Here is a 57,671-nt window from a genome sequence, read left to right as displayed (position 1 = left end):
CGAGGAAAATCCTGTGAGTCAAGTCACACCAGAGAACTTGGCTTATGTCATGTATACTTCTGGTTCTACAGGCAAACCCAAAGGTGTAGCTATGAGTCACCGTTCTCTAGTGAACCTTTTATATTGGCAAATGGGCGAAAATACTTCCAATGCCAAAACCTTGCAATTTGCTTCCATCAGCTTTGATGTCTCTTTTCAAGAAATCTTTTCTACCTGGTGTAGTGGCGGAACTCTAGTTTTAATAACCGCAGAAATACAGAAGGATGGGTTTGCATTATTACAGCTAATTGACAAAGAAAAGATAGAAAGACTATTTTTGCCCTTCGTCGCCCTCCAGCAATTAGCCAATGCTGCCTCTATTGCTCAAACCTATCCGGCATCTTTGCGGCAGATTATGACTGCTGGAGAACAGTTACAAGTTACTCCTGTTTTAGCCAACTTTTTTAGAGAACTTCCTGGTTGTACGCTACAAAATCAATATGGCCCAACGGAGAGCCATGTAGTAACAAGTTTTACTTTAAAAGATGCTTCGCCACTTCCGCCTATTGGTCGCGTGATCGCAAATACGCAAATCTACATCCTTGATAGCCATCTGCAACCATTACCAATTGGAGTTGCTGGAGAACTGTATATTGGCGGTGTTGCGATCGCTAGAAGTTATATTAATTCCCCAGAATTGACGGCTGAGAAATTCATTGCCAAGGATGGAAATCGTTTGTATAAGACAGGCGATCGCGGTCGATATTTAGCTGATGGCAACATCGAATTTCTCGGTAGAATTGACAATCAAGTGAAGGTGCGGGGCTTTCGCATTGAACTGGGAGAAATTGAAACCGTACTCGCCGCACACCCACAGGTAAAAGAAGCTGTAGTTATTCCCAGAGAAGATGAACCAGGGAACAAGCGCCTAGTCGCCTACATTGTCCCCAAACAACACTTAGACACCAGCGACCTGCTTTGTTACCTCAAACAAAAGCTACCCGAATATATGCTACCTTCTGCTTTTGTAAAGTTGCTGGATGTACCTCTAACCCCCAGTGGTAAAATAGAACGCCGTGCTTTACCAGCACCTTTGAGTCGGGAAATACGTAACGTTTCTACAGACTTAATCCCACCCCGGACTGCAACTGAAGAGGTTCTAGCAGAAATTTGGAGCGATGTTTTAAGACTAGAAAAAGTTGGTATACACGACAACTTCTTTGCATTGGGAGGGCATTCCCTATCAGCAATGCAAGTCATTTCTAGATTGCGAGAAACCTTCAAAGTAGAGTTACCTATAAGCTGTTTGTTTGATTACCCGACGGTAGTTGAGCTAGATCGGCAAATTTCAGAATATCGCCAAAAAGAGGCAGGGGAGCAGGGGAGCAGAGGAGCAGGGGAGCAGGGGAGAAATAATCATTCTTTCTTATCCTCTTCTGCCCCTCTGACTCCATCTCTTAAACCAGTAGCCAGAAACACAAAAGAGTTGCCAATCTCTTTGACTCAGCTTGAGTTTTGGATATTAGCTCAATTGCATCCGGGCGTTCCCGTCTATAATATTCCACTGGCTTATCGCTTGACGGGTTTACTCAACGTCACTGCTCTAGCGCAAAGCCTCGTTGAAATTGTCCGTCGTCACGAAACTCTGCGGACTACTTTTGCGATCGCAGATAGACAAGTAGTTCAAAAAATTGCTCAACAGCCCGTATTGCCATTTTCGGTAGTAGATTTGCGAAAACTTTCTGACTCTAAAACTGAGCGAAAGACTCTGGTTCAAAGATTTGTGAATGAGGAAAAAACCCGGCCTTTCGATTTAGAAAAAGAGCCTTTATTACGTATTAAGTTGCTGCGGCTCTCTGATGCCGAGTATTTACTAATAATAACTATCCATCATCTAGTTTGTGATGGTTGGTCTGTGGGTGTGTTTTTAGAGGAACTAACAAAATTATACGCAGCATTTTGTCACGATCAGCCTTCACCGCTTCCCGATTTACCCATCCAATATGCTGACTTTGCCCATTGGCAACAGCAGTGGGTTGCTCGTCCTGCTTTCGTATCTGACCTTAACTACTGGAAGCAGCAACTAGGAAACAGCAAACTTTTGCTACAGTTACCTACTGATTATACGCGCTTACCAATACGAACTTTTCAAGGTGCAAGTCAAACCTTCATTATCCCTAAGAGCCTAACAAATGCTCTTAAACATCTGAGCCAACAGCACAATGTAACTCTATTCGTGACTCTGTTAACAGCCTTTAAAATAGTACTATTTTATTACACTGGACAGTCAGATATTATTGTGGGCACTCCCTTTGCCAATCGCCAGCAATTGGAAACAAAAGAACTGATTGGATGTTTCATTAACACATTACTAATACGTACATACTTAGGGGGCGATCCAAGTCTGAGCGAGTTGCTGTCTCAGGTGCGTGAATGTTTTTTGGCAGCCTGCGATCGCCAGGAAATTCCCTTCGTGAAGTTAGTAGAAGCACTACAGCCAAAACTAGAACCAAGCCATTCTTTGCTCTATCAAGTGATGTTTAACTTCTTACCTCCATCAGATTTAAAACTGACAAATTTAACTGTTCATCCCTGGTCAGTTGAAAGCAAAACAGCAGAATTTGATTGGGATATTTATCTCCAACAAACAACATTAGGAAGCATTGAAGGAAAATGGTGTTACAAAACTGATTTGTTTGATGCTACTACTATTAGCCGTGCGGTAACTCAGTTTCTCATGTTGCTTGAGTTGCTAATTACTAATCCAGAATGTCGCCTAACTGACCTTTCCTTACTATTTCAGCGCCATAATTCTCAAAAGAAATCGATGCAAATTCCATCTTTGCAAGGTGCGGGAGGGATAGCCGCCCGCTAATTTGAGATTGTTTTTGTGGTTATAAAATTCGCTTTTGAACCATAAAGATACAGAGGTCAGATTTGGAGAGTAAATTATTATGTCAGACATACAGATTATGGAAAAAACCAGACTGACTGTTTTACGGGAAATGCAACTATTTATTATTGTTTGGCTAGGACAATTGATCGCCTTAATTGGTTCGAGTACCACTGCCTTTGCCTTAGATATCTGGGTTTATAATCGCACCGGATCGGTTACCCAGTTTGCTTTAGTCTCTCTGTTCAATACTCTACCGCTAATCTTAATTTCCCCCATCGCTGGGCCTCTGGTAGATAAGTGGGATCGTCGAAAGACAATGATTTTTGCTGATGTCTTGGCGTGTTTGGGAACGATCGCGATCGGCGTTTTATTTGTCATCGGTCGGTTAGAAGTCTGGCACATTTACCTAGCCAATACCTTCACTGCTGTTTTCATGGCTTTTCACACACCTGCTTATACAGCATCAACAGTCTTAATAGTGCCGAAACAACACCTCAATCGTGCCAACGGGCTAATGAGTCTGATGTATGGTATTTCCCTAATCATTGCACCAACTCTTGGAGGTGTTTTACTAAGCATTGTTCATTTGCAAGGGATTATTTTGTTTCACGTAAGCGCTGTATTTATTGCTGTTGTCTCCCTGATGCTGGTTCGGTTCCCGGAAGTCAGCACGAGTGATGTTGCAACTGCAAAAAGTTCATTCCTAAGTGAAGCAACTTACGGATTTACGTATTTGATCGCTCGACCAGGACTGCTGGGATTAGTGTTATTCTCAGCTTCCAGCTTTTATATTGTGGGAGGTATTAATGTCATCACTATTCCGCTAGTGTTAAATTTCGTTTCAGTAAGCTTTTTGGGAACTATTCTTTCGCTATTTGGCATTGCGATTTTAGCAGGTGGCTTGCTCGTCAGCATTTGGGGAGGGCTAGAACGCAACATATATGCCATATACGGATGTATGCTTTTGAGTGGCGTATTTATTTTCGTCGCCGGTTTGCAACCCTCTCTTGTCATTTTCACTGCTGGTATTTTCTTATTTTTCCTAACACAACCGATCGTTTCCAGTTCTACACAAGCTGTCATGCAAAATAAAGTAGAACCTAATGTACAAGGTAGAGTTTTTGCGATCAAAGGAGCGATTGAAGCAGCCGCTTTCCCTTTAGGCTACATCACGATTGGGCCTTTAGCCGAGAAGGTTTTTGAACCCTTAATGGCTACTAACGGTTCTTTAGCAGGAAGCATCGGACAAATCATCGGTGTGGGGTCAGGTCGTGGGATGGGACTTCTACTGATGATTATCGGAGTCTTGACCATTTTAGAAACCTCTATTGCCTACCTGTACCCCCGCCTACGGTTTGTGGAAGATGAACTGCCTAATGTTAGTAATGCAGTTGCGATGGCTACGCCCGCCGCAGGCATCGCTGCTGATACAGCTTCTAGTCAGAATGATGCAGTTTCTTTGATATCCTAAATTTGGCGTTGCATAGTGGTGGTTGATTAAAAATTCTACTAGGTTACAAATTATTATTTTTTTTAAATTCACCATTTTTAAAAAAATAATTATTAATTTGGTTCATAAATTGTAAAAAGTTTATATCTAGATTTAGGGAACTCCAAGAAATAAATTATCCAATCTTGTGGGGTGAGCATCTTGCCCGCCCAGTTTATATGGCGGGCAAGATGCCCACCCCACAGTAAATAATTGAATATTTTTTATTTGGAAATCCCTTAACATTTGTGTTCTATATCAAATCTTGTGTTGTTTAATAATTTAAATTTTTCTGTTTTTCAATCCAAAAAAGATGTTCAGCTTATTTTAGAATATGCCAACCACAGTTTCTCGCGCTCAATCCTTAAAGAACGATCCTTCTCCTCCGGCTTCTAATAAGTTTTGGGAGAATGTCAGAGCGATCGTTCAGCCTTACTGGTATCCCACAGAGTCCGGGGAAAGAGTATTTCCAGAGGTGATTCGGATCTGGGGGATGCTGATTCTCCTGATTTTATTAATAATCGCGCTAGTGGGCGTAACTGCCTTTAATAGCTTCGTTACTCGCTATATAACCGATGTCATTGAAGAGAAAGATTATCCTAACTTTATTAATACAATAGTAGTTTTCGCTGCTGCTCTTGTCTGCATAACACTCTTAAACGGATTTTCTAAACTTGTTAGAAAAAAAATCGCTCTTGATTGGTACAAATGGTTAAATAATCACACATTATCAAAATATTTGAGCAATCGTGCCTATTATAAAATCAACTTTAGAGCCGATGTTGATAACCCAGATCAACGAATCTCCCAAGAAATCGAACCGATTACCAGTAATGCTTTGAGTTTTTCAGCTATTTTCCTAGAAAAAGTGCTGGAAATGACTACTTTTTTAGTAATTCTTTGGTCAATTTCCCAATTTATTGCAATTGTTTTAGTTGTTTATACAATTGTAGGCAACTGGATTGCTATTTACTTAGGTCAACAACTGAATAAAATTAATCAAGAAGAATTAGAACGGAAAGCAGAATACAATTATTGTCTGACTCATGTTCGTAATCACGCTGAATCGATAGCTTTTTTTCAGGGAGAAAACCAAGAATCTAATATAATTCAACGAAGATTTATTAATCTCCTGAAAAATGTCGAACGCAAGATTAATTGGGAGAATAATCAAGAACTTTTTGACGGAGCATATAAGTCTGCTATCCAAATATTCCCATATCTGGTACTCGCACCTTTATATATGAGCGGTCAAGCTGATTTCGGAGAAGTTGTCCAAGCCAGTGTAGCTTGTAATCAGTTTGCTTCGGCTATGGCAACATTAATTAGAGAATTTGGGACTTCTGGACGATTTTCCAGTTATGTTGAGCGTTTATCTGAGTTTTCAGATGCATTAGAAGCAGTTACCAAACAACCAGAGAATGTCAGTACTATTAAAACAATAGAAGAAAACCGTTTAGCTTTCGAGAATGTCACCTTACAAACGCCAAATTATGAACAGGTAATCGTTGAAAATTTATCACTTTCTGTTCAACCAGGAGAAGGCTTATTGATTGTTGGGCCGAGTGGACGAGGTAAAAGTTCTCTATTGAGAGCGATCGCTGGTTTGTGGAATGCGGGAACGGGTCGTCTGCTGCGGCCTCCTCTGGAACAAGTCTTGTTTTTACCTCAACGTCCCTATATTATTTTGGGAACTTTACGCGAACAACTACTTTATCCACAGACAACTCGTCAAGTCAGCGATCGAGAACTCGAAGATGTTTTGCAAGAAGTTAACCTGCAAAATTTGGTGAAAAAAGTTGGCGGCTTTGATGCAGAAGTCCCTTGGGAGAATATCCTATCGTTGGGAGAACAACAACGCCTTGCTTTTGCACGATTGTTAGTTACTCATCCTAACTTTACTATCTTAGATGAAGCCACAAGTGCCTTAGATTTAGCAAATGAAGGAAGTTTATATCAACAGTTACAAGATACCAAAACAACGTTTATTAGTGTTGGACATAGAGAAAGTCTATTTAATTATCATCAATGGGTTTTAGAACTGGCACAAGATTCCAGTTGGCAACTTGTATCTGTCCAGGATTATCGGTTACAAAAAACAAAAGAAATTGTCACCAATACTTCCAAGAATACTGAGATCGCAATAGATAATTCATCTCAAGATCAATCCCAAAATGAGTCAGAAATCAGTACAAGCAAAAGGCTTTCTCATAAGGAAATAAATGCCTTAACGCACTATTCGGTTTCCACTATTAGAAGTAAGGCAAGCAAAGGAGAATCTATCACTACTAGGGACGGCTTAATCTATCGCTATGATAAAGATCCCAAAGTGTTGAAATGGGTGAGAGTTTAGCGGTTACATCCGTTAGGAGCTAAGATGAAGCAACTTTTGTCAAATATTTAAAATCCTCAAGTTTTTTAATTAAATGATAATCGTGCTAGTGAAAGGTGAGAAAGCAAGTTCTCCTACTCTTGTGGATCGCGATCGCCAAACTTTTTTAAAGGAGGCAGGAGAACGTTCGCGCAGCGTGTCGTAGAGAAGCGATGTGACGATTCAGCTTGTTTATCCCAATATAATGGGGCCTCTAAATCGGCTTGTCAGTAGCATTTGAGATGCGCTTACTCTCGTTCTTAACCGATAAGTATTGAGTCCAGTTGGCGGTGTTGGCTTAACTTTCTTAACTTTCTTAAATTGCTTAACTTTCTTGATGAAACGTTTTAACTATCTTCTTAACTGTCTTAACTGTTATTGCATTTTATTGATAAAACTGAGATTATCTTTGTGTTGTATACTTGAAAAAAGCAATAAATAATAAATAAATTTAAATTTGTTAATATCAACTTCAGACTAAACACAAGCATAAGACTTTTCGCAAGTGACTAATACTCTTATTCACCATCCATGACTCAGCATTGATGCTATAAGTAGATATACAAGCTTTATATACATTTCTGCCAACATAATATTTATATAAACTATTAATTAGAAAGATGCAGAAAATCTTGACAACAAAATATATTGAACCACGTAATTTAAGTTCTTTTCAAAGAATTTTACTTACAACGGATGGAACCTTGACAGAAATCTTAGAGGCTTATCTATTAGAAAAAATTCAATTAGTTAAATTATCAGAAGAAATAATTAAAACTGCAAAACCTATTCCCGCTTTAGATTTAGAAGTAAATACTCAAGTAATTAACAGAAAAGTTTTATTACGCGGCAAGATTAGTTTAAATAACTTTATTTATGCTGAATCTATAATCGTACCTGAAAGACTAGATAGTAGATTCAAGTCTAGACTAATTGAATCGCAGGAACCAATAGGTAGGCTCTGGTTAGAGCATAAACTTGAAACTTTTAAAGAAATAATTGATTCAGGTATAGAAACATCTGAAGAATTATTTCATTATTTTAATATCTCAAAAGAAGATAAAATGTTTTCTCGGACTTATCGGGTTTTTTCTAATAAACAACCGATAATGATGATTACAGAAAAGTTCCCACAAAGCTATTTTATCAAAGATAATGAACGATTTATTTTCTAAATCAGGGCGGGTTTACTTAAGCCTGTATACTTTTAACAAGTAATGGAAGAATAAAAATGTTAAAACAAAGGCTTGCCGAAATTGTCAAAAATGACCCTGAAAAAACTGCGATATCCTACAATCAATTAAAGATTAGTTATCAAGAACTCTATGCTTATATTACACATTTAAGTAACCATTTAAGCAAAATTGGTATTAGCCAAGGTGATTGCATAGCCTTAATTTTACCTAACGTTCCAGAATTTGCGATCGCCTTTTATGCCACCGCTAAACTAAATGCTGTAGCTTTGCCAATCAATCCTCTTCTCAAAGAAAATGAAATTAAATACTACATTATTGACAGCAATGCTAATGCAATTGTTACCAATAGCGATGGTGCAGAAATTAGTCGTAAAATCATCTCAAAAATAGACAAAAAAATAGAATTAATTGTCCTTGATGATGTTACTCTACTTACTAAAGAAGTAAATAACTCAACAATTACAGAAAATACCTCTACTTTTACAGGTGATGTACTTTATCAATATTCCTCTGGTTCTACAGGCAGACCAAAGAAAGTTTGTAGAACTCAAAATAATTTATATCACGAAGTTAAAAATTTTACTGAAACTACTAACATAACTTCAGCAGATAATATTTTATGTGTAGTGCCACTTTATCACGCACATGGCTTAGGAAATTGCCTACTAGCAGCTACTTGTAATGGTGCAACTCTGGTGATTTTAGAACAAGTTTCACATCAAGGGAAAACCATTGAAGTGCCATTTGTTTTTAGACGTTCCAGAGTCTTAGAACTTATAGAAAAAGAAAAAATTACCATCTTACCTGCTGTTCCTTATATATTTAATACTCTAGCAGAAACACCAGATGACACTCAATTTGATGTTTCCACACTGAGACTGTGCTTTTCTGCGGGAAACTTTTTATCAAAAGATATCTTTGATAAGTTTTTTCAAAGATTCGGCATTCCTGTAAGACAACTTTACGGTTGCACAGAAGCCGGTTCGGTGGCGATTAATCTGGATGAAGACCTAAAAAACACATACGATTCTGTAGGATGCCCTTTAAAAAATATTGAAATTAAGATTATTGATGATGCAGGTAAAGAACTTCCAACTGGCAGTATTGGAGAAATAGTCATCAAAAGTCAAGCAATAACGCCAGGATATAGCAATAAACCAGAACTGAATCAACAAGTATTTAAAGATGGGTCATTTTTTACGGGTGATTTAGGTAACAAAGATGAAGCCGGACGCATTTACATTACTGGAAGAAAGCAAATCTTCATTGATACAGGTGGTCACAAAGTCGATCCATTAGAAATAGAAAATATTTTGATAACTTATCATCAAGTTAAAGAAGCCGTTGTTGTTGGGATCAAAGGCTTGTATGCAGGAGAAATTATTAAAGCTGTTATTGTACCTGAAAATCGAGATAGTTGTGATGAAAAAGATATTTTAACTTATTGTAGTGGCAAGTTAGCTGATTTTAAAATCCCAAGAATTATTGAATTTCGTGATGAAATTCCCAAAAATCCATTAGGCAAAGTATTAAGAAAAAATTTAATTGATAACTTGTCAGAACCAATAAAATCATGAAAAGCATTGATTTAATTGAAGTAAAAACTAAAAACGTTGTCCTAAGTGTTTTACCAAATCTGAATAGTGAAGATTTGTCAGACTCTAGTAATCTTTTTGGCATAGGTCTGGATTCTGTTAATGCCATGACACTTGTGCTGAAACTACAAAATACTTTTGGGATTAAATTTGTAGCTAGTGATATTAATGCCGAAAATTTTCAAAGTGTAGCAAGTATTGTCAAGCTAATTAATGAAAAGCAAGGCTGATAATTTTTAGAAACTCCAGTATATCTCTGAAAACCTGAAGCAAAAAGACTAAAATGAGTAATTCTGCGGAAATAAATCCACTAGTAGAACTAAATAAGTCAGTAAAAACAGGAGAAGATATCTGGAAAGCGATCGCAAGCATTCTCGAAGTACAAAATCAAGCTCCAGCTTTAGTACCTGTATCTCACAATGAAGACTTGCCTTTGTCTTTTTCTCAAGAAAGATTATGGTTCCTTTACCAGTTGCAGTCAGATAGCTCTACTTATAATGTTTCCTTTGCTTTTCATCTTCAGGGTTTGTTAAATATTACTGCATTAGAAGATAGTTTCAATGAAATTATCCAACGCCACGAAGCATTGCGGACTACCTTTGTGGCTGTGGAAAACAAGCCCGTTCAAGTAATTTCTCCCAGCCTCAAATTGACCTTACCTGTAGTCAATCTTCAGGAACTTCCTGAACAAGAAAGAGAAACTCAAGTTTTACAACTAGTTAAAAACGAAGTTCAACAACCTTTTAATTTAGAGCAAGGATCGCTGTTGCGGTCTTTCTTAGTGCGGTTGGGTGAAAATGAATATGTCTTACTCCTGAGTGTCCACCACATTGCCTTTGATGGTTGGTCTGAAGGTATTTTGTGGCGCGAACTCACAGCTTTGTACACAGCTTTTTCTACTGGTAAATCTTCTCCATTGCCTAATCTGCCCATCCAGTATGCAGACTTTGCTGTTTGGCAAAGACAATGGTTGCAAGGTCAAGTCATAGACACTCAACTGGACTACTGGAAGCAACAATTAGTAGGTGCGCCTCCCCTGCTGGAACTTCCAACCGACCGAGTACGCCCAGCAATACAGACAAACCGTGGGGCTATCAAGCGTTTTCGTTTAGATGACCATCTGACTCAAAAACTCAAAAGCCTTAGCGAAAAGTCAGGTGCAACCTTATTCATGACTTTGCTGACTGGCTTTGTCATCTTACTATCGCGCTACAGCAATCAACAAGATATCCTTGTCGGTTCTCCAATAGCTAACCGCAACCGTAGTGAAATAGAATCTCTCATCGGCTTTTTTGTCAACATTTTGGTATTGCGTACTGACGTTTCTGGCAATCCTAGCTTTTGGGAGTTACTGCAAAGAGTACGCCAAGTGGCAACGGAAGCATACTCTCACCAAGATGTGCCGTTTGAGCAAGTAGTAGAAACCTTACAGCCAGAAAGAAATCTTAACTACTCTCCATTGTTTCAGGTGATGTTCGTTTTGCTAAATACGCCGCCTGGAAAATTGGAATTGCCTGGTTTATCTATCAATTCTTTAGAAGTAGAAACTCCGACAGCCAAGTTTGATTTAACTTTGTTGATGACGGAAACTGAGCAAGGGCTGAGTGGGAGTTTAGAGTACAACTCAGACTTATTTGAGGAAGCGACAATTACCCGAATGGTGGGGCATTTTGTCACCTTGCTAGAAGGAATTGTTGCTAACCCAGAAGGGCGAATTTCGCAATTACCTTTGCTGACACAACCTGAACAACAACAATTAGTCCAATGGAACGATACTCAGGCGAAATATCCGGCTGATAAGTGCATCCATCAGTTATTTGAGGAGCAAGTTAAACGTACCCCCGATGGTGTCGCGGTGGTATTTGAAAATCAACAACTTACCTATCAACAGTTGAATACTCGTGCTAACTCTTTGGCGCACTACCTGAAGTCTTTAGGTGTAGGCGCAGACGTGTTGGTGGGGTTGTGTGTGGAACGCTCAATAGAAATGATTGTAGGACTATTGGGCATACTCAAAGCAGGCGGGGCTTATGTCCCACTCGATCCAGACTATCCGACTGAACGCTTGGCATATATGCTCAACGATTCACAAGTACGGGTACTGTTGACTCAAGAGAAATTGCTTACTACCTTACCAGAACATAGCGCCCGTGTAGTCTGCTTAGATAAAGACTGGCAAGACATCTCTCAAGAAAGTAAAGATAATCCTGTTACTAGCTCTACAACCGATAATTTAGCCTACGTCATCTACACATCAGGCTCAACAGGTCAACCGAAAGGTACATTAGTCAACCACGCTAATATAGTACGTCTGTTTGCAGCCACAGACTCTTGGTATAAATTTAATTCCCAAGATGTCTGGATAATTTTCCACTCTTATGCTTTTGACTTTTCCGTGTGGGAAATTTGGGGCGCATTGTTGTATGGTGGGAGACTGGTAGTAGTACCGTATTTAGTGACGCGATCGCCCGAATCATTCTACCAATTATTAGTTCAACAACAAGTTACAGTTCTCAACCAAACACCCTCAGCATTCCGTCAATTAATTCAAGCCGAACAGTTAGGTGTAACGCCTGGGGAATTAAACTTACGCTTAGTAATTTTTGGTGGGGAAGCCTTAGAAATCAACAGCCTACAGCCTTGGTTTGAGCGACATGGCGACATCTCACCCCAATTAGTGAATATGTACGGGATTACAGAAACCACTGTACACGTCACTTATCGCCCATTGAGCAAAGCCGATTTAAACCATACAACCAGTGTCATTGGTCGTCCCATACCCGACTTACAGGTGTATGTGCTGGATGAATATAAACAACCAGTGCCAATTGGTGTTAGGGGTGAGATGTACGTTGGTGGTGCAGGAGTGACACGCGGCTATCTCCATCGTCCAGAACTGACAGCAGAACGGTTTATCTATCATCCTTTTAGCGACAACCTCCAAGCGAGACTATATAAAACAGGAGACTTGGCGCGGTATTTGCCCAATGGCGATTTAGAGTATTTAGGACGCATCGATAATCAAGTTAAGATTCGCGGCTTCCGCATTGAGTTGGGCGAAATTGAAGCATTACTAGCTGCACACCCAAATGTTTGGGAAAGTGTCGTAGTGGTTCAAGAAGAGGAACCGGGCAACAAACATCTTGTAGCTTACGTAGTGTCGAATCAAGAACAATCTCTTACCGTCGCACAACTGCGTCGCTTCCTCAGCGAGCAACTACCAAGCTACATGGTTCCAGGTGCTTTTGTCATGCTGGAATCTTTACCTCTGACATCTAACGGTAAGGTAGATAGACGCGCCTTACCTGCTCCAGAGTCGCGTCAGGGAATAGAGGTAAGTTTTGTAGCCCCACGCACCCCAGAAGAAGAAATATTAGTCAAAATTTGGGCTGACATCCTGAAAGTAGACCAAGTAGGTATTCACGATAACTTTTTTGAATTGGGAGGAAATTCCCTCTTGGGGGCGCAAGTAATTTCTCGGTTGCGCGTTGCTTTCTCTATTGATTTGTCTTTACACCGTTTATTTGTATCTCCTACTGTAGCTGAGTTAGCTCACAACATTGAGGTGCTGCGAATTGCTACAGAAGATATTTTGAAGACTGACATAGAAGAAGAATACGAAGAGGGGTGTTTATAAAATGACAACAGTTGAATTTTTAGCTTCACTCAAAAGTTCAGGCATCAAAGTCTGGATTGAAGATGAGCAATTACGCTATCGCGCTCCCAAAGGAGTAATGACATCAAATCTTAAACAAGAATTAGTGGAGCGAAAAATAGAAATAGTTACATTTCTCAAACAAGCAAAAGATGTCAGAGGTGATAAACGTCTAGTAACTGATGTCCAGTCAATATTTGAGTTAGAAAGTGAAAAGCCCAATCAAATTGAACTGTGGCCATCATTAGCAGAGTTCTTTGTCTATGACGAGTTTTTGTACTACGTTCTCACCAACGATCGCCGCAGAAATGACAGCTATAAAGCGGCTATTAATCAGTTAGTCAAAGATAAAGTAGTTGTTGATATAGGAACAGGCAAAGATGCAATTTTAGCTAGATTTTGTGCAGAAGCCAATGCGCGGAAAGTCTATGCAATTGAGATGAGCGAAAAGTTTTACAACTCAGCCAGAGATTGTATCAACAAACTTGGATTATCGGACAAGATAACCCTAATTTTAGGAGATGCCACCAAAGTTAATCTACCTGAATTAGCAGACGTTTGTGTTTCAGAAATTGTTGGCTCCATAGGAGGAGTTGAAGGCGCGGCAGTAATTTTAAATAACGCCAGAAGATTTTTGAAAGAAGATGGAGTAATGATTCCGGCAAGAAGCATTAATAAAATTGCTGGTGTTTCTTTACCTGATGAATTTTTGCAAAATCCAGGTTTTACAGAAATTCCAGCTTATTATACCCGTAAAATATTTGAGCAAGTTGGATACCGCTTTGACTTAAGGCTATGTCTGAGACATTTTTCTAAATCCAGCATAATCTCTACTAGCTCGACTTTTGAAGACCTAGATTTTGCAGGTATCGTTGAACCAGAATATAGTCACGAAGGCAATCTCACCATTTTAAAAGATTCGAGATTGGATGGCTTTGTTGTCTGGTTAAATCTACACACAATAGAGGGAGAAGTTATCGATGTATTAGAGCATGAATATTGCTGGCTACCTGTATATTTTCCAGTCTTCTCTCCGGGGATTCAAGTTTCTGAAGGAGATAAACTTGAAGTCATTTGTAGTAGCTCACTTTGCGATAACAATCTGAACCCAGACTATAAAATAGAAGGATCAGTAATTAAAATCACGGGAGAAAAAATCTCATTTGAATACCATTCTTATCATTATAAAAGGGTATTTAAACAAACGCATTTCTATGAAAAAGTTTTTTCGCAATATACTGTTGATTCTAAAATAAAAAGCTCTATCGTAACAGCAATAAATTAGTAGATATATTATTGTGCTTTGCTAGTAAAATATAAAAGATATGAGTAATAGTAATAAAATCACAGTATTTGAATTTTTATCTTTACTAAACAGTTTAGACATAAAAGTTTGGATTGAAAATGACCAGCTGCGCTTTCGCGCTCCCAAAGGAGTAATGACTCCAACCATCAAGCAGGAGTTGATAGAGCGAAAAAAAGAAATACTTAGTTGTCTTCAAGAAGCAAGAAGTGAAAATAAATTAGCTTTTGAACCTATTTTACCTGTTGATAGAGATAGGCATTTACATCTATCCTTTAGTCAACAAAGATTGTGGTTTATCCATCAGTTAGATAAACAAAACCCTTTTTATAATGGCATTGTACAACTGCGGATTACTGGTGCGCTAAACGTAGCCGTATTAGAGCAGAGTTTCAATGAAATTATCCGTCGGCACGAAGCTTTACGGACTGTTTTCCCAACAGTAGATGGATTGGCAATACAGAAGATTATCCCTACTTTGACTATTAGCATCCTAGTAGTGGATGTAGAAGGATTAGAAGCAGTTGAAATTCAACAACTAGTTACTAAAGAAATTCAGCAACCTTTTGATTTAAGTATCGATCCTTTACTACGAGTTACTCTACTGCGCCAAGCGGTAGAATCTCACTTATTAGTATTGACTATGCACCACATAATTACTGATGCCTGGTCAATGGAGGTATTTTTCAAAGAGTTAGCAGTTATTTATGATGCTTTTACTAAAAAACAACCAAATCCCTTACCAGAGTTAGCGATACAATATGCTGATTTTGCCCTCTGGCAACGCCAATGTTTAACTCAAGAAATTCAACAAAAGCAACTTGATTACTGGAAACAACAGTTAGCTGATGCACCGCCGTTATTGGAGTTGCCAACGGATTATCCGCGCCCCCCAGTGCAGACTTTTTCTGGTAGCACCAGCAGATTTCAAATTGACAAAGATTTAAGTTCTCAACTAGTAACTTTTAGCCAAAAATCAGGTGTCACTTTGTTTATGACCCTGCTGACAGCTTATACCGTTTTACTGCATCGTTACAGTGGTCATGATGATATTTGTATCGGTTCACCTTTCGCTAACCGCGATCGCCAAGAACTTGGATCACTAATCGGCTTTTTTGTCAATACTTTAGTTTTGCGTACCAACTTGGCAGGTAATCCCAGCTTTCACGAATTACTAAGTCGTGTTCGTGAAATAACAATGGAGGCATACAATCATCAAGATTTCCCCTTTGAAATGCTGGTTGAAGCATTACAACCGCAAAGAGACCTCAGCCATACACCCCTATTTCAAGTAACATTTATTCTTCAGGATACTTCCATAACTCCAGTAGAGTTGAGTGGGTTAACTGTCACTTCATTGCCCACAGAAACTACAACTACCAAGTTTGATTTAACTTTATTAATAGAAAACACTGCTGCTGGACTGGTGAGTGTATGGGAGTATAACACCGACTTATTTAATACCAGCACAATTGAGCGCATGGCTGGGCATTTTCAGACATTGCTTAAAGGTATTGTTGCTAACCCAGAAGAGAAAATTTCCCGATTGCCACTGCTGACACAAGTTGAGCAGCATCAATTATTGGTTGAATGGAACAATACTCAGACCGATTACCCTGATGATAAGTGTATCCATCAATTGTTTGAGGAGCAAGTTGAACGTACACCAGATGCAGTTGCAGTTGTGTTTGGCGATCGCCAACTGACCTACAATAAATTGAACTGTCAGGCTAACCAATTAGCACACTACCTCAAGTCTTTAGGAGTGGAAGCAGATGTCCTGGTTGGTTTGTGTGTCGAGCGTTCTTTAGAAATGGTTGTGGGACTACTAGCCATTCTCAAAGCAGGTGGGGCTTATGTACCACTTGACCCAGAGTATCCCCAAGAACGCTTACAATTTATGCTGGCAGATACTCAGGTCAAAGTGCTGTTGACTCAAGAGAAATTAGTAGAGTCACTACCTGGACATCAAGCGCGTGTTGTCTGCTTAGATAAAGACTGGCAAAGTATTCAGGAAGTAAATCAGGATAATCTCAACAGCACAGTTAGCTCTCAAAACCTAGCTTATGTGATTTACACCTCCGGCTCTACAGGAACACCCAAGGGAGTAGTCGTCACTCATCAGGCTGTAAATCGGCTAATCTTCAATACCAACTACATACAATTAACACCCGATGACCGCGTTGCTCAAGCAGCGAATATTGCTTTTGATGCTGCTACTTTCGAGATTTGGGGAGCATTACTTCACGGAGCAAAACTAGTTATTCTCAATCAATCTGTAATGCTCAATCCGAAAGAATTTGCTGCAAATATGCACTCTGGTGAGGTCAGCGTCTTATTTTTAACCACAGCTTTATTCAATCAGTTAGCCAGTTTTGTACCGCAAGCATTTAGTTCTTTACGATATTTATTATTTGGTGGTGAAGCGGTTAACCCCGGATGGGTGCAAGAAGTCTTAGACAAAGGCGCACCACAGCACTTACTTCATGTCTATGGCCCAACAGAAAATACCACATTTTCTGCTTGGTATTTGGTAGAGGAATTATCAATAAAAACCGCTACTATTCCCATTGGTCGGGCAATTTCCAATACCCAAATCTATTTATTAGACCAAAACTTACAACCTGTACCGATTGGTATACCAGGAGAATTGTACCTTGGTGGAGTAGGATTAGCACGCGGCTACCTGAATCGCCCAGAATTAACACAAGAGAAATTTATTCCTAATCCATTTAGCACTAACCGACATTCGCACCTCTACAAAACTGGGGATTTAGTACGCTATTTACCCGATGGCAACATTGAATATATCAGACGCATTGACAATCAAGTAAAAATTCGGGGCTTCCGCATTGAATTAGGCGAAATTGAAGCAGTACTAAGCCAAAATTGTGATGTTAAAGTATCTTGCGTCATCGCCAAGGAAGACAGTGTAGGTGCTAAGTGTTTAGTTGCTTATGTAGTACCACAAAAAAATGTGACACTCAAAACGGGCGAACTGCGCCAGTTCCTTGCCGATAAATTGCCTGGGTATATGCTGCCATCTGCTTTTGTGATATTAGATTCCCTACCTCTAACACCCAATGGCAAAGTCAACCGTCGCGCTCTACCTGACCCAGATTTACATCAAGAATTATCAGATTATGTGATGCCAAATACAGAAGCGGAGAAAATTCTCGCTGATATTTGGCAAAAAGCATTAAAAGTAGAAAAAGTAGGTATTTATAATAATTTCTTTGAACTAGGAGGACATTCTTTACTACTAGTAAAGATTAATCAGCAATTGCAAGAAATGTTTGGCTTTGAAGTTTCAATAGTTGATATGTTTAATTACCCAACTATACATAGTTTAAGCCAATACTTAAATAGGAAAGATCGCAAAACAGATAGCATCAAGCAAAATAATTCTAATAATCAATCTCCTAAAAAAATCAAATCTTTAAATATCCAACAACTAGAATCCAGACAACAATATCACTCCCAGATAAATAATGCTCGTGATAACAATTTAAAAATAGCAATTATTGCTGTTGCTGGTCGGTTTCCCGGAGCCAAAGATATTGAATCTTTTTGGCAGAATATACATAATGGTGTAGAATCTATTTCCATATTTACCGATGAAGAGTTGTTAGAATCTGGTGTTTCTCCAAATTTATTGAATAATCCTAATTATGTGAAAGCTAGTCCTGTTGTATCAGACATTGAATTGTTTGATGCAAATTTCTTTGCTTATAGTGCTAAAGAAGCTGAGTTAATAGACCCACAACAACGCTTATTTTTAGAGTTGGCTTGGGAAGCAATAGAAAAAGCTGGTTATGACCCACAAACATACAATGGTTCTGTAGGGGTTTATGCTGGTGTAGGGATGAATCATTATGCGATCAAAAATATATATTCTAATCATCAATTATTAGAAACACTTGACTACCTTCAATTAGTAGTTTCTAACGAAAAAGACTTTTTACCGACAAGAGTAGCCTATAAACTCGACTTAACCGGGCCAGCAGTCAATGTACAAACAGCCTGTTCTACTTCTTTGGTTGCAGTTCATCAAGCTTGTCAAAGCCTTTTAAATCGTGAATGTGACATGGCTTTAGCTGGTGGAGTGTCTCTGGGTGTTCCCCAAAAAACAGGTTATTTGTATCAAGAAGGAATGATTCTTTCCCCAGATGGACATTGCCGTAGTTTTGATGCTAAAGCACAAGGAACAATTGCAGGTAGTGGTGCTGGGATTGTGGTATTGAAAAGATTAGAGGATGCAATCAGCGATCGCGACTACATCCATGCAATCATTAAAGGTTCAGCGATCAATAATGATGGTGCGATGAAAGTCGGTTACACTGCTCCTAGTGTTAGTGGTCAAGCAGCAGTAATTGGCGAAGCTCAAGCTATAGCTGGTGTAGATGCCGAAACAATTTCCTACATCGAAGCTCATGGTACAGCCACACCTTTAGGAGATCCGATTGAAATTGCCGCTTTAACTCAAGCTTTTAGGCAAGCCACAGATAAAAAAGGTTTCTGTGCTATTGGTTCGCTAAAAAGTAACTTGGGACATTTGGATACAGCCGCAGGTGTCGCAGGTTTGATTAAGACGGTATTATCACTACAAAATAAAATGCTGCCTCCTAGTTTGCATTTTGAGACACCATCACCCAAAATTGATTTTGCTAACAGTCCTTTTTATGTCAATACAAGTTTAAAGGAATGGAAAACAGATAATACTCCTCGCCGTGCTGGAGTTAGTTCCTTTGGTATGGGTGGTACTAATGCTCATGTGATTTTAGAAGAAGCACCAGTTTTTGAGCAGGGGAGCAGGGGAGCAGGGGAGCAGGGGAGAAATTATCAACTTTTGGTTCTTTCTGCTAAAACTGAGAATGCATTGGAAACAGCAACAAATAACTTAATCACGCATTTAAAAGAGCATCCAGAACTTAATCTAGGTGATGTAGCTTATACAATTAATAGTGGTCGTCGGGGTTTTAATTACCGCCGGATGTTAATTGCTCAAGACTTAGAAGATGCTATAGAGCAAAAACAAGTTTTTACCAATTATACAGAGATTACAGAACGGCCTGTGGTCTTTATGTTTCCCGGTCAGGGTTCTCAGTATGTCAACATGGCGCGGGAAATTTATGAAACTCAGGCAGTATTTAAAGAACAAGTTGATTACTGCTCAGAAATTCTTAAACCCTTACTAGGGTTAGATTTACGTCATATTCTTTATCCTAGTGAAGACAAGATTGATGAAGCATCGCAGCAACTTCAACAAACAGCGATGTCTGATGACAAGCTGCTTCGCATCTACGCTCAACCTGCTATTTTTGTAATTGAATACGCCCTAGCCCAATTATGGCAGTCTTGGGGAGTGGAACCACAAGCTGCGATCGGTCATAGTATTGGCGAATATGTAGCAGCAACTCTCGCCGGAGTTTTTTCCTTAGAAGATGCTTTATCTCTAGTAGCAGCACGCGGACAATTGATGCAGCAGCTTCCCACTGGGGCTATGCTTTCAGTTCCCCTGCCCGCAGAAAAGGTAAAATCCCTGTTAGGATCAGAACTTTCTATTGCAGCGATTAATCAACCTTCGCAGTGTGTAGTTTCTGGTTCTGTAGCCGCAATAGAGGCGCTACAAAATCAGCTTGCTGCTCAAGGAATTGAATGCCGCCGTCTGCATACTTCCCATGCCTTCCATTCCCAGATGATGCAACCCATCTTGGACGCATTTGCACAGGAAGTCAAAAAAATCACTTTAAATCCCCCCAAACTTCCTTATATCTCCAATCTAACTGGTACTTGGATTACAGTCACTCAAGCCACCAATCCTGATTACTACACTCAACATTTGCGTTCTACAGTGCTGTTTGCTCAAGGTGTAGAGAAATTATTGGCAACACCGGAACAAGTCTTATTAGAAGTAGGGCCAGGACATACACTAACTACATTTGTTAAAAGACATCCAGATAAAGTCGCCACACAAACCGTTTTAACTTCGGTACGTCATCCCCAAGACAATAAATCCGATAATCATGTTTTATTTACTACATTAGGTCAACTTTGGTTGGCTGGAGTCAAGATAGATTGGTTTGGATTTTATAGTCAGGATGAGTATTCTCGTCTTCCCTTACCAACTTATCCTTTTGAACGCCAACGTTATTGGATTGAATCACCAAAAAAACATAGCGATGAATTTTTTAAAATTACATCTTCACCAAACTACAATCATTCTCAGCCAGAAAACTTATCTACTATCCACACTAGACCAAATTTGCCCAATTCCTATGTAGCTCCCCGCAATGAGCTTGAAGAAAAAATTGCCGATATCTGGCAAGAATTGTTGGCAATTAAACTCGTGGGAATCCATGACAACTTTTTTGAATTGGGAGGAGATTCACTAATAGGTGTGCAATTTATCACTCGACTACGAAATAATTTTGCTATTCAATTATCTGTAGACAGTTTGTTTGAGTTTCCCACAATAGCAGAAATAGCTCCCAAGCTAGAGCAACAATTAGATACTAACTTAGATGCAATTGATAGAGAAGAAATCGCAATATAAATAATTACGAATTAGGTGAAGTGGAGGTAATTTCTGTGAATGTCAAACAATTAGTATCTGAGCTTTCTCAGCGAGGTGTGAAGTTGTGGGTTGAAGGTGAACAGTTGCGTGTTAATGCTCCCAAAGGAGTATTGACAGTAGAAACCCGTGACTTACTTGCTAAGAATAAAGCAGAACTGATTTTGTTACTTGAGCAGAAAAATGCAATTGCTACCCTCCATGATTTACCTTTAATTAAAAGCGATCGCACTCAAAAATTACCTCTATCTTTTGCCCAAGAACAAATCTGGCTCTTGAGTCAATTAGAACCAGATAATCCCTTCTACAACGAATTATTAGCTTTGCGGCTTCATGGTCAATTAAACGTCGTGGCACTAGAGCAAAGCCTCAACAAAATTATCGCTCGTCACGAAGTTTTACGTACCAATTTCCGCACTATCAATGAGCAACCAGTACAGGTAATTGCCGAAAGCTTAACCTTAAGTGTGGCAGTAGTAGACTTAACAAAATATCCTGAAAGTGAAAGAGAAATCGCCCTCCAGCAATCAGCTAAAGCAGAAGCTACTCAACCATTTGACCTTGTAAGTTCTCCTTTAATCCGAGCTTCTGTATTTCAACTTACAGAGGTAGAACAGGTTTTGCTGCTGACAATACACCACATTGTTTTTGATGGTTGGTCAACAGGTGTATTGATGCGGGAGTTAGCAAGCATTTACTCGGCTCTGTGCCACAACTCATCCCCACAGCTACCTGAGCTACCAATTCAGTATGCGGATTTTGCGATTTGGCAAAGTCGGTTGTGGCAAACAGGGATAATTCAAAAACAGTTTGATTACTGGAAGCAACAACTCAAAAACGCTCCCACTTTATTAGAATTACCGACAGACCGACCTAGACCAGCCGTGCAAACTTTCCGGGGGGCGCGTCAATATATACAACTGCCAATTGAATTGAGTGAAGCACTTGCCAATTTTAGTAGGCAAGAAAGAGCTTCCCTGTTCATGACGCTGTTTACGGCTTATGTTACCTTGCTTTATCGCTATACAGGGCAAGATGACATTGTAGTAGGTACACCCATTGCTAACCGCGATCGCTTAGAGATAGAAGGGTTAATTGGCTTTTTTGTCAATACTTTAGTTCTACGCACAGATTTATCAGGCAATCCCAGTTTTAGGCAGTTACTAGGTCGAGTTAGGCAAGTAATACTCGAAGCTTACGCTCATCCAGACCTACCCTTTGAGGAATTGGTCAAAGTATTGCAGCCACAAAGGGATCTGAGCTATTCACCACTATTTCAAGTGTTGTTTGCCTTTCAGAATCTACCTGCCTCTGGAGTAGAACTTAGTGGTTTAACAGTCAGTCAATTTGCGGCAGAAAGCGCAACCGCAAAGTTTGATTTGACCTTATCAATGCAGAACACTGCCACTGGACTAGTCGGTATGTGGGAATATAACACTGACTTGTTTGATGCAGGTACTATCGAACGGATAGCAGGGCATTTTGTGACCTTACTAGAAGCCATTGTGACTAACCCGCAGCAGCAAATATCACAATTGCCCCTACTGACAGCAGCAGAACAACGAAAATTACTCGTTGAATGGAACAATACACAAATTGAGTATCGCCGCGATCGCTGTATCCATCAGTTGTTTGAGGAGCAGGTAGAGCGTACACCCAATGCAGTGGCAGTTGTGTTTGGCGATCGTCAATTAACTTACTATGAATTAAACAGCCGCGCTAATCAGTTGGCGCACTACCTAAAAACTTTGGGTGTAAAATCTGAAGTCTTGGTAGGCATTTGCGTCGAGCGTTCTTTAGAAATGGTCGTGGGACTGTTGGCGGTTCTCAAGGCGGGTGGTGCATACCTGCCACTTGACCCAGAGTATCCAACTGAGCATTTGCACTTTATGCTTGAAGATGCTCAAGTTTCAGTATTAGTCACCCAACAGCATTTAGTTGATAAATTACCTGAGAATCAAGCAAAGCTTGTATGCTTAAATACTCAGTGGGAAAAGATAGCTCAGTCCAGCCAGAATAATCTCATCAGTGATATACAACCAACTAATCTGGCTTATGTGATTTATACCTCTGGTTCTACAGGAAGACCAAAAGGCGTGATGATTGAGCATCAGTCTTTGGTCAACTTTACCAAAGCTGAGGTAACACAATGGGGCATTAACCAAAAAGATTGCATTCTCCAGTTTAGTTCTTTCAGTTTTGATGTCTTCGCTAAAGATATTTATCCTTGCTTAAGTGTTGGCGGCACGCTGGTATTGCGTACAGAACAGATGTTAAATTCCTGGTTCGCTTTGATTGAAGGAATTGAACGTTGGCAAATAACCGTACTGAATGTACCAGCAGCCTACTGGCATGAATTAGTTACAGAATTGGCTCGAACAAACAAGCGTTTGTCACCGAGTCTACGACTAATAACCATTGGCGGAGAAAGATTACTCCCAGAAAAAATCAAGCTGTGGTACGAATATATACAACAAAATTCAGATTTATATAAAACTTCTCCACAGTTAATTAACGGTTATGGGCCTACGGAAACAACAATTCAAGCTAGCAGCTTTCCTTTATCTGCCCAAATGTGTGACTCGGCTTTATCCTCGATTCCCATTGGTCGCCCTGTTTCTAACACACAAATTTACATCCTCGACTCAAACTTACAACCAGTTCCCATAGGTATACCAGGAGAACTGCACATTGGTGGAATAGGATTAGCGCGAGGCTACCTCAATCGCCCAGAGTTGACACAGGAGAAATTTATTCCTAATCCCTTTGCTCGAAGCAGGGGGGCAGAGGGGCAGAGGAGCAGGGGGGCAGGGGGGCAGAGGGGCAGAGGAGCAGAGGAGCAGAAATTCTTCCCAGTCCCCAATCCCCAATCCCCAATCCCCAATCCCCGACTTTATAAAACTGGGGATTTAGTACGCTATTTACCTGATGGCAATATTGAGTATATAGGACGGATAGATAATCAAGTTAAAATTCGTGGCTTCCGAATTGAGTTAGGCGAAATCGAAACAGCACTCAGCCAACATGGAGATATACAGGCATCTTGTGTCATCGCCCGTGAAGATATTCCTGGTGATAAACGCTTAGTTGCTTATGTGGTAGCACATCAAGACTGTACACCGACAATTAATGATTTACGCCACTTTCTCAAGGCAAAACTTCCAGAGTACATGGTTCCAAATGCAATAGTGATTCTGGAGTACCTGCCACTCACCCCAAACGGCAAAGTAGACCGCCGCGCTTTACCCGCACCAGATTTACACAGCAAACCCGAAGATAAATATGTTGCCCCACGTACTCCCGTTGAAGAAATGCTGGCGCAGATTTGGGCGCAAGTATTGAAAGTAGAGCAAGTGGGTATTTATAATAACTTCTTTGAACTGGGGGGACATTCACTACTAGGAACGCAACTACTATCACGGATTAGCAGCGTTTTCCAAGTGCAGATACCCTTGCGTAGTCTGTTTGCCGCCGCCACAGTTGCGGAATTAGGACATTTGATTGGGCGATCGCAAGCAACGTCTCTACCTCCTTCCCCACCCATTTTACCAAGGTCAAGGGATGCAATATTACCATTATCTTATGCTCAACAGCGTTTGTGGTTCTTAGACCAGTTACAGCCGGGCAGTGGTTCCTACAATATGCCCCTAACTTTGCGTCTATTAGGAACTCTCAATCAAGATGCCTTAGAACGAAGCTTACAAGAAATCATTCATCGCCACGAAGCTTTACGCACCAACTTTATTACAGTTGATGGAAAACCTTCTCAAGTTATTAGGGAACAGGGGGTAGGGGGCAGGGAGCAGGGGGCAGGGGGCAGGGGGCAGGAAATAGGAAGAACTTCTGACCCTACGCTTTGGACAGTCTCAATTGTTGACTTAAAACATTTAACCACCACCGAAAAAGAAGTTGCTACACAGCAATTAGTGCAACAACAAGCTATTCAACCTTTTAATCTGGCAGATGAACCATTAGTTAGGGCAACTTTAGTTTTACTGTCCGAAACAGAACAGGCTTTGTTGGTGTTTATACATCACATTGTTTCCGATGGCTGGTCAATGGGTGTGTTCATCCAAGAGTTAGCATCGCTGTATAATGCCTATTCTCAAGGTCGGCAGTCACCGTTAGCACCACTACCGATTCAGTACGCAGATTTCGCGTTATGGCAGCGAAACTGGTTGCAAGGGGATGTACTGCAAAGCCAACTCTCGTACTGGCAACAACAACTAGCTTCCTCACCAACTTTATCTTCCCTACCGACAGACCGACCTAGAGGGGCTGTGCAAACTTACCACGGGGCATATCAAGAGTTTGCACTTTCAAAAGAACTAACTGTTGCGCTCAAACAGTTGAGCCAAACAGAAAGCGTAACTTTGTTTATGACGCTGTTAGCAGCATTCCAAATCTTGCTATGGCGTTATAGTGGGCAGGATGATCTCTGCATAGGAACACCGATCGCTAACCGCAACCGTGCAGAGATAGAACCATTGATTGGCTTTTTTGTCAATACCTTGGTGTTGCGTACCCGTTTGGATGGTAATCCTAGTTTTAAGCAGCTACTAGCACGGGTGCGAGAAGTCGCTTTGGGAGCATACAGTTATCAAGATTTGCCTTTTGAAATGTTGGTGGAAGCATTGCAGCCAGAACGAAATCTTAGTCACAACCCAATTTTTCAAGTATGGTTTAATTTAATTAACTTGGCAGATACCCAACCGGAACTGTTGGGATTGTCTGTAGAACCGATATCGATACCAGAAGCAGCTTCTAAGTTTGACTTAAGTTTGTATGTTGCAGAACACGAACAAGGAATAAACCTGCAAGTAGTTTATAATTCTGACCTATTTACTTGTGAACGAATCGTGGAAATGCTGCAACAATTCCATCATTTGCTGAATCAAATTGTTGTTGAGCCTGATAGTGAAATTGCCTCTTATTCTCTTGTCACACCACCAGCGCAACTTTTACTACCAAATCCCACAACTGCTATACCAGAACCAGAATACGAATTAGTTACAACAACTTTTACCTCTTGGGTAAATAGCACCCCAGAACAGCCAGCAGTACGTCAAGGAACTCGCACTTGGAACTATGGAGAATTAGGCAAATGCTCTCAAGCTTTAGCTAGAGTGATGCTGAGTCACGGCATCCAACGGGGAGATGTTGTTGTTTTGTATGGGATATCTAGTTTTGGATTAATTGCCAGTGCGATCGCAGTGCTTTTGAGTGGCGGCGTATTAATGACACTCGATCCCCAACTTCCCAGCGATCGCCAAAAGTTAATACTCCAAGAAGCTCAAGCTAAATACATATTAGACCTTGATGGTCAGCACCCAGAAACCCAGGAGATATGGCAATCTCTAACTGTTATACGTATAAATCAAGACACAGCAGAACCGATAAATCATCATCACCAGGAAAGTAGTAATAAAATACCCATGCCGGAAATATCCGGTGACGATCCAGCCTATATTTTCTTTACTTCTGGTAGTACAGGCGTTCCGAAAGGAGTGTTAGGGTGTCACAAAGGGATAGCGCATTTTATCAGTTGGCAGCGTCAGACTTTTAAAATTAGTCAACAAGACCGCATTGCTCAATTAACAAAACTTTCCTTTGATGCCATCTTAAGAGATATCTTCTTACCTTTAACCAGTGGTGCAACCTTATGTCTGCCAGCAGCAGGGGATAACTTAGAACCGACAAAAATTCTGCATTACTTGGAACGCGAACAAATTTCTGTCGTACACACAGTTCCTTCCTTGGCACAATCATGGTTAGCTAATGTACCCTCTGAAGTCTCCTTGCGTAGCTTACGCTGGTTATTCTTTTCTGGAGAACCTCTGAAGGAAACACTCATCCGGCGGTGGCGGGATGCTTTTCCCCAAGCAGGAGAAATCATCAATCTTTATGGGGCGACAGAGACAACTTTAGTCAAGTGTTATTACCAAGTACCCAGCGAACCGACACCAGGAATACAGCCAGTAGGAAGGCCAATGCCTGACACTCAAGCACTTGTTTTGAGTGTAAATCAACAAATGTGCGGTATTGGAGAACCGGGCGAGATTGTTTTGAGGACACCATTCCGCAGCTTGGGCTACATTAACGCCCCTGAAGAAATGCGCTCTCGGTTCGTCAAAAATCATTTTCGCAATGATCACCAAGATTTGTTGTACTATACAGGCGATCGCGGTCGCTATCTTCCCGATGGCTCTCTAGAAATTCTCGGTCGCCAAGATTATCAAGTCAAGATTCGCGGCATACGCATTGAGCTTGGGGAAATTGAGACAGCGTTAGCACAGCACCCATCTGTGCATCAAACTGTAGTGATTGCCTATGAAGATGTTCTGGGCGAACAAAGCTTAGTGGCTTACATCATCCCAAATCGAGAGTCAGCACCAACTATTAGTGAAATTCGCGGCTTCCTCTCTACCAAGCTGCCACAATATATGCTTCCTTCTAGTTTTGTATTTCTAGATAGCTTGCCACTAACAGCCAACGGTAAAGTAGACCGTCGAGCATTGCCCGCACCTTCTCACATCAATAACTTGGGCAAATTTGTAGAACCCCGTAACCAAATAGAACTGCAATTAGTACAAATTTGGTCAAAAATTCTCAAAGTTGACAAAGTGGGAGTACAAGAAAACTTTTTTAACCTTGGCGGTCATTCCCTTTTGGCTCCCTACTTAATGGCTCAAATTAAACAGCAGTTTGGTAAAGAGATTCCTTTAGCCAGCCTGTTCCAAAATCCAACTATTGAACAGTTGGCGACAATTGTACAAGTAGAATCGGATAGCTCAAATTCATCTTGTTTAGTACCAATTCAGCCTAATGGTTCAAACTTACCTTTCTTCTGCGTTCCCGGTGCTGGTGGTGAGCCTTTCTACTTGTATCACTTAGGGCGTTACTTAGGAGCAGAGCAACCGTTATACGGTTTTCAACCAAACAAGTTTGATCGAGAATTAGAGCCAGCCACCCAAATTAAAGAGATGGCTAGTCGTTACATTCAAGCAATACAAAGTGTTCAGCCGCAAGGGCCATACTTTTTGGGAGGGCATTCTTTTGGAGGCAAAGTAGCTTTTGAAATGGCGCAGCAGTTGCTTCATCAGCGATATGAAGTTGCCTTGCTTGTCATTATTGATACTACTGCACCAACCCTGAATGAAAGAAAAACACGTCTTGATTGCCTTGATTGGGATCGTGCTAGGTGGCTGATTGACTTGATCAAAACAGTAGAAGTTGCGCTGGTAACGAAGATAGATATTACTGAAGATACGTTGCGATCGCTACCTGAAAATAAGCAACTAAATTACATTTTAGAACTTTTCAAAATGGTTAATATGCTACCACCTAATGCAGAAACTACACAACTCAAAAATATGCTGCAAGCTTATAAAACTAACTCTTTATCTCTAATTGATTATGTACCACAACAAATCTATCCTGGTGGGATTAAGCTTCTACGTGCCAGTGAACCTCTTGGGGACAACTATGCTAGAAAATTACCTGCTGAGATGTTACAAGATTCAGCCTTGGGGTGGAACGAGTTTTCTGGCAAACCAGTGAATGTCGATTTTCTTCCTGGCAATCATGTAACTATGATGTCTGAACCCTACGTTCAAGTTTTAGCCGAACGCTTGAAAGTCTACATCCAGCAAGCACAAGCACAAAGTTAATACCAACTTTATAAAACTCGACAACATATTTTGTAATTACGAATTGGAATACCATAGCAATCAATAATTCAAAGAATATTTATGAATAAAAAACTACCAATGCTTGGAGTTTTAGGTGGTATGGGGCCTATTGTTACTGCTGAATTTCTCAAATCTATTTATGAATATAATCAGTTTATTGATAAAGAACAAGAAGCACCCAACGTCATTGTTTTCTCCCTACCCTCTGCACCCGATCGCACCAATTCAATTAATAGTGGGAATGAACGAGAATTTATTGATTTTATGCAACTACATCTAGAAAGCCTCAATAAATTAGTTGACCGTATAGTAATTAGTTGTTGTACATCTCATTACGCTCTGCCTTATATCCCAGAACATCTGACTAATAAAGTAATTTCTTTAATTACAATTGTAGACCAACAACTACAAAAACATGATGAACCTGCCCTTTTACTGGCAAGCGCAGGTACTTATCGCAAAAAACTATTTCACGAAGGTTGCACTGCTGCCAATCGCATTATTTATCTATCTGAAAAAGATCAATACTCGCTCCATGAGATGATATATAGAGTATTGAAACGAGGACAAGAGCCACTCACAATTCTTGTAGATATCCAAGATTTGTTACATAAATATAAGACCAGTTCCTATATTTCAGGTTGTACAGAATTTCATCTGTTCACCAAATCGCTTAAGCTACATGGAATTGATTTTATCCAAGCGATCGATCCTTTAACTACAATCGCCAAAAATTTTTATCAGCTATTAGAAACATCCACGTTTAATTCTAATTTATTTACAGAAAATATAAAACTTACTAAGCAATTTAATTCAGCAGCTACTAACACTAAAATATCTTTATGTGAAACCATTTAATTGTACATAAAATGTTTTATTATTTTATTGCTATGCCTAATGAAATAGAAAGTAAATTTTTACTGCCTCCTACCCTATCCTTACTATAAATAGTATTGTCGGCCTACTCATGCAAACTCAAGCTTTTCCTAATCAATCTTTAAAAAAGACTTTTTTTCTTTCAAGTTTTACTCAATTTTGGGAAAACATCAAAATGATTGCTGGCCCTTACTGGTTTCCTACAGAGGTAGGAGGAAGGGCATTTTCAGAAGTGATACGTTCCTGGGGGATGTTAATTCTCCTGATATTCTTAGTAATGGCACTTGTGAGCGTAACTGCCTTTAATACTTTCATTACTCGCGATTTAATAGATGTTATTGAGGAGAAAGATGCTTCTAGATTTTGGCAAATGATATCGTTCTACGCTGTTGGTCTACTGTTTGTAACACTTTTGGTAGGATTTTCTAAATTTGTTAGAAAAAAAATAGCTCTTGATTGGCACCAATGGTTAAATAATCAAATATTAGAAAAATATTTGCGTAATCGCGCCTATTATAAAATCAATTTTAAATCTGATATTGATAACCCAGACCAACGTCTAGGGCAAGAAATTGAACCTATTGCTAGAACTGTTCTTAGTTTTTCAACTACTTTGTTAGAAAAAGTTTTAGAAATGGCGATTTTTTTGAGTATTCTTTGGTCAATTTCTCAATTTGTTGCATCTGTTTTACTTGTTTATACAATCATAGGAAATTTAATCGCTCTTTATTTAACTCAAGAACTAAATAAAATTAATCAAGAAAAGCTGGAAGTTGAAGCAGATTATAATTATTCCCTAACTCATGTTCGGAATCATGCCGAATCAATCGCTTTTTTTCAGGGTGAAAACCAAGAATCGAATATCATTAGGCGTAGATTTAGTCAAGTTATTAAAAATATTCAACGCAAAATTAACTGGGAAAGAAATGAGGACATATTTACCAGAGGGTATCAAGCCCTGATCCAAATATTTCCTTTTTTAGTGCTTGCACCTTTATACATAAATGATGAAATTAATTTTGGACAAGTTAGCCAAGCTAATATGGTTGCTAATCTATTTGCTGGTGCGCTAGCAACACTCATCAGTGAATTTGGTACTTCAGGAAGATTTTCGAGTTACATTGAGCGTTTAACTGAGTTTTCAGATGCGTTAGAAGCTGTTACCAAAGAGCCAGAAAATATTAGCAGCATTAAAACTATAGAAGAAAACCGTCTGGCTTTTGAGAATGTTACCTTACAAACGCCCAACTATGAACAGATGATTGTTGAAGACTTATCATTAAACGTTCAGCCTGGAGAAGGTTTATTAATTGTAGGGCCGAGTGGTCGAGGTAAGAGTTCTCTGTTGAGAGCGATCGCAGGTTTGTGGAATGCGGGAACTGGTCGTCTGGTGCGACCTCCCTTAGCCGAAGTGTTGTTTTTGCCCCAACGTCCTTACATCATTTTGGGAACTCTGCGCGAACAGTTACTCTATCCTAATATAAATCGCCAAATGACTGACGCAGAACTCAAAGAAGTTTTGCAACAAGTCAACTTGCAGAACTTGCTAAGTCGAGTTGAAGGCTTTGATACAGAAGTTCCTTGGGAAAATATATTATCGCTGGGAGAACAACAACGCCTAGCGTTCGCCCGACTATTAGTTACTCATCCTAGCTTCACTATCTTAGATGAAGCAACAAGTGCTTTAGATTTGAATAATGAAGGTAATTTATATCAACAGTTGCAATCAGCAAACACAACTTTTATCAGTGTTGGACATCGAGAAAGTTTGTTTAACTATCATCAATGGGTTTTAGAACTCTCACAAGATTCTAGTTGGCAACTTGTGACTGTGCAGGATTATCGGTTGCAAAAAGCAAAAGAAATTGCCACTAATACTTCCGAAAATGCTAAGGTCATCTGAGAATCTGATCAACCAGAAATATCCACAGAGATAGACGCGATCGCCGGACTTTCTCATCAAGATATTCAGGGATTAACAGACTCTAAAATTAACACCATTAGAACCGATCTTACGGTGTTGATTTTGTAAGAAATCAGCCTAAAACTACGTGAGTTCGACGGAACTCTACAAGAAAGTATTATTATGTATATGGAAATACATCTTTCTTTTAATACATACATAAATGCAATAGCTCGTACTTATAAGGTATGGGGCACACAGTCTTTCCCTACACCCCATACCCCGTTTGCGATCAATTCAACTAACTACCTACCGAAAAGAGAACAGAGCTGATGTTAGACAACTGGTTGAGCAAAAAACAGATTTGGCTGCTGCGTGGTGTAGTGGTTATGATTTTTGTGATACAAGTTGGAGCGTATTTCTGGAGCAGTTACCGAGCAACGAATATCTGCAAGTTGTCGCAGCCTCATTCCCAGTATTGCGATTTGACAGTAGTGCGAAAGTTAAGTGGAGTAGCAGAAGCGATCGCCCTTTCTTGGGATGGTCACACCTTAGTGTGCGGCGGTGGCAAAAGCTTTACCGTCTGGCATCTGCCAAGTCAGCAGCCGCAATTAACCCTCAAAGGACACGCCAATGATATTTATGACCTTGCGCTTTCTGCTGATGGTCAGACTTTGGTGAGTGGGAGTTTAGACAAGACCATTAAGGTGTGGAATTTAACGACGGGAAAACTCAAATTTATGCTCAAAGGGCATTCTGAAGTTGTAAATGCACTGGTGATCACACCCAATCAGCAAACAATTGTGAGTGCCAGTTCCGACAAGACCATTAAGATGTGGAATTTGGCGACTGGACAATTAACAAGCACATTGGCACAAACACCGGATGCTGTAATAACTTTGGCGCTGAGTCCAGATGGCAAGACTTTGGTTAGTGGCGATTCGAGCAATCACATCACTGTATGGGATCTGGCAACTGGACGAAAACGCGCCACTTTGACTGGACATTATGGTACAATATCTACCCTGGCCATTAGTCGTGACGGTCAGTTGCTCGCTAGTGGTAGTGCCAAGCAGGTAAAAGTGTGGAACCTGACAACAGAAAAATTGTTGCAGGATTTTGGGGGCTTCTATTTTCCGCAGATCACCATCGCCTTTAGTCCTGATGGGCAGTCTTTAATTGCTGGTGGAGGATATAAACCATACCGGGTTTGGAATCTGGTAACAGGAAATATGGAAGCAACTCTGCCCGATGTTAGCAACTGGTCAGGGGCAATGGTATTTAGTACAGATGGCAAGACTTTGTTTAGTGGAACACAGGACGGAATTACGGTGTGGAAATTTCCTGCACCAAGCCACCCGTAAAAGAATGTTTTAAAAGTTATGAGAGTCTTGCGTCTGAGCTATTCGTCTGGTTTTAAAACTGCCAAAGTTTGTGCAAGTGAGAGTACTGCATCTGCCAAACTAAAATCCCGTTTGTGTTCGTACAAGAATTGATATAGTCGTGGGTTTTGCTCTTGAAAATCCACCAGTGAACTGAAGATTTTATATAATTCTTCATACACAGATTTTCTTGAGCGGCTGTCTCGAAACAGTGCTTTAGATGCTTCATTTCCCCGATCATCATTATTAAATGTCAGCCCAATTCTACTGAATTAAATGTCAGCCCAATTCTACTGATGTTTTAGGGGAATCCTAGTGGCAAGTTATTTCGGTCTCTGCAATTTTATAGTTCCCGAACCACAAGTAAGAATACCATTTTGATAAATTGGATCGCTTAATTGGATAGTGCCTGGTAATTTGTTTTGACATATAATTGCGAAAGTTTTTAGTTCATTTTTAGAATTTTTAGTATTAGGTATAATAAAGATACCACTAACATAACCTATTACTGGTATTTTGACGAACCATCCCTTTTTTACATACTCTCGTCGGGGATTTGCATAATTGAATGCAGAAATTGGGGTTATTTTTATAGAATAGTTATAGTTTTTTGACGAGTTTGACATTTGTTCTTTAAGAGCAATGTCTATTTCATGAATCGACTTACTAAAAATGCCATTATGCTCTAAAAAGTATCTCTGCTGACCACGAGTCATCATGCCAATTGAAGCCAGTCCTACTGATGATGTACTCCAACTTTCATTACTAAAATTTAAAGGAAATAAATTATATATAATTGGTGGCAATATAATCCAGACAAAAGGAATAAATGCTAGCAAAAATAAAGCTTTAAATCGTGTTTTTTTATCAAGTTTTAAGAGAAGATTCATGACTATTTTCTGCCCGAGATAATTTGTTTTGTTGACGAACACTCTGAAGTCTTTAACACAATCTCTTACATCAAAATTTAAAATTGTACCCTTACAGGGAAGCAAGCTACGCGCAGCGTCTCGTAGAAAAGAAAAAGACTGGAGGGGATGTAAGTCTTTCCCCTCTACACCTGCCCAATCCCCAATTAATTCAACGGCTCCATAATGGCTCTTAAACCATTGCTAGAGAGTCTTTTGAGCATTTCTTTAGCGTTATATTCACTGCTAAATACTCCTGCCTGCATAACTTTTTGACCTTCCCAAACTGTAGGAAATGCACCAGGAACAAGCGATCGCACTAAATCTTTATCCTTATCAGTTGCCAGTGGCACTACTACGCGATAACGCACACCAAATTGTGTTGCAGAGTTACCACGATATGGAATACTTGCAGAACTTGTTCGCAAATTGCGAGTATTAGCAATGGGAATATTGTTGTTAGGAAGTGGTAAAAGTGCGGAAGCATCTGGGACAGCAGTTTCCAGTATTGGTGATGGCTGCTGTATTTGATTCCTCATAGTTGGAACTGGTGGCTGTGCAACTGAATTAGATGGATACTCAGGAGCAGTAAACTCAATCGTATTAGGATCGATCCGCACATAATTTAACTGTGGTGTATTAGGTGGCTGTGCAACTTGAGTGTTAGTTGGCAGTCTACCTGACAAGCTGCTAGGAGTAGGAAATCCGGCAACTTTAGAGGTGGGTGGTTGTTGATTGGATCTAGCGGTGGAAAGTGATATGTTAGCTGGCACCAATGGCAGCAGTTGACTATTTAATTGGCCAGAAACAGGATTATTTGCTGAAATGTTGTTGCTGCTTTGCCTATTAGTAGTTTCAGAGATTTCGGGAGATGAAAAGCTTATTTCACCGTTTGCTGGTATTTCTCGTAAAACATTATTGGCAGCAGGTTGAGAATTTTGGGTTGCTAGTGCTGTTGTCCCGTTAATATCCAGCTTGCCACTGATGCGATCGCTCACAAGGTTGTTACCAGCAGCAGAAATCACCTGTTTAGCAGCGCTGGCGTTAATGTCGTAGCGGCCGTTATTTTGAAATGTATTACCCCCAGGTTCCGATGCATTACCCAAATCTGGCATTGCTTGAGCGATCGCAACTAAACCATCTTCTTTATTATCTTGAATAATATTATTCCGCAAAATTGGGCGGGCTTTTGCTTGTACCACAATCCCCGATCTATTATTCTGAATTTGATTGCCAATAACTACAGGAGCGGAATTTTGGGCAATATTAATCCCAAACCCCGTTTCGTGAAAGACATTTTCTTTCACTTGGGGACTAGAGTTACCAGCAATTGTGATCCCATTGGCTCCATTGCGATCGAAGTAATTCTTACTAATAGTAGGTGCAGCATTACCACTGACAGAAATCCCATCTTGAGTACTGCCAGTAAATGTATTTTCTGCAACTACCGGGTTGCTAGATTCAATCCATAAACCGTAACCACGGGGGTTAGAGTTCGTCACTGTCACCCCAGTGAGCAAAACTTGGTTTGCCCCCACAATTGTGACATTTTGTCCGGCAAAACTCCGACTCAGATAATCACCGCCTCCTTGAATAATAATGTCCTTACCTTGATTGCTAGGGTTGCCTTGAATTGAAACACCTGGTTTCAGAATTAAGGGAAATTCCTCTCCTGTCTCGGCGCTATAAGTACCCGTGGAAAGCATAATTACAGTATTGGCATTAGCTAATCGCAAGGCTTGGGTAATAGTTTTTACAGGACTGGATTCGCTACCATTGCCTGCCTTGTCATCTCCGATGCTAGGGTTGACAAACAGCACGTTAGTCTGAGAAGGTATTTTTTCACCTAGAGGCGCTGAATCTGGTGTTGATGGAATCTGAGCGAACGCGCAACCCAGAAACGCCAAACTTGCTGCTCCCAGACTGACGGTAAATAATAATACTGAAAAACTGAAGAATAAAAGCCTTGCTGATTTCATAAACCTCAGCTTTGCAATCAGAACATCTACTCTACGGTACTTATCAAACACATAAGGGAGAATCATATTTAACACGACTCCTTAGAAGTAATCATAAATTCTTATACTCTTACAGAGTATTATGTCGATAATATTACTCATATATTGACCAATTGGCGATATTTCATACAGAGTAATAAATGCTCATCAGATATCTCCAAAAATTAATTAAGTATTACCCAAAATTTTTGTAGGCACAATTCATGAATTGTGCCTACATTCTTTTCACTGATATATCTATTGTGGATTTTCTGGTGTATACCTCTTCCCAGTCCTTTGTAAGCTTGTCGTTTCCGGTAAAACACTTGACTAAACTTAGTGCAAAACTGTAGCCTCAAACTACCCTTATCACTGTCTATAGGAACATGGGATAATTGACTATAACCCTCACTACTACGTTGTTTTGCGTAGATTCAGCAAAAATCTAGTAAAAAAAAAGCAAATTAATTAACTATGGTTACTAGGGCTTATGATAATTCACACTTTGATGAAAGCACTAACGGGGTTGTTGTAATGGTCGAGCCATACAGCCAAAAAGAGCAAATACAGCAAGTTGTTTACCGCATTTTAGATGCCAATTTAGACCGCGCTCGTGAGGGCTTGCGAATTATTGAGGAATGGTGTCGGTTTGGGTTGAATAATGCCCAATTGGCTCTTGAATGCAAGCGCTTGCGACAAGAGGTAGCCAAGTGGCATACCTCCGAACTACGGGCGGCGCGAGATACACCAGGCGATCCGGGGACTGAGTTAACCCATCCTCAGGAAGAACAACGAGCTAGTATCAAATCGGTATTGCAGGCTAACTTTTGTCGCATAGAAGAAGCATTGCGGGTGTTGGAAGAATACAGCAAGCTTTATCAGCCAAATATGGCTAAAGCTTGTAAGCAGATGCGCTATCAAGTTTATACCCTAGAAAGTAGTTTAATGGGTCATCAACGCCATCAATTGTTATGGCGATCGCATTTGTATCTTGTTACTTCCCCACATGAAAGTTTGTTGAACAATGTCGAAGCTGCACTCAAAGGCGGATTAACGCTTCTACAGTACCGCGACAAAACCGCCGATGATTCTTTGCGTCTGGAACAGGCGAAAAAATTACGGCAGTTATGCCACATCTACGGCGCTTTGTTCATTGTTAACGATCGCGTTGATCTAGCTTTAGCTGTCGATGCCGATGGAGTGCATCTGGGACAACAAGATATGCCTATTACCATTGCTCGGCAATTACTGGGTTCGCAACGTTTGATAGGTCGCTCTACCACAAACAAAGAAGAAATGCAAGCAGCAATTGCTGAAGGTGTAGATTATATTGGCGTGGGGCCAGTTTATGAAACTCCCACAAAAGTAGGTAAGGCAGCAACAGGGCTAGAATATGTCAGTTATGCCGCCAAAAATTGCTCAATTCCCTGGTTTGCGATTGGGGGAATAGATGCCAATAATATCAATGATGTGATCGATGCTGGAGCCGAACGTGTAGCCGTAGTGCGATCGCTCATGCAGGCCGAACAGCCTACCCTCGTCACACAATATTTACTCTCCCAACTCAATCGCATTAAACCAGAACTTTAAAAGAGTCATTAGTCATTTGCCCAAAGTGAGTAACCAATACCCAATTCCCAATGCCCCACACACATTATGTCTAATGAGATTACGATTCAGATAAATGGGGAAACCCATAGCTGTTCGTTTCAAACTTCTTTACCCGACTTACTCCAACAGTTGGGTTTTAACCCCCGTTTGGTGGCTGTGGAGTATAACGGCGAAATTTTACACCGCCAGTTTTGGCCACAAACAAAAGTGCAACCAGGCGATCGCTTAGAAGTGGTAACTATTGTTGGGGGTGGTTAGTTGATTTGAGCCAGTAAACCCAAATCCTTAAGGCTACGTCGTGTAATCTCAATTGATACAACCGTTGCAAAAACTTAATTTGCTCTTTGGGTGTAATTTGCAATAACTGCGGTTGTAGCCAAAAACGATCAATGTCTGCGGCGCTGCCAATTTGACGGTTTCCGTAACCTACTTTATTAATAAATTGCTGCATCCTTTCATATCCAGCCCTACGTGCCAGTACTTGGTAAAACCAAACAGTTGAATCCTTAAAGGCTTGACGCAAATTTGTATCATGATTCTAGGCATCAATTTCTCAGTGAATTCCATCCCAAGTGAAAACCGCTACATCATCAAGAACTATACCTGTTTCTAGCGCTACCAGTGCTTTAAAAATTTTGAATGTCGAAGCTGGAGCGAACGCAGTTGCATTACGTTGAGGATTGTGTTCATAGATGCGGTTGTTTTTTGAGTCGTAAATCAAGATTGAGTCTTCACGACCGATTTCTTGAAAGTTTCGCCCGAAATTTGGCGCTTTAACAGCGGGAGGTTCATATCATGTCCGCCTAATTAGTTATAACTCCCGCATCTGTGCAAAAACCAGGAAACCCTCTTTCCCCCTACCCCCTGCTCCCTGCTGCCCTGGCGTCTTAATGATAAGTCTTTAACCGGACACGATATCAGATGAGATTGGAGCCGATTGAGCCAGAACATACATTGCCCCAAAGGTAACCACACTCTATACAGCAACACATCCAATGACCATAAACACAAGAGATTGAATTCGACACTTTGCATAATGCCGAAAGAATTGCTTTATGTTGAACCAGATATTTTTCATTGCACATTTAATCACATCACAAGCGAGATTATACAACTTAGACCATCAATCAAGTTTTTAAATACATCCCGCATCAAGTCTGTTAATCGCAAACTCATCTTGTTATTTTCCAGACATTAATTGAGATACATTGCAATGCAACATATCTATAAATACATCTATCAAATCTTCACAAAGAAACCTTAACTAAATGGTATTACTTTATACGGCAGCTTTTGGAACTAAGACATATTGCTGTCGTCTATTAGATCAATATAACAATATTGATTGCTCTCAAAAAATCTGGAGCATTAATTAAAATGAAAACCCTTAGACTACTTGCAATTATTCCTACAGCTTTGGCGATGAGTTTGGTTTTCACTGAGGCTAATTTGGCACAAACACCTACAATCCAAATTAATCGGAATCTCCAACCAGATCCACTGGTTTTGAACGGAAAGTCTGGGGGAACTGTCAAAAGTAATTGTGGCAATATTACCACTGAACCTAATCAAGTTATCCAAGTTACAGAGTCACTACCTTATTTGCGATTAACAGCAGAAAGTAAAGGAAAGGCAACGCTACTGATTGACGGGCCAGGGGGACGCTTTTGTGTACTACCAGATAGTTACTCTGGAGGTAAGTCAGAACTTTCTGGTTACTGGCAGGCAGGAAAATACTTACTATATGTAGGTGAATTATCGCAACGAGAGTATGACTACACTCTCTCAATCTCGCAAAAAAAGAAATAGTCATTGGTCATTAGCAAGGGATAGGAAACACAATTTTTGGTGAGGCGATGCCTACGCCTAGTTACTACAAAAGTTAGTTTAATACTCTATTTTGATTTTTTTCAGCATAAATACTAATTGACAAAAATAATCTTATCTTCCAATGCAAACAATCAGTCATTAGTAACTTGACTAATGACTAATAACTAATGACCAATGACTAATAACTAATCTTCCAGTGATTTGGCTGGAACTTCAACAGCAGTGACATCAATCGTGCCTTCTGGTGTGAAGCGTTGAAAATGACTATCTCGTACTAACAGTGACTCTCCACAGTTAGGACATTGCAACTGACTGTTATTTAAACCTGTAAATTCATATTCACAGACGGGACACTGATCGGCAATCAAGTTGCGTTGTAGCCACCAACGAAAGCCAAAAAAAGCCACAATAGGTGCCAACAATAGCAACCCAAAAATAATTAGCAATGAATTGACCAACCAACCCAAGCCCACTGATGCTAGCAACCAAACAACTGCCAGCAGGGTAAGCCAAGGGCGGAGATTTAAAAGATTCAATTGAAATGACTTAAAGCTCATTTTTTAAATTTCGTCCTGCTCTCCTTCTAGGATAGCGATTTTAGTCGTTTGTCATTAGTCATTGCTGATAATAGAAGTATTTTTTGCAAGTGTTGTTGGAAGGCATCTATGCCAAACAGAGCGATCGCCTGTTCTCTTAGCCAATCTCCATCACATCGCTGGTCATCACCTTGCAGCATTTCTTTACAAGCCGTTGCTACGGCATCAGGACTGCGGTGTGGTACTCGCCATCCTAGTTTACCATCCTGTAAAGGATCGGCGGAACCATCATCGTCACCGGATAATACAGGTACTCCACAAGCCATTGCTTCTAGATAAACAATGCCAAAGCCTTCTTGTGAAGGCATAATATAGGCATCAGCAAGGCGGTAATGTTCCATTAACTCTTCTGTGGCAACGAAACCAGCAAATACAACGCGATCGCTCACACCTAAGTCTTTTGCTAGCTGTGCCAATCGTGGTTGGTCATCACCGCGACCAATTACTAAATATTTCACTTCTGGGAAAACTTGAGCGATTTGTGGTAATGCCCGAATCGTGACATCTACACCCTTGTAAATATCCCCTGACCATAACCGCGCTACTGTCATTAACACTTTAGCACCAGTTAAGCTATACTTCTGGATTAATTCTGGTTGCTTGGAACCAGGAGTAAATTTGCTCCCATCAATTGCACAAGGCATCATCTGTACTGTTTTCGGGTTTAGACTATTAGCAACACAAGCGCGATCGCGGCTGTAGCGACTAATTGTCCAAATTCCAACTGCTGATGTCAGGGCGCGACGTTCTTGATTTTTCAGCGGTTCCCAGACTTCTTTACCGTAAGTGAGTACGGTATAAGGAATCCCCAACGGCTGGCAAAGAGTTTGGATTAATACTGCTAAGTTAATATGACCGCAGAAAACTTGCTGCGGACGACTTTGCAATAGGCACTTCAGTAAAGCTGCTGCCATTTGCAATCTCCCCAAATAGGGAGACTGGTTTTTAAAGTAATGAAATTTTAAGTTCTCATCTTCAAACGGATTTAAGCTATCAGGACTATCTCGTAGCAAAAATACTTCTGCCTTGTAGGTTTGGCTCAATCCCAAATAGGCGCGAAAAATATCTTTTATATATGATTGGATACCACCTTCGTGGGCAAAAATTTCTAAGAAAACGAAGACATGGTTAGTTTTTTGGTTAACTTTATTACCTAACTTGAGGTTTTCTGTCACTGTAGCGATCTGCATGTTAGGTTATTTACACTCGCGGTAAGGGAGCGATTGCACCACTTTGTAACCTTTCTAAATCTGTTTTGACCATTTTTTCTAAAAGTTCCTCAAAGCTGACTTGGGGTTCCCAGCCAAGGTTTCTTTTAGCTTTACTGGGGTTAGCTACTAGTTGAAAATGCTCATCTTGTCGCAACAAACTAGTATTTAATACTATATGCTGTGTCCAATCCAATCCGACAGACTCAAAGGCTGTGCTAACTAAATCTCTAACACTATGTAGTTTACCAGTGCCAATCACGTATTCTTCTGGTTCATCAACTTGCAACATTAGCCACATTGCTTCTGCATAATCTCCCGCAAACCCCCAATCGCGTTTGGCATCCAGATTACCCATTTCTAAAGTATCAGTTAAACCCAATTTAATCGATGCGGCTGCCAAAGAAACTTTTCGGGTGACAAACTGAGGTGGGCGTAGAGGAGACTCGTGATTATATAAAATTCCACTACAGGCAAATAGTCCATAGCGCTGTCTGTGATGCACCATCGTCCAGTGGGCGTGCATCTTAGCCGCAGCATAGGGATTTTTGGGACGAAAAGGGGTTTCTTCATCTTGAGGCGAAATAAATACATCGCCAAACATTTCTGAACTGCTAGCTTGATAAAATCTAGTAGACAAACCAACATTTCGTACTGCTTCCAAGAGTCTGGTAGCCGTACCAGTGATCAAATCCAAGGTTCCCAATGGATCGTTCCAGGAGTCGGGTACAAAACTGGGAGCCGCCAAATTGTAAATTTCTTGGGGACGTAGTTGTTCAACTGCGGTCAACAGTGCCGCACTATTTTGCAAATCAACTGTAAAAATTTCTACCTGATTTGCCAGTGTTCCTAGTTTTGTTAAATTAGGTTGTCGATGCGGGGGTAATAATCCGACAACTCGATAACCACGATTGAGGAGCAAATGGCTGAGATAGTAGCCATCTTGACCAGTAATTCCTGTAACTAGGGCTGTCTTAGTCACGTCGCTTCGCTCCGAATTCAAAATTCAATCAAAATTAATGATCCCCATAAATAAATTTAGGGGCTTGTATCATGAGTCGTTTTCGGTCATTTATTCCCTATTCTTTCTATCTCTTTAAGCACTAAATGGCATTTTTTGGAGAACAAAATTAAGACTCTCAACACTGTTAATAAATCCTAACAAAGAAGCTAATGTAACTCGAATGCTGTCTTTACTGTCTTCACTAATTCTTTTTATACAAATATATTTCTTAGAATTTTACAAAAAATATAGCAACTAAGCGATTTTACGTAAAAAACATATTATTCAAATTAAAAAAGGAGTATGATTTTGTCAATCAAATAACCATATATTTGATTGGGGACTAAAAGCCCACACTAACGTTTTCTGCAAAATGGTGCAGCGTAAGTAGTTTACTTTTGTCCTTCTACAGAGTATTTGACGATGAGCAGGCAATTTCTACCATCTACACCACGTTCATATACAACACGGTCAGCCAACCGCCTCAGGAGAAACCATCCATACCCACCTACTTGTAGAGTACCTGGGGCTGGTTCTGCGATCGCATCAGGATTGAAAGGTTTTCCATAATCCCAAATTCTAATCTCTAATCGGTCAATCCACAGATAAACTTTAATTTCAATGGTTGTTTCCGGGGGTAAAGCATGATGAGCGTGACGAACAGCGTTGGTAAAGCCTTCTGCTAATGCTAAATTGAGGCGATCAAGTTGGGTTTTTGACCAGCCAAGTTCAGATAAGTGTTGCAGACAAAATTTCTCAAACCATTCTTGCACCTGGTTTAAGAGCCTGAGTTCGCTCTTAACCATCAGATGCTCTTGCCGCACTATGCTAAACATTAGCTGTGACTTGAATGTAAGTAAACCCAAGCTACTAGTTATTAAATTTTGCGCTATCCGCAAAATTTCTCGGACATAAAAAAATCTAAATTTATATATGATATTTACCAAAATACAAAACATGAAAGATTTTGGCATTCTGAGGATTCTAACTAGCAACTTATGTTAAGTAAATTTTTGTTGAAAAATGGATTGGGGATTAGGGACTGGGGACTGGGAAAATTGTTCGCGGATTCAGACCTAAATCAAGTTTTGTTCGCGCAGCGTTCGCACAAGAAGAAAACTCTTCCTAGTCCCCAGTCCCCAGTCCCGAAGCGCCATTCTAAGAGACTTGCTGCACCAAAGTCGAAGAATCCTGGCGCGACTTGTTAAAATTGACGCCTGTTGATTGTTTTCAAAAGCACATCTGCATCTGCTATTGAAACTACAGGCGTCAAAGCACTTTGAGGTGACTAATTTAGAATAGTCCCAAAGTCAAAGATTTATCCAATGGCAAAGCAGCACCAACACCTAGCCAGATGGTGACAAAGGTACCAACGAGGAATACTGTGGTTGCAACTGGACGACGGAAGGGATTTTGGAACTTATTCACGTTCTCAATAAAGGGAACGAGAATTAGCCCTACTGGTACGGAACCCATTGCTAACACTCCTAAAAGCTTGTTAGGAAGCGATCGCAAAATCTGGAAGACTGGATACAAGTACCACTCTGGCAAAATTTCCAATGGTGTTGCAAAAGGATTTGCTGGTTCGCCGGTCATCGCGGGATCTAGCACAGCTAGAGCGACAATCGCAGCAAAGGAACCCATGATCACAATTGGAAAGACGTAAAGTAGGTCATTAGGCCAAGCGGGTTCACCGTAATAGTTGTGACCCATGCCTTTAGCGAGTTTGGCTCTTAACTGAGGATCGCTCAGGTCAGGTTTTTTTTGTGTTGCCATTTTGAAATTTGCTCTCCTGCTTAAGTTAAATTAAAGCATTTGTGAAAGCTATCAGCTACTAGGCAACCAGCAGGCGGCAAACAGCGTTTGTCTCTCTACAGTTCGCCACCTGGAGGTTTTCTACAGCTTTCGGCTCCAGATACAAGTATTTGTTTTTTAGAACTTATGTGCCATTAATTTCTTGTATTTCATAAGTTTAAAACAAACAACTTCATCTGAAAACTGACAAATGTTGCCTTTCGCTAATAACTGAGATTACAAAGGCCCGGAAATGCCTTGCTTGCGGATCATCAAGAAGTGAAACAGCATGAAGACTGCAATCAACCAAGGCAGTACAAAGGTGTGTGCGCTATAGTAACGGGTTAGTGTTGCTTGACCAACACTAGAACCGCCACGCAGCAAGTCGGAGATCAGAACGCCAACCACAGGTATTGCTTCTGGTACGCCGCTAACGATTTTCACAGCCCAATAGCCAACTTGATCCCAAGGTAGGGAATAGCCAGTAACTCCGAAGGAAACGGTAATCACAGCCAGAATCACACCACTTACCCAGGTCAATTCACGGGGCTTTTTAAAACCACCTGTGAGATAAACCCGGAAGACGTGCAAAATCATCATCAACACCATCATGCTGGCAGACCAGCGATGGATGGAGCGAATTAGCCAACCGAAGTTTACTTCAGTCATGATGTACTGTACTGAGGAGAAAGCTTCGGTGACTGTTGGTCTGTAGTAGAATGTCATGGCAAATCCAGTGGCAAACTGGATGAGAAAACAAACCAGGGTAATTCCACCCAGACAGTAAAAGATATTGACGTGGGGAGGGACGTACTTGCTAGTGACATCTTCGGCGAGTGCCTGAATCTCCAGGCGTTCCTCAAACCAGTCGTAAACGTTGGCCATACAATCTCAAGTTCCTAAAAGTCGGTTGCGGTTGATAAATCCCGAAGTTCTGAATCGGCAGAAGCCTTTGTTTCAGACTTCTCTCCCAATTAGCAATTTTGGGATTTTCGTAAAGGGGAGTTTTTTGTTTGCTTTTCAGCTTTTGGCGTGCTAAGAGACTTCAGAAACTTTACATTCTGTAAAGATGGAATATATTGCGATCTCTTTACGCCCCTACACACAAAATGGTGGACACAAAGTAGATTTTATCCTTTGGTGAGTGGATACGATGCATCAGTTGACTGAACAACTTGATGAGAAAAATGCACCACTTCTATAAAAAAAGTAACATAATCGAGAGATAGATTTCATCAACAACAGGGGAAGTGGACATTATCTAAGCAATTTGGGTTGAGGTGGAATTGATAATGGGGTTCATGAATAAACAAGTCTTTCGGGTTGGATTTTCATTGTTAATGGCGTTTTGCTTGGCGTTGGGTACGCTTACTCAGCCGTCGATGGCTTTGACGACGGAACAAAAGCTGGTTTCGGAAGTTTGGCGAATTGTTAATCGCACTTATCTAGATGAGACATTTAATCATCAAAACTGGGCGGCTGTGCGGCAAAAGGTTCTGGAGAAGCCATTGGCAGACTCAAATGCCAGTTATGAGGCGATTGGGAAGATGCTCAAGAGCCTCGACGATCCTTTTACCCGCTTTTTAGATCCAGAACAATACCGCAGTTTGCAGGTCAATACTTCTGGGGAACTGACTGGGGTGGGATTGCAAATTGCCTTGAATCCTGAGACTGGGAAGTTAGAAGTAGTGGCTCCGATCGCCGGTTCACCGGCAGATAAAGCGGGGATTCGACCACGCGATCGCATTCTCAAAATTGAGGGCGTTTCTACAAAAAATCTTACCCTTGATGAAGCGGCAACTAAAATGCGCGGGCCGAGTGGCAGCCTTGTGACTCTCCTAATCGAACGGGACGGAGAGGCAGAAACGGAAATTAGACTAACGCGCGATCGCATTGCTCTTAACCCTGTGGTTTCAGATTTGCGTGTTTCTGCCGAGGGCACACCCATTGGCTACCTACGTCTTACACAATTTAATGCCAACGCTTCCACAGAATTGGCACATGCTATTTCTAGTCTAGAAAAAAAAGGCGCTGCTGCCTACATTCTAGATTTACGAAATAATCCTGGGGGGTTATTACAATCAGGAATTGAAATTGCCCGTCTGTGGTTAGACTCCGGCACTATCGTTTACACTGTTAACCGACAAGGCATTCAGGGTAGTTTTGAAGCCCTTGGCCCAGCTCTGACAAAAGATCCTCTGGTGATTTTGGTGAATCAAGGAACTGCTAGTGCTAGTGAGATTCTCGCCGGCGCACTCCAAGATAACGATCGCGCCCAGTTGGTAGGCGAAACCACTTTTGGCAAGGGCTTAATTCAATCTTTATTTGAATTATCAGATGGTTCGGGCTTGGCAGTCACAATTGCTAAGTATGAAACTCCCCAACATCGGGATATTAACAAACTAGGTATTAAGCCAGATCAGGTTATTTCCCAACCAGCCATTAACCGCGAACAGATTGGTACCGAAGCGGATCTGCAATATCAAGCAGCCGTGGAACTTTTGGTTAAAAACTCGGTGGTGGCCAGAAAGGCTTAAAGGAGAGACGCGATTAATCGCTTCTGTACAAGAGACATCTCCAAAAATTAAAGATGCGTTATCCAGAACCCTTGTAGAGACGTAGCAGTGCTACGTCTCTACATTCTTTTTCGTAGATGTTTAAGAGTTAGGGACTTCCAAATAAAAAAATATGCAATTATAGCAGGGGACTGGGAACTGGGGACTGGGTTGAAAGTCTGTTTGTATATAGGTTTTATCATCAGTTAATGTCCTAACCTCCAAGTCCCTTGCTATAACTCTTGTGAGGTGGGCGTCTCGCCCGCCCAGTCTGTATGGCGGGCAAGATGCCCACCCCACAATATTTGGATAATTTATTTCTTGGAGTTCCCTTAGGAGTTTTTCAGAACGCTCCCCGAACCTGGAGCGTCTCGCAGAGAAGAGGGTTTCCTCCATGAGCAAGTAGCGCGCAAATTTGATTGCCAGGGCAGGTAAGCTGCAACTCAGTCTGATAAATCACCCTCAGAACCAGAATCTTCCAGCAAATGCAACAGCTATTTGTGCTGAACTTGCTTTTTGTCAGCAACTATGAGATATTCTGTCTAAGATTTAAAATACTATATTCCTATCATAATACTGTGAATTTTTGATAGTTAACAGAGGTTATAAACTTTTTGACATGAATTTAAGTTTTTTCAGAAAGCATCCACTGTTGTTTGTCATCATAATTTTCTTTGGGCTTTTTTTCAGTAGTACAGTAGTTGCAGCCAACTTAAAATTATATTTTGCTACTCACAACTCTCGGTCAGTAAAATCAGCAAATTATCAAGATATTGCGATCGCAGATCAGCAGCGACCTGTAGATAAATTACTAAAATTGATCCAGCAGCGATTACTAATTGCACATGATGTAGCCCGGTGGAAATGGAATCACAAACGTCCGATTGAGGATCTCAAGCGCGAACAAGAGTTATTATTAAAGGTTAGACAACAAGCAAAAACTCATAACCTAGAACCCGATACAGTTGCAGAATTTTTTCAAGCACAAATAGATGCAGGAAAACTCATCCAAACGGCTGATTTTCAAAACTGGCAAAAACAAGGTAATAAATCTTTTCCTAACGTCCCAGACTTAAACCAAACATTACGACCATCGTTAGACAAATTAAACACAGAATTTTTCTTTGCTTTAACAGAACTGACTCCTGTTCTAGGTTGTCCGCAGATAGGAGAATTAATTCAGTCACGTTCTCAGGTGATTATTCAGGGAGATGGTATTGATCGGCAAGTGCAAAGCCGAGCAATTTCACCTCTGCTGAAATTGAAAAGCGCTTCTTGCAAAGTAGTTTCTTTCCCTTGATTAGATTGTCTCGTTCCCAGTCGGAGACTTGTAATGCTGTCCTAGAGGCTCCGCCGTCAGGAGCAGCATTTCCAGGCGGAGTCTGGAAACGAGGTTTGCCGTACCCCTACGGGTGTACTTATGCCGACAAGGGTAGCTGAATCACAAATTCAGTTCCTTCGCCAATTTGAGAATTAACCTCGATCGCTCCGCCGTGAGTTTCTTCAACGATTTGACGGGCGATCGCTAACCCTAACCCTGTCCCTTTCCCGACAGCTTTCGTCGTAAATAAATGGTCAAATATTTTTGATTTGACTTGTTCACTCATCCCCTTGCCATTATCCACAATGGCAATTTTAACTAGATTAGTTTCAACTGAAGTTGTAATGGTAATGCGGTTAGGATTGGCATTAACTTCTTCAAAGCTTCGGCCATGATTAGATTCATCTAGGGCATCAATGGCATTTGCAATCAGATTCATGAATACCTGATTTAATTGACCAGGGAAACATTCAAGTTGAGGTAAATTACCGTAATTTGTCACAACTTCAATAGCGGGACGTTGTTCATTGCTCTTGAGACGATGTTTCAAAATTAAAATTGTGCTATCAATACCTTCGTGAATGTTAAATGGCACTTTGTAGTCTTGATCGGCACGAGAGAAAGTTCTTAAACTGGTGCTAATATTTTTGAGGCGATCGCACGCCATAGACATAGAATCAATCATCTTGGGCAAGTCTTCTAAGGTATAATCCAAGTCAATTTCTTCGGCATGGTCAAGAATTTCATCATTTTTGTTGGGTAAACTTTCTTGATAAAGCTTTAAGTGTTCAACAATATCGGCGATGGTAGGTTTAGCAAGTTTTAGGCTGGCAGCAATAAAACCAAGAGGATTATTCATTTCGTGAGCCACACCAGCAACTAAGTTACCTAGTGCAGACATTTTCTCACTTTGGACAATTTGTAATTGAGCTTGTTGCAAATCTTCTGATTTTTGCTGCAATTCGGCAAACGATCGCTCTATTTGTTGCGAATACTCTAGCGATCGCTCATAAAGTCGAGCATTTTCCAGAGAAATCGCGGCTTGGGCACAGAGTAAATTCAGGAGTTCGACGCGATCGCTTGTGAACACCCCCGTCGCTAGATTATTTTCTAGATATAAAATGCCCATCAACTTCCCTTGATGCAAAATTGGACTACACAAGATACTCTTGGGCTGCTGACGGATGATATAGGGGTCATTGGCTAAGGTGCGATCGGCACTTGCATCAACTATTACAGCAGTTTGCTTGTCATGCTTGACTTTGTAAATCAGTCTGTGGGGAATGTCCTGGCTATCTTCAATGGGAATACGCTGCAAGACAACTGGCTTTGAACCTGTGGTAATTGACCCTTTGATTAACAGGCGCGAGTCTCGCATGAGCATGAACACGCATTTATCAGCCCCCGCATTTTCGATCACGATTTCAAGCAACGATGAAAGTAGATTTTCCAGTTCGATTTCACCGGAAATAGTATGAGAAGCTTTGAGAATAGTAGCTAAATCTAAAGCCACAGAAACATTACCACTGGATATGGCCGAACTGGTGGAGGTGACACTAGCCAATGTGAACAGAGTTTCGTGAGTGGAGAGAGAAGAACGGGTTTGCTCTAATATAGGTCTAAGTAGTTGCGGATAGCGAGCTTCTAGGTCGGCGACTTTGGCTTTTGCACCCCAACGAGCATAGGCATAGTAGGCTTCAATCATGTAGTCCCCAGCAATGCGCTGTCTGCCCCAATCTAGGTAGAATTTTGCTGCCAGTTCGTTAGCAAGTGCTTCTTCTTGGGTATATTCGTTAGCTTTGGCTAGAGTTATCGCCTTGTCGTAAAACTCAATTGCTTCGGCTTTTTGTCCTAACACTCGACATTTTTCTGCCGCTACCAAATCAATCTTATGTTGATAATTCATGGGTGCATGATACGCCCATTGCTGTAACTTGGTTTGGTTTTCTATGACACCCTGCAATGCTTCTGATGTTTCATCTAACTGGGGATTTAATTGTGCCAGAGTTAGCAGAGAATCATAAAGATAAAATACTGGTTCGGTGACTAATCCCGCACCAGCCATAAAATAGCGCCTGACTTCAATAGCATGATTTTTCGCTGGCTCAATTTCTCCAAACAAGAAACAAAGCATTAGTTTATACAAGTGGAAAATATACAATCCATATCCATCTTTGGCAGACTCTAGCTGCTGGAGAAATTCTGTTTCTTCAAGGGCTTTCCCAGACAAAAGGGTGGTATGTTCCGCAAAACCTAGCAGATTTAAAACAGGTTGCCAATAAATCCGACAATAATTTGCGGTTGTTAATTGATTTAATTGCGTCAAACTATGGCAGTAAGCGCAAATATCCTGCTCTAAGGTAGGTAGGGGTTGACTGCTCCAAAAAGAATTGAGACAAAAACTGTGACCATTGTACCCAGCAAGTACCAAGTTCCCAAATTCTATGGCAGTGGTGTAACCTTCTTGCAACAGGGGTAGTGTTTCTTGAATGTGAGAGTTGCGGTGTACAACAAATAACCCCAAGATCATCAAAACATCTGTTTTACTTGCTTTGGCATCGAGTTTTGAAATAATCTGGAGTGCCAGGGAAGCAAACTGCGATCCTGTATCCACGACTTGGAAGAAATTGCAGAGAATATTGCTATAGTTCGCATAGCCGAAAGCAGAAGTCGATGTGTTACCGTACTGAATTGATAGTTTAACGGACAAAGTATTCAGCAATGGGTACAGCGCAGAGCCAGTGAGGTAAGCGGCTGGGCTGATGATATTGACAATTTTAAGAGTACCGAGTTTTTCTGCATCTGTCATTTCAGGCAAGTTGACCAAATCGGCAATTTCCCGATCTCCAATGAGTTCCTCAATCTCTTGGATTTCCTGTTGAATATCTGATAGTGTCGGTGTTTCAGGAAAGGTGACACCAAGCTGTTGTAAGACTGGTTGGGCGATCGCGATCGCTGATGTCAATTTACTTTGGGAAATATGAGATTGAATTCTAAAGCAGTAAACATTGACTTTTTCAGGTAAGGAGCGTGCCTGTTGAATGACAATATCAATAAACTGTTCCATCCCCTCAAAGTTACCGTTTAGCATTGCTACTTCCGCAGCTAATTCATATAAGGCAAGGGTCATTGCATACTGCTGCTGCCAAGTATTTTCTGACAACAAAGACAATCCCACTGTCGCATATTCACGCGCTGCTTGATAGGCGGTTGAAGTTTTAGCTTTGCGACAGGCAATTAAATTAAGCCCAGCTAATTCTTCTTGTTGAGTTGGTTGGGTAATTAAAGCAGTTCCGTGATTTAATTGATTGACGATTTCAAAAATACGGTCAACTCTAGTTTGTGCGGAAATCTGTTGTAGAAGCAGTTGTCCGATTTGGTAATGAGTCGTTTGTTTTTGGTCATCGGGAATTAGGGAATAGGCTGCTTGTTGAACGCGATCGTGTAAAAATTTATAAGAAACTGTCATTTGTCCATTGTCATTGGTCATTTGTTTTTGACTATCTACTAATGACAGATGACTAATGACTAATGACTCTTGTTGATAAAACTTATAAATATCACCAATCGGTAAAATCAAACCTTCTTGCAATGCTTTCCATAAATTGGCTGCGGTTTCTACTTCTGAGTGTTCTGAAACAATTGCTAATGTTGTTAGATCGAACTGATTGCCAATACAAGCGGCTAACTTCAGAATATTCTGGGTTGCTAAGGGTAACTTCTCTAACTGCAACGCCATAAATTCTACAACATCATCGGTCAAGGCTTGTTGATTAATTTTGGACAGATCGCATTGCCAACAGCCTAACTCCAAGTTAAATTGAATGAGATTTTCTTCGTGTAGGGCTTTGAGAAATTGGGTAGCAAAAAATGGGTTGCCTTTAGTTTTTTGATAGACTAATTGTGAAAGAGGTAATGCCAAATTTTCTGTACTTTTTAGGGTATCAGCGACTAATTGATTGATTTGAGATTGACTCAGGGGTGTTAAAGTAATAGTATTAATGACTGCTTGGTTTTTTTGAATTTCGCTCAAAGTCAGCATTAATGGATGGGCTGGATTGACTTCGTTATCACGATAAGCACCAATGATCAAAAGATGACCTGTATCAGCTATTAATAGCTGCATCAACTTTAATGATGCTGAATCAGCCCATTGTAAATCATCTAAAAACATCACTAATGGATGTTCGGCGCTAGTAAAGACTTGGGTGAATTTTTGAAACAATAAATTAAAGCGATTTTGGGCTGCCGTTCCTGATAATTCTACTGCTGGTGGTTGTTCGCCAATGATTTTTTCTAATTCGGGAATGACTTCAATAATTACCTGACCGTTCTCTCCAACAGTTTCTAATATTTGATTTTTCCATTGCTCTAGTTGGACATCACTTTCGGTTAACAATTGCCCCATTAAATCCCGAAATGCTTGTACAAAAGCAGAGAAGGGAATATTGCGTTGAAATTGGTCAAATTTTCCTTTGATAAAATAACCGCGTTGCCGAACAATTGGTTTATGAACTTCGTTGACAACGGCGGTTTTCCCAATACCTGAAAAACCTGCTACCAGCATCATTTCTGTTGCACCAAGACTGACTCGCTCAAATGCTTGCAGTAAAGTTTCTGCTTCGGTTTTTCGTCCGTAGAGTTTGTCGGGGATGATGAAGCGATCGCACACGTCCCTCTGTGCAATGTCAAAAGCCTTAATTATACCATCAACCTGTAGCTGATGTAAACATTTTTCTAAATCAAACTTCAAACCTAATGCACTCTGATATCTATCTTCGGCATTCTTCGCCATCAGTTTCATCACGATATCTGAAATCACCTGCGGTATCTCATCTCTAATCACTGAAGGAGGTTGTTTGGCAATATGACAATGCACCAACTCCATTGAATCTTTTGATTGAAATGGCAAAACTCCAGTCAGTAATTCGTAGAAAGTTGCACCCAAAGAATAGAAATCTGTGCGATAGTCAATTCCCCGATTCATTCTGCCTGTTTGTTCTGGGGAAATATAAGCTAGTGTCCCTTCTAAAACATTGGGATTGATTAATGTTTGTGTTTCTCTTGGTAATAAAGATGCAATACTAAAGTCAATTAATTTAACTTGTTTGGTTTCTGGGTTAATTAAAATATTGCTGGGCTTGATATCTTTATGAATAATCCGCTGTCGATACAATATATCTAAGGCGTTGCAGAGTGCGATCGCAATTCGTAAAAACTCTTCACCAGACGCAATATATCGCCCCTGGTCAGAGGTGAAATAATTTTGAAGAGAAATCCCCCCAAAGTCTTCCATCACCAGCGCATAGCCATTCTGGTAGGGTTCTAGATTGTAGGTTTGGACAATTAGCGGTGAGTTGAGATTTTTAGCAATGGTATACTGATTGCGAAACGACAAGAGTTCATGGAAACTAGGATAAAGATTTTTCAGCAGTTTAATGACTACAGGTAATGAGTCAGTCTCTCGAACCCCGCGATAAACTAAGGTTCTCGAACCATTGTAGAGTTCTTCACTGATGCGATATCCAGGAATATTGACAATAGTGCTAACCATGCTGCTAAATCTGTGAAACTTCCAGATTTAGTATTCCCAAAAAAGATCCCCGACAACTTGCACGAAGTCGGGGATCTGAGGACTAAACTATAACGGAATTTCAATGAAAAATTCTGTACCCTCTCCTAGTTTAGAAATGCAGCTTAACTGACCTCCATGTTTTTCTACTACAATCGAATAGCTAGTTGACAATCCCAAACCTGTAGCACTACCAATCGGCTTTGTCGTAAAAAATGGATTAAACATCTTATTTTGCACGGACTCGCTCATCCCTACACCGTTGTCTGCAATGCGAATTAATACCTTTTTAGGTTCTAAAAATTCCGTCCGAATTATAATAGTAGGTGTACGATTTACCATTGATTCTTGTAAAGCATCAATGGCATTATTTATCAAATGTATGAATACCTGATTTAAAGCTGAAGCATAACAATTGACTAAAGGCAGATTTGCATATTCTCGAATAACTGTAATCTCGGAATGCTTGCTATTGTTTTTAAGTCGATGTTGCAAAATTAACAGCGTGCTATCAATACCAGAGTGAATATCTACTTGTTTGATTTCTGATTCATCCAATCGGGAAAAGTTTCGCAGTGACAGCACAATTTGACGGATGCGATCTGCTCCTGTTCTCATCGACAAGAGTAGTTTTTGTAAATCATTCACCAGAAATTCTAGTTCTATATCGGTGATTTTTGCGGCAATCTCTGGCAATGGTTGGGGATAGTATTTCTGATATAAGTTATTTAATTCAATTAAGGAAGCAACATATTCACTGGCTGGTTCTAAGTTGCCATAGATGAAATTAATCGGATTATTAATTTCATGAGCAATGCCGGCAACTAGCTGTCCCAAACCGGACATTTTTTCAGCTTGAATGAGCTTGGCTTGAGTCGAGTATAGTTTTTCTAAGGTTGATTCTAGCTGAGTGTAAGAACGTGTGATTTCTTGGGTGCGTTCTTCGACTTTTTGCTCCAAAGTATGAGAATATTCCTCTAATTGGCGATAAAGTTGGGCATTTTCTAGAGAGATCGCTGCTTGAGTCGTGAGGAGTTTGAGAACTTGTAAGCGATCGCTCGTAAATGCTCCCACTGTCAGATTATTTTCTAGGTACAAAATGCCAATCAATTTGCCTTGGTTGAGAATTGGCGCACAGAGAATACTCTTAGGTGAATGGCGAATAATATAAGGGTCAGCCGCTAGGGTTGGCTCAACTACTGCATTCTCAATTACAGTCAAGGTGAGGGTATTTTTGACCCGATTGATTAGGGTAACGGGTACTGTTTGACCATCGTCAAAGGGCAGCCTTCGCAAAATAATGCTAGGCTGTTCCAATTGGGATAATGCCTCGATTACCCAGCGCGAGCCTGAAGGCATCAGCAACGCACATTTATCCGCTCCCGCACTTTCCAGTATCACCTCAAGTAGGGTTGAGAGTAATTTATCCAACTCAATTTCACTCGACAGAGATTGAGAAGCTTTGAGAATGGTCGCCAGATCCAGAGCTTGGGAGAGGCTAGCATTATTGAAGCTGGAAGTCTGAATCGTGTGAGAAGAGATCGCAATCATCGTTTCCGTAGATGTGAAAGATGGTTGCTGTTTTTGCCAAGTTGTGGCGAGTAGTTGGGGATAGCGGGTTTCTAAATCAACAACTTTAGCTTTTGCTCCCCAACGGGTGTAACAATAATAAGCTTCAGTCATATAGGTTTGAGCGATTTTTTCTTTGCCCCAATCCAGATAGAATTTAGCAGCTAGTTCATTGGCTAATGCTTCTTCGTTGGGGTATTGATTTTCTTTGGCGAGTTGAATGGCGCGATCGTACTGCTCCATTGCTTCCAATTTGTTACCGAAAACTCGACACTTTTCGGCCTCCACGAGATGCCATTTATGCTGATGATTCATCGGGGCATTGTGCGCCCACTGATGCAGAATAGTTTGATATGTTTTAAACTCGGCGAGAATTACCGAAAACTCAATTTCTGAGTTTGTGGGAACAAGTGCCAAGTACGTCAGGGCTGCATAGAAATGGAAAGTGGGAATATGCACCATTCCCGATGCTGCCATCAAATAGGACTTGCCTTGGGTGATATAGTCGAGGGCAGCCTGATAATTGCCAAAGTAGTAAGCAAGCAGCAGTTTGTAAGTAGATACAAAGGCGATCATGGTGAGATTCTTATCTTCGTAGTGCTTAGGAATCATCACCGTTTCATCGTAGGCAGTGCCTATTAAGCAATGGGGCTGGCTCACCGTTTCTCGGAACTGCTGCACTGTTTGCCGCACCATGCCCAAAATAATATGCGCTGAATCTTGTTTCAATTGAGCCAGGGCAGCACTGTAACCAGTCAATTCCGGTGCCAATGTGTCCAGGTCTACACCTGCAAAAAGCGCAACATAGCCGTAATTTGCTATGCCGTAGCCAGCAAAGAGAAAATCACCTGTTTCCATACCAATGGTGTAACTATCTTTCATGGTTGGTAGGGTTGCCAAGAATGATTGCTGGTGATGCTGAATGAAATTCCCAAACATGTTGAGAGTGCTGCATTTCATGGACTGAGCATTCAACCTCTCCAGTAAGGAGAGTGCTAATTTACCAAACTCGTAGCCTGTTTCGACTTCGCCAAGAATTGAACATAGCACCATGCCATGAATCACATAGCCGACTGTCGAGGCTTTGTCATTGCCAAACTGGAGCGACAACCGCACCATCGTCGCGCTCAACAGGGGTAGCAAACCTGGCATTCCCTGGAACACAGGTGCAACCAACATTCTTAACAATTGCATCGCGGCGATCGCACCGCGATCGCTCATCACGGGCAGATCGATCAACCCAGCAATCTCTCTGCCATTTAGTTGCTGGTTAAGTTCTTGTAAGGCTTTGTCAATCAAAGCTTCGTCTACTTCCGTCGGGAAATGCACCCCAAATTCTGCTAGAGCCTCTGTTCCCACTGCCAGCGCCGTTAATATTTGGATCTGAGCCGTCTGTGCCACGATTTGAATTTCGTAAATTCTCACTTTGTCGAAAATGGTCTGTGCTTGTCGCAATACCACTGCGGCTAGCTGTTCCATACCCTCAAAGTCACCATTCAAATACGCAACTTCCGCAGCCGTCACATACAGATTCAGAGTTAGTTCATATTGATGTTGCCAGCAATCGACCTCTAGTAAATCAATTCCAGTTTGTAGATACACTTTGGCGGCAGTGTATGCAGTTGAACTTCTGGCTTTACTGCCAGCTTTGAAGTTAAGTTGCGCTAAGGCTATTCGTTCTTGTTGTTGATTAATTAATTCAATTCCTAAATTCAAATGCAGGGCAATATCAAACAGTTTTTCTTCTCGTTCTATTTCGGAAAAGTTTTGCTGAAGTAACTGTCCAATTTTGACATGAGTTGCTTTTTTTTGGTCATCAGGAATTAGGGAATAAGCTGCTTGTTGAACTCGGTCATGCAAAAACCGATAAATCGGATTAGCTGCGGCATTAGAAACCGAAGTACCATCAGATTGAATAAAGAACTTATAGATTTCCGTATTCGGAATAATCAGCCCTTCTTGCAACGCTTTCCATAAATCAGCCGCCGTTGTTTCTAGGGATTGTTCTGAAACGATCACCAGCGTATTCAAATCAAACTGCGCTCCAATACAAGCTGCCAGTTTGAGAACATTCTGAGTCTGGTTCGGCAATTTCTGCAATTGCAGTGACATAAACTCCACCACATCATTAGTAATTGCTAAGGCTCTGACTTCGGCAATATTACACTGCCAATGACAGGATTCTAAGTTAAAGGTAATTAGATGATCGTCATTTAATGCCTTGAGAAACTGGGTAGCAAAGAAAGGATTACCATGAGTTCTTTGATAGACTAATTTTGTCAAAGGTTGGGCTAGCAATAATTCGCAATTCAGGGTATCTGCCACCAACTGATTCATATCTGGTTCGCTTAACGGTTGCAGCACAATCGTATTGACCACTGCCCCAGTTTTGACGATTTCATCTACAGTCAAGATGAATGGGTGAACTGGTGAGACTTCATTATCCCGATATGCACCCAAGATTAATAAATGTCCTGTTTCTGACATCAATAGTTGCAGCAATTTCAGCGATGCGGAATCTGCCCATTGCAAATCATCTAAAAATATCACTAAAGGATGTTCAACACTTGTGAAGATTTGCACAAATTTATGCATCAGGAGATTAAAACGGGTTTCGGCAGCACTTCCTGATAATTCTATAGCTGGAGGTTGAGTACCAACAATGCGTTCTAATTCTGGAATTACGTCAATCAAGACTTGTCCATTGTCGCCAACGGCTTCGAGAATTTTAGTTTTCCAGGCTTGTAATTGTGCATCTGATTCTGAAAGCAATTGCCCCATTAAATCTCGGAATGCT

General features: G+C 40.6%; 29 protein-coding genes and 1 pseudogene (2 of these 30 cut by a window edge). 18 read left to right on the top strand and 12 right to left on the bottom strand.

Features of this window, described 5'->3' with window-relative positions:
* The 13 genes from V7L31_RS25465 to V7L31_RS25405 form a co-directional block, all read left to right on the top strand.
* Positions 1 to 2,854, top strand: partial view of an amino acid adenylation domain-containing protein gene (locus V7L31_RS25465; RefSeq protein WP_334698839.1) — the 3' portion only. The gene continues 1,793 nt to the left of window position 1, outside the view; 2,854 of the gene's 4,647 nt are visible here — the last part of the coding sequence; its start codon lies beyond the left edge, outside the window; the stop codon is at positions 2,852 to 2,854.
* Between the two features lie 79 nt (positions 2,855 to 2,933).
* The gene (locus tag V7L31_RS25460; RefSeq protein WP_334698838.1) at positions 2,934 to 4,346 is read left to right on the top strand and encodes an MFS transporter; all 1,413 of its coding nucleotides are present in this window, start codon (positions 2,934 to 2,936) and stop codon (positions 4,344 to 4,346) included.
* Between the two features lie 352 nt (positions 4,347 to 4,698).
* Positions 4,699 to 6,717 (top strand): ABC transporter ATP-binding protein/permease, encoded by a 2,019-nt coding sequence (locus V7L31_RS25455; protein ID WP_334698837.1) that lies wholly within the window; start codon positions 4,699 to 4,701, stop codon positions 6,715 to 6,717.
* Between the two features lie 650 nt (positions 6,718 to 7,367).
* A complete protein-coding gene (locus tag V7L31_RS25450) occupies positions 7,368 to 7,910 on the top strand; it encodes a chorismate--pyruvate lyase family protein (RefSeq protein ID WP_334698836.1) in 543 nt (180 codons plus the stop codon).
* Positions 7,911 to 7,966: 56 nt separating this feature from the next.
* Entirely contained in the window at positions 7,967 to 9,508 is a 1,542-nt protein-coding gene (locus V7L31_RS25445; RefSeq protein ID WP_334698835.1) for a class I adenylate-forming enzyme family protein, read from the top strand.
* Positions 9,505 to 9,756, top strand: a complete 252-nt coding sequence (locus V7L31_RS25440) for an acyl carrier protein (RefSeq protein WP_334698834.1) — start codon at positions 9,505 to 9,507, stop codon at positions 9,754 to 9,756. The genes V7L31_RS25445 and V7L31_RS25440 overlap by 4 nt, the downstream gene beginning before the upstream one ends.
* Positions 9,757 to 9,809: 53 nt before the next feature.
* Positions 9,810 to 13,163 (top strand): non-ribosomal peptide synthetase, encoded by a 3,354-nt coding sequence (locus tag V7L31_RS25435; protein ID WP_334698833.1) that lies wholly within the window; start codon positions 9,810 to 9,812, stop codon positions 13,161 to 13,163.
* Between the two features lies 1 nt (position 13,164).
* On the top strand, positions 13,165 to 14,466 hold the full coding sequence (locus V7L31_RS25430; protein ID WP_334698832.1) for an SAM-dependent methyltransferase: 1,302 nt from the start codon (positions 13,165 to 13,167) through the stop codon (positions 14,464 to 14,466).
* A 40-nt stretch (positions 14,467 to 14,506) separates the two neighbouring features.
* Positions 14,507 to 21,040: a non-ribosomal peptide synthetase/type I polyketide synthase gene (locus V7L31_RS25425; RefSeq protein ID WP_334698831.1), complete on the top strand. Its 6,534-nt coding sequence runs from the start codon at positions 14,507 to 14,509 to the stop codon at positions 21,038 to 21,040.
* Positions 21,041 to 21,075: 35 nt separating this feature from the next.
* Positions 21,076 to 28,728: an amino acid adenylation domain-containing protein gene (locus V7L31_RS25420; protein ID WP_334698830.1), complete on the top strand. Its 7,653-nt coding sequence runs from the start codon at positions 21,076 to 21,078 to the stop codon at positions 28,726 to 28,728.
* Positions 28,729 to 28,809: 81 nt separating this feature from the next.
* The gene (locus V7L31_RS25415; protein WP_334698829.1) at positions 28,810 to 29,607 is read left to right on the top strand and encodes an aspartate/glutamate racemase family protein; all 798 of its coding nucleotides are present in this window, start codon (positions 28,810 to 28,812) and stop codon (positions 29,605 to 29,607) included.
* A gap of 109 nt (positions 29,608 to 29,716) precedes the next feature.
* Entirely contained in the window at positions 29,717 to 31,528 is a 1,812-nt protein-coding gene (locus V7L31_RS25410; protein ID WP_442944485.1) for an ABC transporter ATP-binding protein/permease, read from the top strand.
* Positions 31,529 to 31,860: 332 nt separating this feature from the next.
* Complete coding sequence (locus V7L31_RS25405; RefSeq protein ID WP_334698828.1) at positions 31,861 to 32,892, top strand: WD40 repeat domain-containing protein; 1,032 nt, start codon at positions 31,861 to 31,863, stop codon at positions 32,890 to 32,892.
* Between the two features lie 38 nt (positions 32,893 to 32,930).
* Here the strand turns inward: V7L31_RS25405 and V7L31_RS25400 are convergent, their stop codons facing one another.
* The 3 genes from V7L31_RS25400 to V7L31_RS25390 form a co-directional block, all read right to left on the bottom strand.
* Positions 32,931 to 33,092, bottom strand: a complete 162-nt coding sequence (locus V7L31_RS25400) for a hypothetical protein (RefSeq protein ID WP_334698827.1) — start codon at positions 33,090 to 33,092, stop codon at positions 32,931 to 32,933.
* Positions 33,093 to 33,233: 141 nt separating this feature from the next.
* Positions 33,234 to 33,800, bottom strand: a complete 567-nt coding sequence (locus V7L31_RS25395; protein ID WP_334698826.1) for a type IV pilin-like G/H family protein — start codon at positions 33,798 to 33,800, stop codon at positions 33,234 to 33,236.
* A gap of 185 nt (positions 33,801 to 33,985) precedes the next feature.
* Positions 33,986 to 35,863 (bottom strand): DUF1565 domain-containing protein, encoded by a 1,878-nt coding sequence (locus V7L31_RS25390; protein WP_334698825.1) that lies wholly within the window; start codon positions 35,861 to 35,863, stop codon positions 33,986 to 33,988.
* Between the two features lie 426 nt (positions 35,864 to 36,289).
* Between V7L31_RS25390 and V7L31_RS25385 the strand changes: the two genes are divergently transcribed.
* Together V7L31_RS25385 and thiS are read left to right on the top strand one after the other, a co-directional pair.
* Positions 36,290 to 37,405 (top strand): thiamine phosphate synthase, encoded by a 1,116-nt coding sequence (locus V7L31_RS25385; RefSeq protein WP_334698824.1) that lies wholly within the window; start codon positions 36,290 to 36,292, stop codon positions 37,403 to 37,405.
* A 66-nt stretch (positions 37,406 to 37,471) separates the two neighbouring features.
* Positions 37,472 to 37,684, top strand: a complete 213-nt coding sequence (thiS, locus tag V7L31_RS25380; RefSeq protein ID WP_289795252.1) for a sulfur carrier protein ThiS — start codon at positions 37,472 to 37,474, stop codon at positions 37,682 to 37,684.
* A gap of 43 nt (positions 37,685 to 37,727) precedes the next feature.
* Here the strand turns inward: thiS and V7L31_RS25375 are convergent.
* Positions 37,728 to 38,207 (bottom strand): annotated as a pseudogene (locus V7L31_RS25375) (penicillin-binding transpeptidase domain-containing protein); the annotation flags it as partial.
* Positions 38,208 to 38,803: 596 nt separating this feature from the next.
* On the opposite strand from V7L31_RS25375, the gene V7L31_RS25370 reads away from it, so the two are divergent.
* The gene (locus V7L31_RS25370) at positions 38,804 to 39,235 is read left to right on the top strand and encodes a hypothetical protein (RefSeq protein ID WP_334698823.1); all 432 of its coding nucleotides are present in this window, start codon (positions 38,804 to 38,806) and stop codon (positions 39,233 to 39,235) included.
* Between the two features lie 206 nt (positions 39,236 to 39,441).
* Here V7L31_RS25370 and V7L31_RS25365 read toward each other — a convergent pair whose 3' ends face one another.
* The 6 genes from V7L31_RS25365 to petB all read right to left on the bottom strand — a co-directional run bounded on the left by V7L31_RS25365 (position 39,442) and on the right by petB (position 44,742).
* Entirely contained in the window at positions 39,442 to 39,813 is a 372-nt protein-coding gene (locus V7L31_RS25365; protein ID WP_334698822.1) for a hypothetical protein, read from the bottom strand.
* A gap of 26 nt (positions 39,814 to 39,839) precedes the next feature.
* Positions 39,840 to 41,042, bottom strand: a complete 1,203-nt coding sequence (locus tag V7L31_RS25360; protein WP_334698821.1) for a glycosyltransferase family 4 protein — start codon at positions 41,040 to 41,042, stop codon at positions 39,840 to 39,842.
* 10 nt (positions 41,043 to 41,052) lie between these two features.
* On the bottom strand, positions 41,053 to 42,042 hold the full coding sequence (locus tag V7L31_RS25355) for a GDP-mannose 4,6-dehydratase (protein ID WP_334698820.1): 990 nt from the start codon (positions 42,040 to 42,042) through the stop codon (positions 41,053 to 41,055).
* A gap of 413 nt (positions 42,043 to 42,455) precedes the next feature.
* Positions 42,456 to 42,899, bottom strand: a complete 444-nt coding sequence (locus V7L31_RS25350) for an ATP-binding protein (protein WP_334698819.1) — start codon at positions 42,897 to 42,899, stop codon at positions 42,456 to 42,458.
* A 457-nt stretch (positions 42,900 to 43,356) separates the two neighbouring features.
* Positions 43,357 to 43,839, bottom strand: coding sequence for a cytochrome b6-f complex subunit IV (petD, locus tag V7L31_RS25345; RefSeq protein WP_334698818.1), 483 nt, complete (start codon positions 43,837 to 43,839; stop codon positions 43,357 to 43,359).
* Positions 43,840 to 44,094: 255 nt separating this feature from the next.
* Entirely contained in the window at positions 44,095 to 44,742 is a 648-nt protein-coding gene (gene petB, locus V7L31_RS25340; protein WP_179064867.1) for a cytochrome b6, read from the bottom strand.
* Positions 44,743 to 45,149: 407 nt separating this feature from the next.
* Here petB and ctpA point away from each other — a divergent pair, with 407 nt between their 5' ends.
* Positions 45,150 to 46,394, top strand: a complete 1,245-nt coding sequence (gene ctpA / locus V7L31_RS25335) for a carboxyl-terminal processing protease CtpA (protein WP_334698817.1) — start codon at positions 45,150 to 45,152, stop codon at positions 46,392 to 46,394.
* Positions 46,395 to 47,031: 637 nt separating this feature from the next.
* Positions 47,032 to 47,712, top strand: a complete 681-nt coding sequence (gene aroQ, locus V7L31_RS25330) for a gamma subclass chorismate mutase AroQ (protein ID WP_334698816.1) — start codon at positions 47,032 to 47,034, stop codon at positions 47,710 to 47,712.
* A 118-nt stretch (positions 47,713 to 47,830) separates the two neighbouring features.
* Here aroQ and V7L31_RS25325 read toward each other — a convergent pair whose 3' ends face one another.
* Together V7L31_RS25325 and V7L31_RS25320 are read right to left on the bottom strand one after the other, a co-directional pair.
* On the bottom strand, positions 47,831 to 53,287 hold the full coding sequence (locus tag V7L31_RS25325) for a trifunctional serine/threonine-protein kinase/ATP-binding protein/sensor histidine kinase (protein WP_334698815.1): 5,457 nt from the start codon (positions 53,285 to 53,287) through the stop codon (positions 47,831 to 47,833).
* Positions 53,288 to 53,374: 87 nt separating this feature from the next.
* Positions 53,375 to 57,671: the 3' portion of a trifunctional serine/threonine-protein kinase/ATP-binding protein/sensor histidine kinase gene (locus V7L31_RS25320; protein ID WP_334698814.1), read on the bottom strand. 1,133 nt of this gene lie beyond the right edge of the window; 4,297 of the gene's 5,430 nt are visible here — the last part of the coding sequence; its start codon lies beyond the right edge, outside the window; the stop codon is at positions 53,375 to 53,377.

Origin of the sequence: Nostoc sp., from assembly GCF_036916655.1 — a bacterium.
Taxonomy (GTDB): domain Bacteria; phylum Cyanobacteriota; class Cyanobacteriia; order Cyanobacteriales; family Nostocaceae; genus Nostoc.
Note: the sequence above shows the minus strand (reverse complement) of the source record. Positions and strands in the feature narration are given on the sequence as shown.

Excerpts from the sequence above, each read along its gene's own strand:
- V7L31_RS25460 (WP_334698838.1), top strand. The coding sequence starts at position 2,934 with ATGTCAGACATACAGATTATGGAAAAAACCAGACTGACTGTTTTACGG.
- V7L31_RS25455 (WP_334698837.1), top strand. The coding sequence starts at position 4,699 with ATGCCAACCACAGTTTCTCGCGCTCAATCCTTAAAGAACGATCCTTCT.
- V7L31_RS25445 (WP_334698835.1), top strand. The coding sequence starts at position 7,967 with ATGTTAAAACAAAGGCTTGCCGAAATTGTCAAAAATGACCCTGAAAAA.
- V7L31_RS25440 (WP_334698834.1), top strand. The coding sequence starts at position 9,505 with ATGAAAAGCATTGATTTAATTGAAGTAAAAACTAAAAACGTTGTCCTA.
- V7L31_RS25435 (WP_334698833.1), top strand. The coding sequence starts at position 9,810 with ATGAGTAATTCTGCGGAAATAAATCCACTAGTAGAACTAAATAAGTCA.
- V7L31_RS25430 (WP_334698832.1), top strand. The coding sequence starts at position 13,165 with ATGACAACAGTTGAATTTTTAGCTTCACTCAAAAGTTCAGGCATCAAA.
- V7L31_RS25425 (WP_334698831.1), top strand. The coding sequence starts at position 14,507 with ATGAGTAATAGTAATAAAATCACAGTATTTGAATTTTTATCTTTACTA.
- V7L31_RS25415 (WP_334698829.1), top strand. The coding sequence starts at position 28,810 with ATGAATAAAAAACTACCAATGCTTGGAGTTTTAGGTGGTATGGGGCCT.
- V7L31_RS25410 (WP_442944485.1), top strand. The coding sequence starts at position 29,717 with ATGCAAACTCAAGCTTTTCCTAATCAATCTTTAAAAAAGACTTTTTTT.
- V7L31_RS25405 (WP_334698828.1), top strand. The coding sequence starts at position 31,861 with ATGTTAGACAACTGGTTGAGCAAAAAACAGATTTGGCTGCTGCGTGGT.
- V7L31_RS25395 (WP_334698826.1), bottom strand. The coding sequence starts at position 33,800 with ATGAATCTTCTCTTAAAACTTGATAAAAAAACACGATTTAAAGCTTTA.
- V7L31_RS25390 (WP_334698825.1), bottom strand. The coding sequence starts at position 35,863 with ATGATTCTCCCTTATGTGTTTGATAAGTACCGTAGAGTAGATGTTCTG.
- V7L31_RS25385 (WP_334698824.1), top strand. The coding sequence starts at position 36,290 with ATGGTTACTAGGGCTTATGATAATTCACACTTTGATGAAAGCACTAAC.
- thiS (WP_289795252.1), top strand. The coding sequence starts at position 37,472 with ATGTCTAATGAGATTACGATTCAGATAAATGGGGAAACCCATAGCTGT.
- V7L31_RS25370 (WP_334698823.1), top strand. The coding sequence starts at position 38,804 with ATGAAAACCCTTAGACTACTTGCAATTATTCCTACAGCTTTGGCGATG.
- V7L31_RS25365 (WP_334698822.1), bottom strand. The coding sequence starts at position 39,813 with ATGAGCTTTAAGTCATTTCAATTGAATCTTTTAAATCTCCGCCCTTGG.
- V7L31_RS25360 (WP_334698821.1), bottom strand. The coding sequence starts at position 41,042 with ATGCAGATCGCTACAGTGACAGAAAACCTCAAGTTAGGTAATAAAGTT.
- V7L31_RS25350 (WP_334698819.1), bottom strand. The coding sequence starts at position 42,899 with ATGTTTAGCATAGTGCGGCAAGAGCATCTGATGGTTAAGAGCGAACTC.
- petD (WP_334698818.1), bottom strand. The coding sequence starts at position 43,839 with ATGGCAACACAAAAAAAACCTGACCTGAGCGATCCTCAGTTAAGAGCC.
- petB (WP_179064867.1), bottom strand. The coding sequence starts at position 44,742 with ATGGCCAACGTTTACGACTGGTTTGAGGAACGCCTGGAGATTCAGGCA.
- ctpA (WP_334698817.1), top strand. The coding sequence starts at position 45,150 with ATGGGGTTCATGAATAAACAAGTCTTTCGGGTTGGATTTTCATTGTTA.
- aroQ (WP_334698816.1), top strand. The coding sequence starts at position 47,032 with ATGAATTTAAGTTTTTTCAGAAAGCATCCACTGTTGTTTGTCATCATA.
- V7L31_RS25325 (WP_334698815.1), bottom strand. The coding sequence starts at position 53,287 with ATGGTTAGCACTATTGTCAATATTCCTGGATATCGCATCAGTGAAGAA.